The sequence below is a fragment of the Natronococcus jeotgali DSM 18795 genome, from assembly GCF_000337695.1.
Taxonomy (GTDB): Archaea; Halobacteriota; Halobacteria; order Halobacteriales; family Natrialbaceae; genus Natronococcus; species Natronococcus jeotgali.
Genome location: NZ_AOIA01000091.1, coordinates 1 through 56,710, shown reverse-complemented (window position 1 = coordinate 56,710; position 56,710 = coordinate 1). Strand labels below are relative to the sequence as shown.

Below are 56,710 nucleotides of genomic sequence, written 5' to 3'. Positions count from 1 at the left end.
TCTGGGTGTCCACTACCTCGTCGACGTCGTCGCCGGGGGTATCATCGGACTGCTGGCGCTGGGTGCCCTCTACAGGATCGCCGCCGGGGGCACCGAGCCTACTCGAGTCCTCGTCGTCGCCGCGGGTATCGGAACCCTCGGATTGGGGTACGGACTCACGTTCGAGAGCGTGGCTGCGGTCGGGAGCGGCGTTGGCGCGTGGCTCGTTTGGCGCGCCGTCGCTGTGACGACGCCGGCGTCTCCGTCGGGCCGCCGCGAGGTCGCCGCAGCCCTCGTCGTCTTCGGACTCGCGGGGAGCCTCTTCGCGCTGTTGTACGCGCTCGAACCGCCGCTGTCGGCGACGTTTTTCGGCGCTGTCGTCGCCGCCGGCGGCGTCGTCGGGGCTCCGCTGCTCGGCGAGCGACTCGTCGAGCGGACGGGAACTCCCCCGACAAACGCGTTGTGATCGCCTCCGTAGTCGAGAGTGCGACACGGCGTCGTCCGGCGTTTGGATGTCTCCTCGACTACGCTCAGCGGTTCTCGAGGAAAGTCCCCTCACGGCGACGGCAGGCACCGTGAGGGACGACCAGGTAGCGTTCCAAGGGACACTTGGGTTGCGGAGCGGTCGTCCGGAGACTACCTCGGCGCGCTCCGCAGTCGTACCACGGCCGTTCTCGTACAAAAAACAAGTGGTTCGTCACTACGATAGCAACCGAGACCAGTTACTACTAACCACGATATATTCTCTTATTCGCCAGAATGGAACCAGATTTGGTTTCCCCAGTCGAGCAGTATAATTAGGTTTATCAGGATCGATTCCAAGAATTCCCTCACAGCGGCCCCCATCGGACGAGGATCCGGCGGCCGCTGCTGAGTGATCATGGCAACTACCGAAAATCAGCGCTATCGGCTGTTCATCGACGGAGAGACCGTTGACGCGTCGTCCGCCGACCGCCTCACGACTACCGATCCTGCGACGGAAGAACCCATCGCACGGTTCGCAGCGGCGACGGCAGACGATGTCGATCGGGCGGTAGGGGCTGCTCGAGGGGCCCTCTCGGACTGGCGATCCGAGACGCCGGTCGAACGGGGTCGGATCGTTCACCGGGTTGCGGACGAGATTCGAGACCGCGCGGAGGAACTGGCTCGAATCGAGAGCCGGGATCAGGGGAAACCGCTTTCGCAGGCTCGAAGCGACGTCGACGATGCGATTCGATACTTCGAGTATTACGCCGGCGCTGCCGACAAGCTCGAGGGGAAAAGCGTTCCACGCGGGCGGGCGAATCTCGATCTAACCGTTCGGAAGCCGTACGGTGTTAGCGGACAGATCATCCCCTGGAACTTTCCGCTCAGTATTACGGCTCGAGGCGTCGCGCCCGCACTCGTGGCCGGAAACACGGCCGTGGTGAAACCGGCGCCGACGACGCCGCTCTCCGCGCTGCACTTCGCGGAGATCTGCCGGGATGCCGGCGTTCCCGACGGGGTCGTCAACGTCGTCACCGGCGGTGTGGAACCTGGGGCCGCCCTCTCGTCGCACGAGGACGTCGACCAGCTCACGTTTACCGGGAGCGTGTCGACCGGCGAAGCGGTGATGAAATCCGCCGCGGAAACGATCACCGACGTCACGCTCGAGCTCGGCGGTAAGAACCCGGCCGTCGTACTTCCCGATGCGAATCTCGACGAGGCCGTCTCGGAAATCGGAACCGGGATTTTCACCAACGGCGGCCAGATCTGTTCGGCGGCCGATCGGGCGCTTGTCCACGAATCGATCTACGACGAGTTCGTCGACCGGATCGTCGACGAGGCGAAGTCCTACGCGCTCGGTCCCGGGACGGCCGACCCCGATATGGGGCCGCTCAACCACGCCGAGCACTTCGAGACCGTGATGGAGTACATCGAGTTGGGAGTGGAGGAGGGTGCGACGCTCGAGACGGGCGGGAAAGCGCCGGATCGGGACGGTCATTTCGTCTCGCCGACGGTGTTCTCCGAGGTCGAGAACGCGATGCGGATCGCCCAGGAGGAAATCTTCGGCCCGGTGCTCGCCGTAATTCCGTTCGAGGATCGCGAGGAAGCGACCACCCTCGCGAACGACGTCGACTTCGGACTCACCGGTGGCGTCTTCTCCCGGGACGTCGCGCAGGCGCTGAGCGTGGCTCGAGAGATCGATGCCGGCAGCGTGTACGTAAACGAGTGGTTCGGCGGATCCATCGAAACGCCCTTCGGTGGGACGAAGCGAAGCGGTATCGGCCGTGAAAAGGGGCTAGAAGCGCTCGATTCCTACCTACAGACGCAAAACATCTCCGTCAGTCTCGACGAGGACCGCCCCTGATACGGGAGCACCGTGAGACCGCTGCCTCCATGAGGGAGGCGGGACGCCGACTCGATCCGCGGCCGAAACGCTCCGCGTCGCGGTGCTCCGGATATCGAAACGCTCATTTCCGTAACTGACCCACCAGTCACCAACGTAGTGTCTCGTCGATTGGTAGCGACAACGTCGCCGATCCGCGCACGATCGCCAGCGCTCACCCGGAGGGAGCCGTACGATGGTCGATGAGACGGCCGTTTCGAACGTCGTGCTCGTGACGGTCGATTCGCTCCGAGCCGACGCGATCGGTCCGTACGACGACGACCGGCACACGCCGGTGTTGGAGTCGCTCGCGGACCGCGGCACCGTCTTCGATCGGGCGTTCGCGACCGGAAACTGGACGCCGTTTTCGTTCCCGTCGATGCTCGCGTCGCGGCCGGTGTTCGCAGACGCGGAGGGGATCGGGATCGAGAACTCGCCGTCGCTGGCCGACGCGCTGTCCGACGCGGGCGTCTCGACGGCCGGCTTCAACGCCGCGAACGGCTTTCTCACCTCCCACTGGGGCTACGACGACGGGTTCGACGAGTTCGAGTCGTTCGTCGCGAACGTCGGATCGGGCGTCTACAGCCGCTACCTCGCGGCGCATCCGACGGTCGAGGCGTGGCTGCAACTGGCCGCGTCGCCGTTCCGTCGCGCCGAGTCCTGGCTGCGGCGAGAGGTCGACGACCGACCGTTCCTGGACACCTCGCGCATGTTCGACGTCGAACGCGCCGCGCAGTCGTTCGTCGAGGAAACGGACTCACCGTTCTTTCTGTGGGTGCACTACATGGACGCCCACACGCCGTACGCCCCCGCCCCGCGGTACATCCGCGACGTTTCGTCCGACCTGCTCGGAACCCACCGCATGCTGCTCGCTCACACGCGAACGGGGCTGGGACTGGACGTCGGCGAGCGGACGCTGTCGGACCTGCGAACGCTCTACCAGGCGGCCGTCCGACAGGTCGACGCGAGTATCGGCCGGCTCCTCGAGACCCTGTCGGCGAACGGCCTCGACGACGAGACGGCGGTCGTCGTGGCCGGGGACCACGGCGAGGAGTTTCAGGAACACGGCCACCTCGCGCACTACCCGAAGCTGTACGACGAGTTGATCCGAGTGCCGCTGCTCGTCGACGTTCCGGGGAGCGACCAGCGACGCGTCGACCGACAGGTCGGACTCGACGCGATTCCCCCGACGGTGACCGACCTGCTCGACGTTCGGTCGCCGGAGGCGTGGACGGGATCGTCGCTCGTTCCGACCGTTCGCGGGGACGACTGCCCCGACGACGACCCCGTCGTCTCGGTCACCGTCCGCGGCGAGGACGTGGCGTCCCAACCGATTCCGCGCTCGCTCGAGGACGGGGATCTGCTCGTCAGCGTTCGGGACCGGGACTGGACCTACATCGAGAACGTCGACGCGACCGCCGACGACGCCGCGAAAGGCGGTGTCGAGCTCTACCACCGCCCCACGGATCCGGTCCAGCAGACGAATCTCGCCGCGGACCCGACGCCGGAGCAGCGGGCGCTCGTAGACGAGTTCGCCGCGATCGCTGCGGACCACGTCGACGAGATCCGCGGGTCCGACGCCGCTGCGGACGGCGAGGGCGATCGCGGCGGCGACGAGGAGTCGATCGACGACGACCTCGAGACCCGCCTCTCGGCGTTGGGGTATCGGTGATGTTCCGCGGATTCGTCCGAGAGCTCTACAGCGGACCGATCGCACCCCAGCTGCGCCGGTTCGTCGCCGTCGGCACCTTCGCTGCGGGGGTACAGATGGTGCTGCTCTGGACGTTCGTCGACTGGATCGACCTCCACTACCTGTTCGGCGCCGTGATCGCGATCGAGATCACGATCGTTCTCTCCTACGTCCTCAACAACGCCTGGACCTTCCAGGCCGATCGCAAGACCGGACCGATCGAGTACCTCGTCGGCCTGGGAAAGACGAACCTCGTCCGCGGGACGGCGATCCCGATCCAGCTCGCCGTACTCGGGCTCTTCGTCGAGTGGTTGTACGTCCCGTACCTGGTGGCCAACGCGATCGCGATCGTTATCAGCGGTATCTATCGGTACGTCCTCGACGCTCGCTGGACGTGGGGATGACTCAGAACGTGTCGGTGGTCGCGATCTCGAGTGGGAACCGCCCCACGAGCGTCGGTTACTCGCCGTTCGATCGCCGACGTCGCGCGTCGACTACAGCAGGCGTCGCAGCGCGCGAAGCGGGAACGTGATGATCGCGATGACGAGACTGATGGCCTCCTTGAGTATCGACCGTATTGCGCCGATCATATTCTCGATAAGGGGAACGAGCGTGTTGGCGCTGTGGCCTGCCGACGCAAGCGGCGGGGTCGAAGCTTCGGGCCGGCAGCACTCCCGTCGCCCTCGAGAACGACGCCCGCGAAGCGCGGCGGACTCGACTCCTCGAGCCGTCGGCGCCGAGTCTCACGGCGGGGAGATCAACAGAGCAAGCCGGGATAGTCCGCGATGAGGCCGTCGACGCCGGCCTCGGCGAGTTGCGTCGCTTCGTACCACGTTTGGACGGTCCAGACGTTCACCTCGCGTCCCTCCTCGTGAGCCGCGTCGACGATGTCGACGTCGTCAGTTCCCTCGGAGAACGGCGTTCCGGAGACGAGTTCGAAGGAGGGGTGGATCGCCTCGGCGTCGTACTCGCGAGTCACCTCGAGGCCGGCCTCGAGGTCGTCCGAGAACAGGAACGCGATGGGGATCGACGGATCGACTTCGCGCGTGATCGAGAGCGCCGCCTCGTGGAACGACGACACGAGGATCTCGTTTCGGTACTCGTCCGCGATCGCGAGAACGTCCCGCACGAACGGCCGCCAGAGTTCCTCCTGCTCCGCTAACTCCTCTCCCTCGAGATTTCCGGCCACCAACTCCGTCGAGCCCGCGTTTTTCAGCTCGATGTTGACGCGGACGGACGGAGGAACCGCCTTCAGCACCTCGTGCAGCGTCGGGACGGTCTGACCCGATTCCAGCACTTCGGCAGCGAGTACGGTTTCGCAGTCCGTCTCCCAGACGAGCCCCTCGGCATCGGTGAGACCGCGGTCGCCGCCCTGGCGTTCGCTCAGGCCGTCGTCGTGAAAGACCACCACCTCGCCGTCCGCACACGGAACCACGTCGATCTCGATCATCTCGGCGCCGTCTCGTGCGGAGTTTCGCGCCGCAGCTACCGTGTTCTCGGGGTACGTTCCCGCGAACCCCCGGTGGGCGATGATACTCGGGCTTCGTCCCGGACTCCGCGAATTGTCGCTACGTTCCTTCGTCTCGGTCCCTTCCCGCGCGGCCGCAGTGGACCCGAAGGCCGCCGCGGTTACGGCCGCGCCGGAACCCTGAAGGAGTCGCCGTCGGGCCAGATCTCTGGTATGTTCTGACATTGCAAAAACTACATCGGCTGACTAACACTTAATGATTAGCAGTGCACAATTTTCCTTCGAATATATATTACTCATTATATAGATAAGAAATAATTAGAAACTTATATCGTCGCGTGAATCACCCGTGTGTTATGGGAACAAATACCAATTGCTGCGGGAGTCCGAGCGCGCCGGATCCGGCCGATCTGCTACCGATTTCGACCGACCGACGCTCGTTCATCAAGGGGGTGGGGGCGCTAACGGGGACGGCCGCGCTTAGCGAGCGAACGCGGGCAAAAGGGGAGGACGGATCGACCGGTGAGCGCGACCCGAGCAACGCGGTCATGTTCATCTTCGACGGAATGGGACCGACGCAGGTTACGGGATCGCGGTATCTGAAAGCGTATCGGGACGATCCGGATCAGTTCCCGCTAAACGCGGATCCCGCCGAAGCGGGGCTCAACCTGGATCGCCACTCCTCTCACGGAACGATGACGACGTTTCCCGCGGACCCGAACGAAGTGGTGGTCGACTCGGCGGCCGGCGCGACGAGCCCGGGAGCGATCGACTGTGCGGCGGGTGCGACCGGCATCGGGGCGGGCGTAAAGACGTACAACGGCGCCATCGGCGGGATCCGGGAAGACGACGAATTCGTCCCGGTGGAGACGATCCTCGAGGCGGCGCGGGACGCCGGACTCGCCACCGGACTGGTGACGACGACGCGTATCACTCACGCGACGCCCGCGGCGTTCGCCGCTCACGTCCCTCACCGCTCGATGGAGGACGAAATCGCGCGGCAGTATATCGAGGAGACCGAGGTGGACGTGTTACTCGGCGGCGGAAAGGACTACTTCGATCCCGACGAGCGCGACGACGGTGCGGACCTCCTCGGCGCTGCCGAAGAGCGCGGCTACGAGATCGTCGAGACCGCCGGCGACCTCTCGGGCGTCGAGGCGGCCCCGGTGCTGGGACTGTTTACCGACGATAGCCACCTCGACTACCACATCGACCGCCAGCGGGTCGGCGGAACGCAGCCGGGGCTGGTCGAGATGACCGAGAAGGCGCTGGAGTTACTCTCGGAGTGCGAGGCGGGGTTCTTCCTCATGGTCGAGGCCGGCCGCGTCGACCACTGCGGGCACAAGAACGAGCCCGCTATCCTCGACGAACAGCTCGAGGGCGACGAGGCGGTCGGGTCGGTGCTCGACTTCGCTCGAGACGATTCGACCCTGCCGACGACGGTGGTGACGACCGCGGACCACGAGTGCGGCGGCCTCTCGCTCGCGCGCGACGGCATCTACAACGTCGATTACGAGATGGTCGATCGGCTCACCGCGAGCGTGACCGAAGGGATCAATCCCGCGATCGAGGAGGAGGTCGAGGACGTCGAGGACCTCGATCGGGTCATGCGGGAGGTCGGCGGGTTCGAGCTCGCCGAGCTCGACCGAAACCACCCGGAGGGCGATCTCTACCGGTCGATCGATCTCGGCCCGTTTTATTCGGGTATGCCCGTGATCCGCGACCTCCTCAACCGGAAGGTGTTGCTCGGGTTCACGTCCCACGGACACACCGGCGTCGACGTTCCGCTGTACGCCGACGGGCCGAACGCCGAGTTCTTCAACACGGCGCGGGATAATACCGACATCGCGGACGTCGTCGCCGACGCGCTGGGACTCGTCTGAGGGGCCGCGTTTCCGTTCGTCGCCCGCTGTCGGAAGCGCCCCTTCCCCGACGGGCCGTCGGGCGCCGACCTGCTCCGTCTCCCCGCCCGTTCGTTCACGACGGTTGATAGATCCGAACGATGAATACCGAGAGCGTGGTCGGTCGGCACTGAATGGTATTCACACGCGAGGAGGTACTCGACCGACTGACCGAGACGGTCTCGAGCGGAGAGCCGATCGTCGGGGCCGGCGCCGGCACGGGGATGTCGGCCAAGTTCGCCGAACGGGGCGGCGTCGACCTGCTGATCGTCTACAACTCCGGGCGGTACCGGATGAACGGCCGCGGATCGCTGGCGGGGTTGCTTCCCTACGGCGACGCCAACGAGATCGTCCTCGACATGGGCCGACAGGTGCTCCCGGTCGTCGAGGACACGCCCGTGCTCGCGGGCGTCAACGGAACCGATCCGTTCCGACAGATGGACGTCTTCCTCGAGGATCTCGCGCGGCGTGGCTTCGCGGGCGTCCAGAACTTCCCGACCGTCGGGCTCATCGACGAGGACAGCGGGTTCCGCCGGAACCTCGAGGAGACGGGCATGGGCTACGACGAGGAGGTCGACATGATCCGGGAGGCGGCCGAGCAGGGCCTGCTCACCTGTCCGTACGTCTTCACCGAGGAGCAAGCGCGCGAGATGGCCGCGGCCGGCGCCGACGTGATCGTCTCCCATATGGGGCTGACGACCTCGGGCGACATCGGGGCGGAGACGGCGCTCGATCTGGAAACCGCAGCCGAACGCGTCCAGGCCCACCACGACGCGGCCAAAGACGTCGACGAGGACGTGCTGGTGATCTGTCACGGCGGGCCGATCGCCTGGCCCGACGACGCCCAGTACGTCCTCGACAATACGGAGGGCGTCGTCGGCTTCTTCGGCGCGTCCAGCCTCGAGCGCCTGCCGACCGAGGAGGCGATCGAGAACCAGGCCCGCGAGTTCAAGGCGATCGATACCTGAGCATGTCCGATTCCCCACACGTTACCGAACGCGACGGCGTCCGCACGGCCTACCACGTCGAACCCGATTCGAGCCAATGAGCGTCGTTATCATCGGAACGCTGGACACGAAAGGCGACGAGATCGGCTTCGCCAGGGACGTCCTCGAGGCCCAGGGCGTCGACGCCCACGTCGTCGACGCCGGCGTGATGGGCGAGCCGCCGTTCGACCCGGACACGTCGGCCGACGCCGTCGCCGAGGCGGCCGGAACGACCCTCGAGACGCTCCGCGAGGAGGGCGGCCGCGGCGAGGCGATGGCGGCGATGGGGGAGGGTGCGGCCGACGTCGCTCGCCGGCTCTACGAGGACGGCGACCTCGAGGGCGTGCTCGGACTCGGCGGGTCGGGGAACACGTCGATCGCGACGGCGGCGATGCGGGCGCTCCCGATCGGGGTGCCAAAGCTCATGGTGTCGACGATGGCCTCGGGCGATACGGAGCCCTACGTCGGCGCTCGAGACGTGATGATGCTGTACTCGGTCGCCGACATCGAGGGGCTGAACCAGCTCTCGCGGCGGGTGATCGCCAACGCGGCCCTGGCGATGGTCGGGATGGTGACGAACGACCCCGACGTCGCGGTCGACGATCGACCGACGATCGGGATCACGATGTTCGGCGTGACGACGCCGTGTGTACGGACGGCCCGCGAGCGCCTCGAGGCGAAGGGGTACGAGACGATCGTGTTCCACGCGACCGGGACGGGCGGGCGCGCGATGGAGTCGCTCGTCGAGGAGGGCGTCGTCGACGGCGTCCTCGACGTGACGACGACCGAGTGGGCGGACGAACTGGTCGGCGGCGTGCTCAGCGCCGGCCCGGATCGGCTCGAGGCGGCTGGGTCCGAGGGCGTCCCGCAAGTCGTCTCGACGGGCGCGCTCGATATGGTCAACTTCGGGCCCCGCGAGTCGGTTCCCGAGGAGTTCGAGGGGCGACAGTTCCACGTTCACAACCCGCAGGTGACGCTGATGCGGACGACCCCCGAGGAAAACGCCGAACTCGGAACGATCGTCGCCGAGAAGCTCAACGCCGCCGACGGGCCGACCGCGCTCGCCCTTCCCCTCGAGGGTGTCTCCGCGATCGATATCGAAGGCGAGGACTTCCACGATCCCGAGGCCGACGCGGCTCTGTTCGAGGCCCTGCGATCGACCCTCGACGACGATGTCGAACTGATCGAGCTGGAGGCGGATCTCAACGACGACGCCGTCGCGACGGCGCTTGCGGACACGCTCGACGAGTACATGCGCGCGACCGGGCGAGCCCCCTCGAGGGAGGGGTGATCGCGCCCACGCGACGGGAGTCCGTCGCTCCGGCACCTATTCTCTCCCAAACGACCATGTACCGCTCCCGAATAGGATGGCCCATGAAACGGCTCCCGGTGATCGCGCTCGTCGCGGCGATGTTGCTTCTCGCCGGCTGTGCGGACGGCGGCGGGACGGCCGACCCCGATCGGACCGACGGGACGGAAGCCGACGGAAATCTCACTGTGCCCGCCGAAAACGGGTCTTCGGACGAGACGTCCGACTCGTCGGGCGTCGACGGCGAACTCGAGATACACCACATCGACGTCGGCCAGGCCGACGCGACGCTGCTCGTCGAGCCGTCCGGGGAGACGATGCTCGTCGACTCCGGCGACTGGCGCCAGGACGGAGCGGGCGTCATCGAGTACCTCGAGGCCCGGGGCGTCGATCGCATCGACCACCTCGTGACGACCCATGCCGACGCCGATCACATCGGCGGTCACGCCGCCGTCATCGAACACTACGAGACCGAGCGAAACGGCGTCGGCGCGGTGTACGACTCCGGAGTGACCTCGAACAGCCAGACGTACCAGCGGTACCTCGACGCGGTCGAAACGCACGACGTCGAGCTATTCGTCGTCGACGAAAACGACGGCTTCGAGTTCGGCGACGCGACCGTCGACGTGCTCAACCCGCCGGCGGGCGAGTCGGGGGCGGACAAGCAGTACAACAGCGTCACCCTCCTGGTCGAGTTCGGCGAGTTCTCGTACCTGACGACCGGGGACGCGGAGGCCGACGCCGAAGAACGGATGGCCGAGGAGTACGGTTCGGCCCTCGAGTCGGACGTCTACCACTCCGGCCACCACGGCTCGTCGACGTCCTCGACCCGGCCGTTCATGGAGCGGGTCGATCCGGCGGCGGCGGTTATCTCGAGCGCGTACGACTCGCAGTACGGCCACCCCTCCGACGCGGTCCTCGAGGACTACGCGACGCGGGACATCGAGACCTACTGGACCGGCGTTCACGGCGATATCGTGCTGACGACTGACGGGGAGGACTACGGGTTCGAGACGGAACGCGAGTTCTCGACCGACGCCGGCGCGCTGCTCGAGGAAAAGCGATCCGACGAGTCGCGGGCCGCGCTCGGGCCACCGATTCATGTGACTCCGGCGCCAACGGCGATCCAATGAGCGAAACGTACACCGCGGCCCTGGACCGAATCGAGGACGGGCGAACGGCGGTACTGTTGCTCGAGGCGGACGGCGAGTCCGTCGAGCAACTGGACGTCGACCTCGATCGGCTTCCGGCGGACGGTCGACACGAGGGGGCGGTTCTCGAGGTCGACGTCGAGGACGGGGAGTTTCGCGAAGCGGAGTACCTGCCCGACGTCACCCGGTCGCGGCGGGAATCCGTCCGAGAGCGGTTCGATCGGCTCTCGTCCGACCTGTCCGACCGCGACTGACCGTACAAGCGAGCAGTTCGACGGAGATGCTCCGGGGAGGATCCACGGCTGACGTTGTCTACGTAGTCGGGATCGAACTGCGGCCGTTCTCCGTTTCAAGCTACCGCCACGATCAGTTCGGAGAGCGACCCGATCGCTCGTTCCCAGGCCGAGAACCCGGTGAGTATCGCCAGTACGGTGTCGAGTCCGAAGAAGGCGAGTAGCGCCGCCCCGACGTAGTGGGCCTTCCGGGCGTCGAACCGGTGAGAGAACCGGTGGAAAAAGTAGGCGTTGGCCACGCTCACGGGAACGATCGTGAGCATTTCTCCCAGCCAGATCGCCGGGCTCGCGCCGTACTCGACGGCGAGTCCGATGGTGACGAGCTGGGTCTTGTCCCCGAACTCGCCGACGGCCATCATCGTAAAAATCGCGAGAAACTGCCCTATCGGACCGTCGATCGTGCGTCCGAAGAGTTCGAACTCCGCGTCGTCTCCTGCGAGCCCCGCGCCGGCGATGCCGCCGTCCGTCTTCGCACCACCCGGTTCCGCAGCGTCGTCGGGTGCGGAACGGACGAGCAACACGGCAAACAGCAAGAACAACCCGGCCGTTATCGCGTCGAGAGCGATCCCCGGAAGCGCCCCCTGAATCGCCCGTCCGAACAGGATCTCGAGAGCCGTCCAACCGCCGAACGCGGCCCCGGCTGCGCCGACGACCAGCAGCGGCTCGTACCGCGTCGAGAGCCCCGCGATGATAAACTGCACTTTCTCGCCCGGGAGCACGGCGAGCTGTGCGACCGCCGCGATGGCGACGAGCGCGACGAAATCGGTCATCGACCGACCCCCGGAGCACCGACGCTGGGCGTTCCGGTCGGTTCGACCGGCGAACGGTCGATCGATGCCACGTCCGATTCGAGGTGACGCCGTCGGTGCCGTTCGATACTGCCGGACGAACGGACTCCCGGCGGTGCTCCCGTCTCGAGTCGCTCGGCGGTACGATCCGTGGCGGGGGACCTGCGTTCGGCGACTCCGGGCTCGTCGCTCGCCTGCAGACGAACCTTCGGCACACCGCTCGGTCTCATCTCGCGATCGTTTAGCTCCGTCTAATAGTTATATTTGTTGTATGCGGTACCGGTACCGTGTCGAATCGTCGAGCCGAGAGCGCCCCCGAGCACGCGGTCCCGTCCTACACGACGAACAGTTCGAAGGGGGCGTCTCCGCTGAACAGGAGAACCACGTTGTTGATCGCACAGACGGCGTACACGAGGACGGCGCCCGTAGCGAACAGCGTATCGTACGGTTTCGAGAGGTAGTGTCCGGTCAGGACGACGACGGCGGCGTACGCGCTCCCCGCGAGAACGACGCCGGGCACGCCGATCGCCTCGTAGAAGTACGTCGTGATCGGGTTCAGTTCGGTGGCGTAGGGAACCGGGAAGAGAAGGATGGTGGCGATCAGGTCCACGAGCCAGAACAGCGCGAACGAGATGCGTACCGGGGGGTTCGCCGGACGGTCCAGCGCTGCCCTGGCGGCTACTGTCGGTGCCATATCCGTCCCGAGGTCGCGCAGGTGGGAAATTAGCAGGCTTGCCACGACCGGGTGCGCTGGGCGCTATCCCACCACATTACGGCTCCGGGCGGGCCGTTTCCGCCGACGCGAACGAGACCGGGCGCGAACCGGATCGAGCGAAGTCGGCGGACGCTCGAGCGGCGGCTAGTGGATACCCATCGTTTCGATCTGCTCCTGGTACCGGTTCCGAATCGTCACCTCGGTCACCTGCGCGACGTCCGCGACCTCGCGCTGGGTTTTCTTCTCGTTGCACAGCAGGCTGGCGGCGTAGATCGCGGCGGCGGCGAACCCCGTGGGAGACTTTCCGGAGAGCAACCCCTCCTCCGCGGTGGTGTCGATGATCTCTCGAGCCTTCGCCTGGACCTCCTCGCTCGAGTCGAGCGCGGAGCAAAACCGGGGAACGTACTCCTTGGGATCGACGGGTTTCATCTCGAGGGAGAGCTCCTGGGCGATGTAGCGGTACGTTCGTCCGATCTCCTTCTTTTCGACCCGCGAGACGTCGGCCACCTCCTCCAGACTGCGCGGAATGCTCTCCTGTCGACAGGCGACGTACAGACAGCTCGTCGAGACCCCCTCGATCGACCGCCCGCGGATGAGATCCTCGTTCAGCGCCCGCCGGTAGACGACGCTCGCGACCTCGCGAACCGATCGCGGGACGCCGAGCGCCGAGGCCATCCGGTCGATCTCTGAGAGCGCGAACTGCAGGTTGCGCTCGCCGGCGTCCTTCGTTCGGATGCGCTCCTGCCACTTGCGCAGGCGGTGCATCTGGTTGCGCTTCTCCGAGGACAGCGAGCGACCGTAGGCGTCCTTGTCCTTCCAGTCGATCTGCGTCGTGAGGCCCTTGTCGTGCATCGTTTTGGTGGTGGGCGCCCCGACGCGGGATTTGCTGTTCCGTTCCGAGTGGTTGAAGGCGCGCCACTCCGGGCCCCGGTCGATGTTCCTCGTTTCGATCACCAGTCCGCACTCCTCGCAGACGAGCTCGCCCTGGTCCTCGCTCGTCGTGAGGGCGCTCGAGCCGCACTCGTCGCACGTTCGCTCGTCCGCGGATTCTTGCTCCGTGTGGGCCGATTTCGAGTCGCGCTGGCGCAGAGAGCGCTCCATACAAATAGGTTCGCGTCCATGGTGTCTTAAACCCTCGTTCGAGCGGCGCCCCGTCGGGAAACGGACGAGCCCACCGAACCGTCACCGACGGTCGATCCGCTCCGGCCACGCGTCGCAGTGCCGTCTGTCGAGTCGATCGTCGGTCATCGAGACCCATCGCACCTCGTTCCAGCTCACCCGGTAGTGGCAGGTCTCCGGCTCCAGTTGCTCCCAGTAGATCGTCTGCATCGACGGGACGTCCGCGTCGTCCGGCGTCACCGACGGCGGCTCCGCGTCCGGCTCGGCCTCCGCCTGGACTCGCTCGAGCGTCGCTCGGGGCGGCGGCGAACCGGCGTTCCAGGCGAGTCCCATCGGGACGAACAGGCCGGCGACGACGATGGCGGCGAGAGCGATCCGCCGACCGTCCGGTCGAGCCGTCTCACCGCGGTCCGCCGGGGTCGAGCGCCGTTCGATCGCGCTCTCGACGGCGGTGGCGACGCCGAGCGCGACGAAGGCGAGCAGTTGCAGTGCGTCCGTCGAGCCGTCCATATCGACGAACAGGACCTGAAAACCGAACAACAGGCCGCCAACCAGTATCCACCACCGTTCTCCCGGATCGCGGACCGCCCCGCTGACCCAGCCGTAGAGGGCCACCGGAAGGAGCAGCGATCCGTAGCCGAACACCAGCAGTACCGAGGAGACGCGCTCGGCGAGCGTGTACGGCGACCCGGCGAGAAGCGGAGCAAGGATCGTCTGAACCACCATCGGGGCCAGCGCACCCGCGGCCGCGAACGCGAGGACGACCGCGGCGGTCACGACGCCGCCGCCCGCGACGGACCGGAGCGCGCTCTTCGCTCCCGTTCGTCGGTACGCGATCCCGACGACCAGCAGGGCGAAGACGGCGCCGGACTGCCAGGAACCGGCGCTCAACGCGGCGGCGGCCCCGGCGACGAACGGTCGGTCCCGGAGCGCGAGCGCGAGCGCGCAGGCGCCGAAAAACAGCGCGTAGAACTGCGCTCTGACCCCCTGGAACGGGAGGGTGAAGAGCTCCGGAACCGCGAGCATCNNNTCGCGCCATCAGAGATGTGTATAAGAGACAGGGGCGACGCTGAGGGCGTGCAGGACGAGCATGTCGCCGCCGGAGAGTGCGGCGAGGACGGCCGTGATACCGAACGGAACGGGCGGGTTCACGTCCCAGACGTCGACGTACGGGACCCCTCCCTGGAGGACGTACCAGCCCGTGTGCTGGAAGAACGCCGGATCGGTCGCCAGCGCCGACCACTCGGTTCGAACGGACGTGAGGGCCCCGAAGACGAAGACGACCGCGACGACGGGCGCGAGGGCGACGATCCACGCGGGAGGTGAGCTGGCGAGCGCTCGAGCGAGCGGGGATCGACGAGGGTTCACGCTAGATCCGTTGGGAGACCCACTTCGCGGCGGCGAGGGCACCCTGGTCCCACGCCACGCGGTGGTCGAGGCCGGTATCGTCGTCCTCGTCGTTCGGCTCGTAGTTCTCCAGGTACCACTCGTAGGTCTCCACGAGCGCCTCCCTGTTCGAGTACTCGGGCTCCCAGCCGAGGCGCTTCAGCTTCTCGACGGAGACGTAGGAGTCCTCGTGGGCCGTCTCGTAGACCCACGGGTACAGCGGCGACAGGTTCAGCCGATCGAGCACTCGGAGGACGGCGATCGTGAGGAACGCGGGCGTCCCGACGGTTCGCTTCCCCGTCCCGGCGCGGTCGATGGGCGCCTGAAAGTCCGACCGCATCGTGCCGAACTCGTCGGTGCCGACGTTGAACGTGTCGTTCACCGCGGCCTCGTCCCCGGTGAGCATCAGTTCGACGGCGGCGACGAGGTCGCGAACGTGCAACAGCTGGTAGCGGTTGTCGCCCCGACCGACGAGCGGGACGTTCGCGCCGTCGGCGATCCAGTCGAACAGCACCTGAAACACGCCGAGCCGTTTCGGGCCCACGAACGTCTTCGGTCGGAGGATCGGGACGCACATCCCCATGCGTCGAAAGTCCCGACAGACGTTTTCGGCCTGGATCTTGGCCTCGCCGTAGGGGCCGACGCCCTCGAGCGGGGACTCCTCCGTGATCGGGTGCGCGTCGTGAGTGCCGTACACCGCGGTCGAGGAGATATAGCAGACCCGTTCGACGCCGCGATCCCTCGCCGCCCAGAGGACGTTCCGCGTTCCGTCGATCGTCGTCTCCCGGATCCGGTCGGCGTCCCACAGCGGGAGCGCGGCCGCCGCGTGGACGACGGCGGTCACGTCGCCGTCCTCGAGGGCGTCGGCCACGGCCCGCTCGTCTCGAACGTCGCCGTCGACGAACGAGATCCCGCGGCTGTCGTCGTCCGCCTCGAAGGGCTTGAGATCGAACGCGGTGACGTCCCACCCACGGTCCCGGAAGTGTTGACACGCGTGCAAGCCGAGAAATCCGGTCCCGCCCGTGACGAGCACCGAGCGGTTCGAACCGTCGTTTCGCGTGCGGTCGTTCATCGTGCGATCGAACTCGAGATCGGCGCGGCGGATCAAGAGTGTGTCGGCGCCAGACCGCCGTTAATGGGGCACGTACCGTCGTAGGGGATGCCTACGGCGAACCGACGCGACCGTCGCGGATCGGTGATCAACCCCCACCTCGTCCCGGTGGCGGAACGATTCTAAAGGGGTTGCCAGCGAACGGGTGCGTTTTTTGGTCCTTCTGGGGGTGGGGAGACAGACCATGTCCCCCCGCGGCTACGCCGTCCAGAACCGCCTCGTCGGGAGCGTCACCGGGCTGTTGAGGGAGATCCGCCCCTGGCAGTGGTACAAACAGAGCGTGCTCCTCCTGGGGATCGTCTTCTCCGGGAGCCTGTTCGATCCGGCCGCGGTCGCAAACGTCGCGATCGCGATCGTGGCGTTCTGTGCGATCGCGGGCACGACCTACATCGGCAACGACATCGCCGACCTCGAGGCGGATCGCAACCACCCGCGGAAGCGACACCGCCCCATCGCCAGCGGGCAGGTGTCGATCCCCGTCGCGGTGACGTTCGCGGCCCTGCTGTTCGCCGCGGGAATCGCGCTCTCCTGGTATCTCGGACCCCTGTTTCTCCTCGTCGTGGTCGCGTACCTCGTACAGAACGGGCTCTACTCGGCGTTCCTGAAAGACCTCGTTCTCGTCGACGTACTGATCGTCGCCGTCGGCTTCGTGCTGCGGGCCGTCGCGGGCGTCGTCGCCATCGACGTCTTCCTGAGCCCGTGGCTCGTCGTCTGTACGTTCCTCACGGCGCTGATGCTCGGAATCGGCAAGCGACGCCACGAGATGGACGCCGTCGAGGACGCGGCCGCGTCGCGGGCCACCCTCGCCGAGTACACGCCGGAGACGCTCGATCACCTGTTCGTCGTCGTCCTCTCGGCGCTGATCGTCTCCTACTCGCTGTACACGTTCTTCGGCGGCGGCGAGTGGACGATGGCGACGCTCCCGTTCGCGTTCTTCGCCGCATTCCGGTACCACCACCTCGTGTACACCAGGGACGTCGGCGGCGATCCGAAGTACCTCTTCGGCGACCGACCGTTCCGCACCAATCTCGCGCTCTGGGGCGTCGTCGTCGTCGGCGTCCGCTACCGGGTTCCGTCCCGCATCCTCGAGGTGATCGCGTGACCGCGTCCGACGGCGCCGCGACGCGCCGGTACGACCTTCAGGTCCACACCGACGCCTCGCCGTGCTCGAGGGCGCCACCGGAGCGCGTCGCCGCGGCGGCCGTCGACGCCGGACTCGACGGGATCGCCGTCACCGACCACGACACGCTCGCGAACGTCGAGGCCGTTCGAAACGCCGCGCCGGACGACCTCGAGGTGATCTCCGCGGTCGAGGTGACGACGACGCAGGGGCACCTGCTCGCGCTCGAGGTGGCCGAGACGCCGCCGCGGGCCGACCCGATGGCGGTCGTCGACCACGTCCACCGTCAGGGCGGCGTGGCCGTCCTCTCGCACCCGTTCGACGCGTTGCGACAGTCCTACGGGACCGACCTCGAGGCCCTCGCCGTCGCAGTCGACGGGGTCGAGGCGGTGAACTCGCGGTGTGTCTGTCGCCGGTTCAACGAGCGCGCGGCGGCGTTCGCGACCGCCAACGACCTGCCGGCGACCGGCGGGAGCGACGCGCACTTCCCGATGGAACTCGGTCGCGCACACACCGTCGTCAAGGGGGGCGGGACGCTCGCGGACGCCCTGCGAGACGGGCGCGTTCGACCGGGCGGCCGCGGACGGTACCTCTCGGGGCACGTCGCGACGAAACTCCATCAGGGCCTCGCGCTCTCCGATCGGGCGGTCGACGCGATCGCACCGGGGCGGGCCCCGCCGCGATGAGCGGGGAACCCGCCGTCGATCGCGGTCGGGCGATCGTTCGGAGCCACGGCGTCCGGCTGACGGCGCTGCTCTCGGTCGTCGTCTTCCTCGGGCTCGCCGTCTACGCGGACGTCGGGACGCTGCTGGCCGCGCTCGCGACGGTGGAGTGGAAGACGTTCGGCGCCGTCGTCGGCCTCACGACCGTCGGGTACGCCTTCCGGTTCGCGAAGTGGCACTACTACCTCCGCCGCCTCGAGATCGACGTGTCGATCCGCGCGAGCGGGATCACCTTCTTCAGCGGCCTGATGATGGTGGTCACGCCCGGGAAGGCCGGCGAGGTCTGGAAGGCGTGGTTCCTTCGAGACGAGCGCGGCGTCCCCGCGAGCAAGACCGCCTCGGTCGTCGTCGCCGAGCGCGTGACCGATCTCGTCGCGCTCGGCGCGATGGCCGCGCTCGGGCTGGTCGTCTACGGTCGCTCGTCGCTCCCGGTCGTCGTCGTCCTCGGGATCGTCGCGGTCGGGATCGGCCTGCTCCGGTGGCGGCGGGCCTCCCTGGCGATCCTCGGCGGGCTCGAGTCGCTCCCGGTCGTCGGTCGGCACGCGACCGACCTCGAGCGATTGTACGAGAGCGCGTACCGGCTGTTCCGGGTCCGGCCGCTGGTCCTCTCGACGCTTTGCAGTCTCGCCGCGTGGGGGCTCGAGGGGTTCGCCCTCTGGGTGGTCCTCGACGGGTTCGGCGTCGAAGCCAGCGTCGCGCTCGGGCTGTTCGTCTTCGGGCTCGGGTCGGTCGTCGGCGCGGCGTCGATGCTCCCCGGCGGGCTCGCGGCGACGGAGGCGTCGATGGTCGGCGCGCTCGTCGCGTTCGGCTACCCCGAGGCCGTCGCGGCCGCGGCCACGGTGGTCGTTCGCGTGGGGACGCTCTGGTACGCCGCGGCGCTCGGCACCGCGGTGTTTCTCGCGTACGAGGGAACTCGCTGACCGCGGGCGACCCGCGCGGACCGAGCCGCGCTCGAGGGAAAACAGGACCGCGTTCCGTCCACGCGACGGGTCACCCGGAGAGGTCTCGCCGTTCGAAGTACTCGCCGCTCGCGACGACGAGAACCGCAACGGCGACCAGGAGGATCGAGAGATCGCCCCCCGAGACCTCGCCGTCGACGAGGATCCCGCCCGGATCGAAGTACCGGGAGAACGCGACGTCGCCGACCCACTCGTAGTCGGTATCGAACGTGAACGTATCGAGCAGGAACATCCCGAAGACCGATCCGGCGCCGACGGTCTGTGCCCGACGGACGGAATCGAACGCGACGGAGGCGAGCAGTCCGACGCCGGCACAGCAGAGCAGGTAGGCGATCGAGTACGCGTGCACGGCGAACAGATCCGCGGCGTCGATCGATTCGTCGACGAGGACCACGCCGGCGTAGACCGCCAGGGCGGTGACGGCGTTGACCAGCACGACGCCCGGGACGAGCGACAGGAACTTGCCGACCACGACTCGAGACCGCGTCACCGGCAGCGACAGCGTCAGCCCGATCGTTCCGCGCTCGACCTCCCCGGCCACCGTCGAGGCCGCGGCGTAGGCGTAGTAGACCGCGAGTAACAACACCCACCCGAACTGGTAGAGTTGGGAGACGAGGTAGCCCTCGATCGTCGTCAGCGTCGTCACGTTCCCCACGAACGCCCGCGTCGCCTCGGGCGGGAGCGACTCGAGGTAGGCGTCGAGATCGGCCCCCGTCTCCCGGATCGACGGGTAGAGCGCGACGGTCAGAACGATCAGCGCGACCATCGCACCCGCGAGTAGCAGGGATCCGCGGAGTCGGCGACGGGCTTCGAACGCGGTGAGATCGAGCATCGGACGCGTCCCGTTTCCTAACGGACGCCGGTGGCTTATACGTGATCCCGCCTGCTCGAGGTAACGGGAGGTTGTCGCGACGGCAGTTCGGTAATCGGTCCTTCAGCGGGGTAACGGGCGGGACGATTTATCGGCGTCTCGACCGTCCCGGAGCGGATATGGGTCGCCGAGGGGAGACGCCGAGCCGACGACGTCGAGTAGTCGTCGCTGCGGGCGTCCTCTCGTTGGTCGTCGTCCTGGCGATCGGAACCGTCGCGGCGACGGTGCTGCTCGAGACGCAGACGACCGCGCCGCCACAGAACGAGTCCCGAAACGACTCGGTGGACGGACCGACCGCCGAACCGATCGGCGGCGCTCCGCCCGTCGGTGTGGCCGACAACGAGTCCGCGACGGGGCCGCCCGCCGAGAACGACACGCCGACGACCGAGCCGCCGATCGAGCCGACCGTCCCGGCGACGGATCCCCAGATCGTTCAGGGTCCGACGGGGAACGTCACCGTCGCAGTCGCGGAGAACCGTTCGGTCCGCGCGGGCGAGTCGAGGCCGATTCCGCTCGAGGTGACGAACGACGGCGATCGACGGGCGACCGACGTCGTCGTGACGCTGCGTGCAGCCGACGGGGCCGTGGCGCTCGGTACGTCCGCGTCGCCGCAGTCGGCGCGGTCGATCGTCGTCGACGAACTCTCGTCCGGCGAGACCGCCGACGTCGACGTCGACGTCACGGCCGCGCGGGTCGAACCCGGAACGTATCCGCTGTTCGCGAGCGTTCAGTACCGCCTCGAACCGCCCGACGACGGTGCGAACGAGAGCGACGACGGCGACGAACCGGTTCGAACCGGCGGTCCGTCGGTGCTCGGGGTCGGCGTCGTCGCCGCTCCCGATTTCGACGTCGCCCCCGTCACCGACGGCGTCCCCGTCGACGGGGAACGCGTCTACGAGGTCCGAATCGAAAACGTCGGTGACCGACGGGTGACCGGGGTGACCGCCGCGATCGAGGTCGGACCGCCCCTCTCGAGCGAGTCGCCGACGGCGTACGTCGGCGCGCTCGACCCCGGCGAGTCGGCGACGGCGCGGTTCGATCTCGAGGCGTCCTCCGACGCGGTCGAGACGACGACCAGCGTGCCGCTCTCGATCGCGTACGACGGCGGTTCCGGCGAGCGAACGAGCGCGGACCCCGTCCAGGTTCCCGTCGCGATCGTCGAGACCGACGGGGACGCCGACGCCGACTCCGCCGCCCCGTTCGTCGCCGTCGCGCTCGCGCTCGCACTCGCGACGGTCTGGTGGGTCCGCAGGCGCTGAAAGGCGGCCAGCGGTGGCGGTACCGCAGCCGACGGCGTCAGGACGGCGCGTCGGCGCCGTTGGCCGCCGAGTCGTCGTCGCCGCGGTCGGCGTCTCCGTAGAAGTGCATGAACACGTCCTCGATGGACGCCTCGCGGATCTCCAGTTCGAGGACCGTGTACTCGGCCAGGCGCTCGATCAGGGCGTCGAACTCCCGCGCGAGGACGAGTCGGTACTCGCCGCCCCGTCGATCGACGCGCGCGACGCCCGGGAACTCGAGCGCCGACGGCGGCGGGTCCTCTGCCAGCCGAACGGTGACGACGGTGCCGCCTTCCTCGAGGATGTTGTCGACGGTGTCGAGTTCGATCAACCGGCCGTTCCGAACGATCCCGACGCGGTCGCAGACGCGACGAACCTCGCTCAAAATGTGCGAGGAAAAGAAACTCGTCCGGCCGGCGTCTCGTCGCTCCTCGAGCAGGTCGTAGAACTCGTTCTGGACGAGGGGATCGAGTCCGGACGTCGGCTCGTCCATGATCGCCAGCTCGGGCTCGTGCATGAACGCCGCGACGATGGCGAGCTTCTGTCTGTTGCCGCTCGAGTAGGCCTTCACGCTTCGGTCGAGGGGGACGGGAAAGCGCTCGAGGAGCTCCTCGCGGCGCTCGTCGCCGCGCAACCGCCCGAAGTGATCGAGCACTTCCGTACCCGTCACGCGGTCGTAGAAGGTGACGTCGCTCGGGAGGTAGCCGAGTCGGCGCTTCGCCTCTCGCAGTTCGGTTCGGTTCGTCACGCTCCGTCCCATCAGGGACGCCGTTCCGTCGGTCGGTTTCAGCAGTCCGAGGAGGACGCGAATCGCCGTCGACTTCCCGGCGCCGTTCGGACCGAGAAAGCCGAATATCTCGCCCACATCGACGGCGAACGTGAGGTCCTCGACGCCCCGAACGTCGCCGTAGTACTTCGTCAGCGACTCGAGCTCGATCGGCGGCGACTCCACGGTACTCACACGTCGAACGACGTCGTCCGGAGTCTTATACGCTTCAGGCGGGACGTCGTCCGAACGCGGTGCGTTCTGACCGTCGAAACCCAGCGGACTTTCGAACGCCCCCGAGCGGTATCCGCGCGACGCCGGACCGACCGCGACGGCCCGTGACGACGCGGTCGGTCACCGACGACGGGAAATCGCGCTCCGCTCGAGCGTCCTCCCCGGTAACCCCCGCTAGCCGTTCGTTCGCGGGCGCGTTCGGCGCTTCCGAACCGTCGGTACCGCCGACCGCGTCGAAAACGGCGGTTACGAAGCGCCGTCGCCCGCCCGACCACCGGATCCGACGCGCTACGCGTGTCGTTCGATGAGCCCCTCCAGCGTCGCGCGATCCTGCGCACCGACCAGACGTTCGGTCGGTTCGCCGTCAGCGTAGAGGACGAGCGTCGGAACTCCCCGGGCGCCGAGCCGCTGGGCCAGTCGCTGGTGGCGGTCGACGTCGACCTTCGCGACGGCGGCGTCGGTCTCCGCGGCGAGGGACTCGATCGTCGGCTCGAGCATCTGGCAGGGGCCACACCAGTCGGCGTAGCAGTCCACGAGGACGACGCCGTACGTTCCGACGATCTCGTCGAGGTGGTCGCTCCCCTCGACGCTGATCGGCTCGTCCGGCGTGGCCGCTCTTTCGGCGCCGCCAGTTTCGTCCGCGACACCCCCGTTCTCGAGGCGTTCGCGAAGCTCCCGTTTCTTCCGTTCGCGGATCCGTCGTCGTTCGTCGTCGATGGACTCGCTCATCGGTCGACGGTACGGGCCCCACGATCATAACAGTTTTGCGTCCAACGGACAATATTGGGTCGGCGGAACGGGTACAGTTCCGCGCCGGGGACGCTCGACGATCCGTCGGCGACGGACCTGCTCCGCCCACGCCCCCGACTCGAGTACCGCGGCGGAGCGATTCCGATTCGTCGCTTCGGTCAGGCCGCTCGGTCCGGCGGAACGAGCATGACGTTCCCGCTCGCCCGGGTGACGACGTCCTCGGAGACGCTCCCGAGCATCAGTCGGCGGAGCCTGCTGTGGCCGCGTGACCCGACGAGGATCGTCGTCGGCTCGTGGTCGGCCTCCGCGGCGAGGATCTCGTCCGCCGGATCGCCGCTGCGGATCTCGGTTCGCGTCTCGATCCCCCAGTCCTCGAGCCGGGCCGCCAACTCGGCGAGTCGCGCCTCGGGATCGTCGCCGTTCGACAGCGGCGGATCCTTCGGCGTCTCCACGTGAACTAGCGTCGCCTCCCGGGTCGCGTGACGGAGATACGAGAACGCCTCGAAGGCTCGTTCGGCGTTCTCCGAGAAATCCGTCGCGTACAGTATCCGCCGGAACAGGTGCTCCCGGAGCACGTCCGGGTCGTCCGCCTCGCGCTCGATCCGGTTGACGAGCAGCGGTACGACAGTCGTCCGCGCGAGGTTGCGCGCGGTCGAGCCGATGACGCGGTTCTCGAGGGGACTCTTCCCGCGTGAACCGACGATCGTCAGGTTCGCTCCGACCGCTTCCGCGACCCCGTTGATCCGTCGGTGGGGCGTGCCGCGGACGACGTGTGCGTCGACGTCGAAGCCCGCCCCCTCGATGACGCGACGGTACCGCGCAAGCGCGCGCTCGCGCCGTTCCTCGAAGTCCATCCCGGGCATACCCGCGTGGACGTTCGACGGGATCACGGTCACGAGGTGGATCTCCTCGACGCCGATTCGTCCGAGACACTCGAGGCAGGTCTCGCTCTCGATCGTGGCCTCGCTGGCGGCGGAGAGGTCGGTCGCACAGATCGCTTTCATACCACCCGTAGGTGACGCTCGTATAATATTGTTTGGGTCAGTCAATACTAGTCCCGATATCTCCGCCGCGGATACCCCGTCCGATCGCGATGACGTCCGCACCGGGTACCGATCGGACGTGACAGTGTTCGATCCGAGCGCGCCTCAGCCCCATCGACCGCGCCCCAGCGGAGTTGCCCGACAGCTACTGCACCCTTCGTATCTTCATAACTTATACAAATATTCCCGTTGGATAGCGGTGAGATAGACAGCAGTAATATTGTACAAAAATCCCAAAAGCGTTATACCCTTCCTCCGGGTAGGTGATACTGAAGAGAAACCCATGGTCCGTACACAACCACACGTCGGAGGTCGATACCGATGATCGACCTCGCAGCGTATTCGTCGGCAGTACAGGCAGCCGCGCTCGTCGGCGCCGTCCTCCTCGAGGCGATCGCCCTCTACGTCGGGTACGGCGCACTCGAGCGAGTCGCAACGCCAGTCGTCGAGCGGATCAAACACGCATAGATGGAGCCCTTTGGAATCGCACTGACGACGCTCGCACTGTTCGTGAGCTTCGGCTTCATGGTCGGCGTGCTGTTCGGCTTCTTCGGGATGGGCGGGTCGTTCCTCGTCACGCCCGCGTTACTCGTGATGGGGTATCCCGCCCGGGTCGCCGTCGGGAGCGGGATGGCCTTCGTCTTCGGGACGGCCGTCATCGCGACGCTGAAACACCACGACCTCGGACAGGTCGACTACAAACTCGGCGCGCTGATGATCGCCGGGACCACCGCCGGGATCGAGATCGGGAGCCTCTTCGTCTACCGGCTCGAGGAACTCGGACTCGCCAGCGGCGTCATCGGTGTCACCTACGTCGGCCTGCTGGGCGCGATCGGACTGTTCGTCACCCGAAACGCGCTCAAAAACGACGGAAGCGACGGCTCCGGTGGCGGCCACCACGAGGCCGCAGACGAAGAGATCGACCCGGACGCGATCCCCGATATCGCGAAGAAGATCCAGTCGTACCGCGTCCCGCCGATGATGACGATCGCGGGGGGGATTCAGGTCTCGCTGTGGATGGTCCTCGGCGTCGCGTTCGTGACGGGGCTGCTGTCGGGCTTCCTGGGCGTCGGGGGCGGATTCATCCGGATGCCCGCGATGTTCTACCTCATCGGAGTACCGGTGCCCGTCGCGGTCGGGACCGACCTGTTCGAGATCGTCTTCTCGGGCGGGTTCGGCGCGTTCACGTACGGGCTCAACGGCGGCGTCGACCTCTCGATCGTCGCGCCGCTGCTCGCCGGCAGCGCGCTAGGCGCTCGGATCGGGTCCGCCGCGACCAATATCGTCAACGAAGACGACATCAAGATCTACTTCGGGCTGATGCTCCTCGGTGGATCGGTCGCCGTGGCGTTCCAGCAGGCCGGCGACTACTTCGCCGTCGAACTGTTCAACACGGTCGGCTTCGCCCTGATCCTGCTCTCGGCGTTCATGGTCAGCGGCGCCGTGATCTACAGCACGATCACGACGATGCGAAAGCGATCGAGCGCGGCTGCGACGTCCGTGGACTGAATTCACCGTCACCGGGCCGCCGGTTCGACGGGCTGGGATTCCTAACGGAGCAACGATAGTACCGGACACTATTGCTGCTATCTGTGAGAGTCGGATTTTTAGAAACGAACCGACGAGGAGGCGTGAACGACGCCGATTCGCCGGTATTCCGAACTGCGGGTGACTCGAGAGGGGAGCATTCTCGCCGAATAACACAGGGACATACGTCCGGGCCGACAATCGTCTGGAAACGGCGACGACGCGGCGTCGCCGTTCGCTTTCGATCGAGTATGAGTGCCCCCGAATCCAGAGTCGACGTCGAACAGTTCTTGGCCAACCTCCTCGAGTTTCGCTACCGCGAAGTGACGATGGTCGGTGCAACGGTGGCCGTCCTCGCCGCTTCGATCGCGTTCTTCCCCGGATTCGAGAACGTGGCGGATGGCGTTCAGTCCGATCTCTCGAGCGGGTTGCTCGCCGGGATCGTCCTGATCGCCGTCGTCGCCGGCGCCGTCAAGGGCATGACAGGCTTCGGCTACTCGCTCATCATGACGCCGATCGTAGCGTCGGTGATCGATCCGACCGTCGCCGTCGTCGTCTTGGCGATCCCGCCGTGGACGCTCAACATGTTCCAGATCGCCGAAACCGGGACCGGGCGGGCGTTCGTTCGCGAGGAGTGGGCGCTTCTGGCGCTCGCGATCGTGGGGACCGTCATCGGCGTCGCGGCGCTGGCGACGTTCAGCGCCGGCCCGATCGTCGCGTTCGTGATCGGTCTCGTTCTCCTCGGCTACGTGGCCTTTCAGGTCGTCCAGAACTTTGTCACGGTCGAGGAGGCACACCATCCGTTCGCTCTCGGAACCGCCGGGTTCTCCCAGGGGTTCCTGCTCGCGTTCGCGAATCTCGGGCCGCTACTCCCGGCGTACTTCCACACCTTCGAACGGGATACTGAGCGATACATCGGGGGACTGTCGATGGTGCTCGGAACGATCTTTACGGTTCGAATCGTCCAGATGGCGCTGTTCACGGACCTGCTGACGACGTATCGGCTCTGGCTCGGCTCGGTGATCGCGGTGGTCACTACCGTCGGATTGCTGCTGGGGACGTACCTCCGACGCCTCGAGTTCGACGAGCGGACGTTCAACTGGTTCGTCGTCGGACTCCTGTTCGTCATCTCGCTCAATATCTTCCGGAACACCGTGCCGGCGCTGTTCTTCTAGGTTCAGTATTTGTAGCCGTGGTTCACCTCGCGCAGGCCGGACACGAACGGCGATGACGAACGTAGATCAGTCCCGCCAGAATCAGTACGGAGAGCGCACCGAGGGCCGGTCGCAACGGATCGAAGTACGTCATGAGTGCGGACGACCCGAACAGTGCGAGCAGAGCGACGTTACAGACCGGACAGCCGACCGCCAGAAATCCGCCGACGAGACCGCCGACCGCTAGGCGATCCTCGTTGTTCGCGCCGTCGTCCTCGAGTTCGGGGTCGGCCACCTCGGTCGCCAGCCGCTGTGCGGCGTACACACCGGCGAGCAGCGCGGTCAGCGTCAAGAACAGGTAATCGACGGGCGTCCGCGGGACCATCCGCACGTACAGCGGATTCGGGATGAGGCCGGTGACGAGTCCGAACAGGAGGAATACGCCAGCCGCGGCGGCCGTTCCCCATCCCATCGCTCGCCGATCCGACTGGATCGATCGGAGGGTGCCCCGCTCCGTCATTTCGATCCCTCCGTTACAACGCCACACCGTTCGGGGTGGCCCGCCCGCTCGGAGAAGAATAGCGACGGTAAAAGACCGCCGACGCGACGCAAAGCCCCGTCGTACGGGAGTGACGCGAGGTCCCCGACGGACCCGGGAACGCCGAGGAAACCGGCGCCACGGCTCGCACGTCCCGAGGCGAGCAGTCCGGGAACGACCCCGGAGAGGTCGGCGAGACTCGAGAGACCGACGATCTGGAATCGTGCGACGACCTTGACGACCGCGATCCCCGACAGCAGCGCGTAGCGGACGATGGCCCCGAGTCCGGACGAGCCGTCGGTGCGGTACACCGTCTCCGTCAACGAGACTGCGGAGCGGTTCGTCAGGTGCCCGTCGATCGAATCGCGCGTGAACATCTAGCTGCACCGATGCGGGGATGACTGAAATTTCCGACTCCGATTTGCTGGGTCAGCAAATCAGCGGTTCCGTTCGCGCATCAGGACGCTCGAGGTCGCCGACCTGGAGCGACGCCGTTCGGGACCGTTTTGCTGACCCAGCAAATCGGCGGACCGATTTAGGTCCTGCGGTGCGAACGCGACCGGGAATTCGATCGACGGCGCCCGATCGGAGTTGTAGCAGGGCGTCTCGCGCCGAGTCGACGCTGCTTGCACCAGACAGCAGCATACGCTTGTCTCCCAGCCGCGGAGGTTCGATATGACCAGCGACGGCGACGCGCGGTTCGGGCTACGCGAGCGAACGAAACCGTTCGTTCGAGCGGGCGTCGTGCTCGGAATCGGGCTGGGGGGCTTCTTCGACGGGATCGTCCTCCACCAGCTCCTGCAGTGGCACCACATGCTGTCGGCCCGGACGGATCCGACGGTTCTCAGCGATCTGCGACTGAACGTCGTCGCCGACGGCCTCTTTGACGTCGGCACCTACCTCTTTACGGTCGCGGGGATCGTCCTCCTGATACGCGCGTGGCGACGGTCGGACGGTTCGCCATCGGGACGAGCGCTCCTCGGGTCGACGATCCTCGGATGGGGCGTCTTCAACCTCCTCGAGGGGCTCGTGAACCACCACCTCCTCGAGATCCACCACGTCTGGCCCGCGGGGCCGGGGAGCGTCCTCCTCTGGGACGTCGGCTTCCTCCTCTGGGGTGTGCTTTTCGTCGCCGGCGGCTACGCCGTGATCCGACTCGACGAGCGATCGATCGCCGGCTCTCGAGGAGAGCGCGCGACGGACGATCGACCGACGTGACCGAAGACCGCACTCCCGATCGCGGCGCCGATCGGACGTCTTCGAACACGCGAGCCGTCCCCCGCTCGAGGCGGTCGGCGCTGTGACAGCGAACCGGCCAGTCGCCGGAGTTGTCCGCGGAAGTCGAACGTCACCCCTCGCCGTGAGGTGCGACGAGGACGGCGTCATCGACCGCGCCGCCGGCCCGGAAGACGTGGCCGTGGAGGTGGATGGATCGCCGAACTGCGATTCACCGTCCGCACGCGAACGCGGCCCGTCCTCGATGGTTTCGAACGGGTCGGCATCGGGATCTCTCACCGTTGCTGGTCCACGCGTCGGCGTCGAACCCCGCTCCTTCGGCGGAAAGCGGAGGTCCCGGGCGCGATCACGGTACTTCCTCGATCGACTCCTCACACGTCCCGTACACGACTGTTCCGTTTCCAGGGAAACGGTACCGTGGAACTCGACCGTCTCGACGGGCTTTCAGTAGCCGCGTTACAGACGACCCAGGTGTGCGGCCGCTATTCGGCACGACCATCTCGTGTTGCGAATCAGGACAATCGCGATCACAACGGTTGCGATTTAACTCCCTCCTCGGTGCCAGTGGGACCGATGGCCAGACACGTATCACGACGGTCGGCCCTCGGAATCGCCGGAGTGACTGGATTCACAGTGCTAGCGGGCTGTGGAGGGGGTTCTGATAACGGGGACGGGAACGGCGACGGCGGCGGCGACGGCGGCGACGGTCCGTCGTCCGACGACGAAGCGTGGACTGACGTCTCGGAGTTTTACCTCGAGGGGCGAGTCGAAGCGTGGACGTTCGTCGAGCCGTCGGACGTCGTCGGCGGAATGGAAAACCCCACGATCACGCTGATCGAGGGGAACGAGTACGACTTCACGTGGGTCAACAGCGACGGGGTCACACACAACCTCGAGATCAGAGACGAGAACGACGAGGTCGTCGAGGACTACCAGAGCGACGACGTGGGTACCGAGGGCGAGGAAGCGTCGATCGAGGGTCTCGTCGCGACCCCGGAGATGACGACCTACATCTGCCAGTTCCACCCCTCGACGCAGGTCGGCGATATCGAGGTCCGAAGCGAGTAGCGTCCGCTCTTCGATCCGGACGGCCCGTCGCAAACCGTCTCCGGAACGCACCGGAAGAGAGGACCCCGATCGACGGCTCGATAGCGAACCGTCGCGCTCCTGTCGGACCCGATCTCGCAGCCCGGCGATCCGGATCGACGCGTACGTCTATGTGGATCGGTGATGACCCTCGAGTCGTGGCCGAACGATCACACGAACTGCCGGCCGATCGCGTCGTGGCGGCCCTCGAGTCACAACCGACCGGACTGACGAGCGAGCAAGCGCGCCGGCGACGCGCGGAACACGGCGAAAACGAAATCGCCGGCGGCGGCGGCCGGTCACCGGTCGAGATCGGTATCGCGCAGTTCGACAGCGTCCTGATCTGGGTCCTGCTGGCGGCAGCCGTCCTCTCGGTCTGGGCCGGCAACGCCGTCGACGCGATCCTGATCGCGATTATCGTCGTCGCGAACGGCGTCTTCGGGTTCGTTCAGGACTACCGGGCCGAACGGAGTCTCGAATCGCTGCGCGAACTGGCCGCACCGACGGCCGCGGTTCGACGGGACGGCGAGATCCGCGAGATAGACGCGATAGCGGTCGTTCCCGGCGACGTCGTCGTTCTCCGCGGCGGCGACGTCGTTCCAGCCGACGGGCGACTCCTCGAGGCGACCGACCTCGAGGTCGACGAGGCGGCGCTGACGGGTGAGAGCGCTCCGGTCTCGAAGTCACCGGACCCGGTCGAATCGGGGACCCCGATCGCGGAACGGACGAGCATGGTCTACAAGGGGACCAACGTCACCCGCGGCAAGGGCGTCGCGGTCGTCGCGGAGACGGGAATGGAGACCGAGGTCGGCGAGATCGCGCGAGAACTGGCCGCGACCGAGGAGACGCGGACGCCGCTGCAGGACGAACTCGACGAACTGGGGCGAAACCTCGGGTTCGGCGTTCTCCTCCTCTCGGCACTGGTCGCGCCGCTGTTGCTCCTCCGCGGGACGGACGCAGTCCAGGCCGCCCTGACCGCAGTGTCGCTCGCCGTCGCCGCGGTCCCCGAGGGACTGCCCGCCGTGGTCACGCTCGCGCTCGCGCTCGGCGTCCGGCAGCTATCCGAGGAGAACGCGCTCGTTCGGCGGCTTCCGGCCGTCGAGGCGCTCGGCGCGGTCGACGTCGTCTGTACGGACAAGACGGGGACGCTCACGAGAGGCGAGATGACGGTCAGCAGGCTCTGGGTGAACGCCGCCGCCGTCGATCTCGACCCGAGAGAAGCCGACGCGAGCGTACACTCCGACCGCGAGAGACTGCTCTTGCACATTGGCGCCCTCTGTAACGACGCGGCGCTCGAGGACGGCGGCGACGATCCGACCGAACGGGCGCTGCTCGAGGTCGCCGATCGACGCGGAGTCGACGTCGCCGAACTCCGCGCCGAGAACCCGCGAACCGACGAGGTTCCGTTCTCCTCGGAGCGGAAGTGGATGGGGACCGTCCACGGTGACGTCGGCTACGTCAAGGGCGCGCCCGAGGTCGTCCTTTCCAACTGCGAGCGGATCCTGACCGCCCGTGGGCCCAAGCCCCTGACCGACGAGCGTCGCGAGCGCGTCGAGACGACGATTCGGGAGTTCGGAGACGACGCGCTTCGCGTCCTCGCTGGAGCCTATCGCGAGGGGCCGGCCGACGCGAGCGATCTCGCCGACGAGTTGACGTTCGTGGGGCTGGCCGGAATGATCGATCCGCCTCGCGATGAGGTCGCCGACGCGATCGCCGAGACCGGACGTGCCGGAATCGACGTGAAGATGGTGACCGGCGACAACGTCCGGACCGCGCGGGCGATCGCCGAGTCGCTCGGTATCGGTACGAGAGTACTCGAGGGTCGAGAGATCGAACGGATGGACGACGAGACGCTTCGCGAGCAAGTGACATCCGTCGACGTCTTCGCGCGGACCTCGCCGGAACACAAGGTCCGGATTCTGCAGGCGCTGCAAGATCGGGACAACGACGTCGCGATGACCGGCGACGGCGTCAACGACGCGCCGGCGCTGAAAAACGCCGACGTCGGCGTCGCGATGGGGATCCGTGGAACCGATGTCGCCAGGCAGGCGTCGGACATCGTCCTATTGGACGACAACTACGCGACCATGGAACGGGCCGTCGAACGGGGTCGGGCGATCTTCGACAACATCTGGAAGTTCGTCGCGTATCTCCTCAGCGCGAACGTCGCGGAGGTGGCGATCGTCTTTCTCGCCTCGCTGTACGGCTACCTCATCCTGCCGGCCGTGCAGTTGCTGTGGATCAACCTGCTGACCGACGGGTTGCCGGCGCTGGCGTTAGGTGCCGACTCCCAGAGCGGTGACCTGATGGAACGGCCACCGCGCGATCCCGATCGGGGGATCATCGGACGCCAGATGCTCGGGCTGATCGCCGGGATGGGTGCCGTGACCACGGTCGTCCTGCTCGCGCTCATGTACTATACGCTGGAAGGCGCCGCCGCCGTCACGCCGTACGCGATGACGATGGTCTTTACGGGGTTCGTCTTCCTCGAGTTCGCGGGGCTCTACGTCATCCGGTGGCTTCGCGGGACGCCGACGGTCTCGAATCCGTGGCTCACCGCTGCCGTCGCGGCGTCGGCCGCGTTGCAACTCGCCGTGTTGTACACCCCGCTCAACCGATACTTCGGGACGGTTCCACTCGGCCTCGCTGACTGGGGGCTCGTCGGCGTCGCCCTCGCGGCTGGTCTCCCCGCGTACGTCGCGGTCGCCGCACTCGTCGGGCGGTTCGATCGGTGATATCGGCCCCGGTCACTAAGGCCGTCGATCCCGATCGTACGACACGTGACTCCCTCGATACGCCGACTCGTCATCGACGTCATGAAGCCACAGGAGCCGGACATTCTCGAGTTCACCGACACCGCCGCCGACTGTTCCGGCGTCGACGGCGTCAACGCCGTGTTGATCGAGACCGATCGCGAGGTCCAGAACCTCAAACTCACGATCGAGGGCGAAGACATCGACGCGGACGCGCTCGAGGCGGCCGTCGCCGACCTCGGCGGGACGGTTCACTCCATCGACCAGGTCGTCTGCGGCGAGCGCCTCGTCGAACAGGTCGAAACGCCCCAGGACCGGTGAGCGACGTGTCTTCGCTTCGCGACCGTTTCGATAGCGTTCGCAGACTCCTCGAGGACGAGGAGGTCAGATCGATCTCGCGGCGGTACTTCATCTCCAACGGGTTCGACGGCACGCTGACGTGTATCGGCGTCGTCGTCGGTGCGTACCTGTCCGGCGTCACCGACGGCCTCACCGTAATCACGATCGGCCTCGGCGCGGCCGTCGGACTGGGAACGTCGGGCGTCTGGAGCGTCTGGGAGATCGAACGCGCCGAGAAACAGGCCGAGCTGATGGAACTCGAGCGGGCGATGTTGGCCGATCTCGAGGACACGGCGGTGCAACAACGGCGAGCGGGCGCTCGGAAGATCAACGCGATCGCGAGCGGAATCGGTCCGCTGATCGGCATCCTCCTGCCGCTGGGTCCGTTTCTCGGTCAGGGTATCGTCGTTTCAATGCTCGAGGCGACGCTGCTCGCCATCGCCGTCGGCGTCGCCGTCCTGTTCGTGTTCGGGGCGTATCTCGGCTCGATTTCCAAACAGAACTGGATCGTCGCCGGGGTTCGGATGGGGCTCGCGGGAATCGTCGTCGCCGTCCTCAATCTGTTTCTGCCGGGGTGAGCGTCCGACCTCGGTCGCTTCGTCCGCGCGATCGGCTGATGCGGCCGCCGTCCGACCTCCGTGTCAGTTCCGACCGCAAACCGCGCGGCTACCTGACGACGATGACGGGCGTCGGCGATCGCCGGACGACGCCCTCCGCGACGCTTCCGAGCAGGATCCTGGACACGCCTTCCCGACCGTGGCTTCCGATGACGACCGCGTCGTACGCCTCCTCTTCCGCCCGGACGACGATCGTCTGTTTCGGCTTGCCGATTTCGACGTCCGTCTCGAGGGTGCGGTCGCGTTCCCGTGCGATCTCGGTCGCCTCCTCGAGGATCTCTGCGCCGCGTTCGCGGCCCCGTTTCATATCGATTTCCTCCGCTGCGCTGAAGGCATCCCAGTAGCCTTCGGGGACCGGAACGACGTACAGCGCCGTGACGGCCGCGTCGGGAAAGGTATCGAACGCGTACTCGAGCGCCGCTTCAGCCGGACCGGAGCCGTCGTACGGCACCAGAATTCGTTCGCTCATAGTCGAGCAGAGGACGGGAACGGATATAATGGTAGGCGGTCGTTCTCGCGGGGGGAAACCGACGCCGGCGCTCGAGCGGCTTGGCTCCGAATCGATCGGGCTACGTATCCGTTGCCGGGGAACGCAACCGCCACCACGAGAGACGACGTCTCTCGACCCACCCGACCTCGATGCGGTTCAGGACGCATTCTGCAGAACGGTCGCCGACCGTCGTGCCGTCTCGGTTCGCTGGATCGATAGCAACCCGCCGAACGACAATTCTTTTCTACCTGTATAACAAATGTACGTATGTAATTTTGTGTCGGATCGGAGAACCGGCGAGGAGGTCGTTCCGAACCGTCCGTATCGACCGTGTCCGTGGGTTTCTCCGACGACGCGATCGACGCCGCACTCCGGGAGGTCGTCCTCGGTTCGGTCGAATCCGTCGGTCAAGTGCGCCGCGGTCCGGACGGTATCGTCGCGCGAGGGGCGACGGGAGCGACCGGGCGTAACGATCGATATCCGTCGATTTATGTCGGCCTCGACGCACGTATTCGTATGCAGATCGGCCTCACCGTCGGCGACTCGCTCGAGCGAACGGAACGGACGACCGCGGGATTCGATCTGGCGGAGCTGTCGATCGGCGAGGGGCGCGATCCCGACGCGATCGATACGGCTCGTCTCGAGGCAATCCTCGCCGATGCAAACGTCGACCTCTGCGTACACCTCCCGTTCGAGCAGGTCGTCGTGACGCCGGTGCCCGAGATCAACAACGCGATCGTCGACTACCTGTCGCGGCTGCTCGAGTGGGCCGGCGGCGTCGGCGCGGAAAAGGCCGTCCTTCACGGCACTGCCCGGAATCCGCACGACACGGACCTGCGACCCCGCTTCGCCGACCAACTCACGTCGATCGCGTCGGCTGGCGATGACGCTGACGTGGAACTCGTCGTCGAGAACGTCGGCCACCAGAAGCGCGGCTACCCGCTGTCGGTGCTGGGAGACCTCGCGCGCGAGACGGGGACGCCCGTCTGCTTCGACGTCGGCCACGCCTACATGGAAGACGGCACCGACGGGATCGACCGATTCCTCTCGAGTTACGGCGACCTCGTCTCGCATCTCCACGTCCACGACGCGCGGAGCCGTGGCGACACGCACCTGCCGATCGGCGCCGGCGAGATCGATTACGGACTCGTCGCGGAACACCTCGCGGGATTCGACGGTACCGTCGCGATCGAGGTCTTCACCGACGACGTGGCGCTGTTACGAGACACCGCTCGACGCGTAGAGACGGCGCTCGAGGCCGACGAGTGACCAGTACCCGCCGCCCGGATTTCTACCGCGCAGGCATCGACAACGGTTCCCCGGCAGCCGATTCCGCACTTCCGGACGAGCGGCGATCGATACGCGCGTCTACTGCGACGGACTCACGTCGAAGTCGCGGTCGTCGGTTCGAAGAACCGCTCGATCGAGTGGCGACGGCTACTCGTCGGCGTCGCCGAACGCGCCGCTCGACCGGCGGAGGCTTGCGACGATCGCAAAAACGCCAGTCGGTGAGGAGCGAAGGATCGAACGCCCGCCGTACCCTGTCCCCCGCCCGGTTCGTTACCCCGGCGCCCGAAACGCTTTGAGACGGAACCGCAGGACGATCGGCTCGAGAACGTCTTCCTCGCCCGTCCACGTGATCGTCACCTCGGTGAGACGGTACGACGGACCGACTGGAACTTTCTCGGCCGCCAGTTCGGCTCGCCACCCCTCGCCTTCGATCGCGTTCGACCCGATTCGCTCGCCGCCGAGAGATTCCAGATAGCCCATCGCCTGCTCGAGCGACAGCCCGCGAAAGCGCCGCGTCACCCGGAGCACGCCGTCTTCGACCGACCGTTCGACCGGCGGGATCGCCTCGAGCGCGGCTCGCCTTTTCAGCAGTCGTGGCGAAAGTTTACGCTGCGTCAGTGTGGGTTCGGATCGTGGCACGGGAGGTTCCTCACGCTCTCCTTCGCCGGCTGGGGGGATAACTATTCGTTCAGTGAAAAGAGAGCGTCGACGTTCGACGGGTCGTGACGGCCGAAAGCGGACCCCTCCCCCATCGCCCCCACAACTGATAGCGTCCGTCGTCGTAGCGACGGGCACGAACGATGCACGCGCCCTCACTTCCGGACCGAACGCTCGAGGCGTACGCCGACGTCGCGGGCCCCGACCGACTCGAACGGCTCCGCTCGCTCGCCGAGGCGCTTTCGGATCGCCGGATCCTCCACGTCAATTCGACCGCCACCGGCGGCGGCGTCGCCGAGTTGCTTCGGTCGATCGTACCGGTGTGTAACGACCTCGGTATCGACACCGACTGGCTCGTGATGGACGCCACCGACGACTTCTTCGCGGTGACCAAGGCGATCCACAACGGGCTCCAGGGGGACGGGCCGCCGTTGACCGAGGGGATGAAAGCGACCTACCGGTCGGTGACCGAACGAAACGCGGCCGAACTCGAGGGCGAGTACGATCTCGTCGTGATTCACGATCCACAGCCTCTGGGGATGCTCGATCGCCTCGCGGAGGCGATGCCGGACGCGGCGATCGTCTGGCGCTGTCACGTCGACCTCACCGATCCCCTCGAGGAGTACCGCGCGTTCGTCGCCGAGTACGCGTCTCGGGTCGACCACGCGATCTTTAGTCGGACGGCCTACGCTGGGGACGTCGGGGCGCTGACGACGAGCGTCGTGTACCCCTCGATCGATCCGGTCGCGGAGAAGAACCGATCGCTCGACGAGACGGCGGAGGCGGCCGAACGCGACCGACTGGATCCCCTGTCGTTCGACCGGCCCCTGGTCGCGCAGATCTCCCGGTTCGATCCCTGGAAGGACCAGTTCGGTACGCTGGAGGCGTACCGTCGGGCCAGCGATACCGTTCCGGACCTGCAACTGGCGCTGGTCGGCGCGATGGCTGGCGACGATCCGGAGGGGATGGCGGTGTACGAACGCGTCGCCGAAGAAGCGGTCGACGATCAGAACGTCCACGTGCTGACCGACCTGCCGGACGCGACGGTGAACGTCCTGCAGCGTCGGTCGGACGTCGTCGTCCAGAAGTCGCTGCGCGAGGGATTCGGACTGGTCGTCTCGGAAGCCCTCTGGAAGCGTACGCCCGTCGTCGGCTCGAACGTCGGCGGCATTCCGCTGCAGATCGTCGACGGAGAAAACGGGTATCTCGTCGACCCGAACGACGCGTCGAGCGCGGGCGATCGCATCGTCTCCCTCCTCGAGAACGAGCGTCGCCGGACGAGATTTGGAGCGAACGGGCGGGAGTCCGTTCGCGAACGCTTCCTGCTTCCGCGACAGCTCGCGGATCTGCTCGAAGTCCTCGTCGGGACGCTGGGCGTCGATTCGGACGGATGACGACCGATTGCGACGGCGCAGGCGACGAACACCGGCCCCGCACAATTATCCCCGCAGGTAGTGAAGGCCATACCGATGAACCGGCTCATCGAATCAATACTGATACCGACGGACGGCAGCGAGGGGGCCCTCGCGGGAGCGAGGTGCGGGATCGCGCTCGCATCTCGGACCGGGGCGGACGTCCACGTGCTCTCCGTAGTCGACGTCCGGATCGGGGCGACGGACGGAGCGTTCGAAGCGCTCGAGAAGGACGCGGAGGACGCGGTGAACCGGATCGAGACGCTGGCGCGAGGGTACGACGCGGCCCTCGAGGTCACGACGGCGGTCAGGCAGGGGACGCCGTTTCAGTCGATCCGCGAGTACGCCACCCGGCGCGAAATCGACGTCGTCGCGATGGGAACGAAGGGACGAACGGGGCTCGACGGGGTTCTCCTCGGGAGCGTCACCGAGAACGTCCTCCGGACGGCGCGAGCGCCCGTGCTGGCCGTTCCGCCGGCCGCCGCCGAGTCCGCGATCGACGACGTCGCGTTCGACCAGCTGCTCCTCCCGACGGACGGCAGCGACGGGGCCGCGATCGCAACCGGGTGGGGGATCGCGCTGGCGAACCGGCTGGGATCGATGGTTCACGCGATCTACTCCGTCGACACGAGCCGGTTTTTCGGGTCACAGGAGCCGGGCGACCTCCTCGAGGCGCTCGAGCGCCGCGGCGAGGAGGCGGTCGAAACGGTCCGGGAGCGGGCCGTGGCTGCCGGCGTCAGCGTCTCCGGAACGATCGCGACCGGACCGCCGACGGACGCGGTCCTCACGTACGCGGCCGACCGCGACGTCGATCTGATCGTGATGGGGACCCACGGCCGAACCGGAATCGGACAGTGGTTTCTCGGGAGCGTCACGGAAAACGTCGTCCGGGAGGCCGACGTGCCGGTGTTTTGCGTCCCGGTCAGCGCCGAGTCGCCGTGACGTCGCGCCTCGAGATCGGGACCGAAGCCGGGGCTGAGGATCACTCCGATGCCCCGTCCGGAGTCGGAATCCGGGTGTACGCGCCGATCATCGCGTCGCGAAGCGCGATTTCGCCGAGCGTCGCGCCTTCGTCGACGATCGATCCGCGAACGGTCGTCGCTTCGAGGGTGACGCCCGGGAAGATTACCGCCCGATCGACGGTCGCGTCGACGAGGGTCGCGTCTGCCATGACGTGAACGCCCGCGCCAACCGTCGCGTTCTCGAGCGACGCCGCGTCGGCGACTCGCGACTCGCCGTCCAGGTGCCAGGCGACGGCGTCGAGGTAACTCTCCCGGGTACCGATATCGAACCAGGCACCCTCGAACGTGTACGCGTACGTCGGTTCGCGGCTTCGGAGCCACCGGACGAACCAGCCGGGTTCGTCCGGATCGTTCCCCGCCTCGAGATACTGCGAGAGCAGGGACAGCGTCTCGCGAGGGAACGCGTAGCACCCGACCGACACGCACGTCCCCCGCGGGTCGTCGGGCTTCTCCCGAAAGTCGACCACGCGATCGTCCTCGAGGTCGACGACGCCGTACCCGGCAGCCCGCTCCGGCGAGCCGACGTCGACGGCGGCGATCGTCGGCGCCTCCGTCCGATCGTAGTACGCGAGGAAGTCCCCGATCGCGAACTCGAAGAGGTTGTCTCCGGCGATCACCAGCAGGTCGTCGTCGATTCCCTCGCGCTCGAGAAGTTCCGCGAGTCCGCTGACGACGCCGAATTTCTCCGCTTCCCCGCGCGTTTCCTCGACCGATAGTTGCGGTTTGTCGTACGAACGCTTCGCCAGGTGTGCCCCGAAGTCGTCGGCGAAGCGTTCGTTCGTGCTGACGTACACCGTCTCGATGCGGTCCTCGGCCTCGAGTTCGTCGTAGATGCGGTCGACGACGGCCGTCTCCCCGAGCGGGAGAAGCATCTTCGGTCGATGTCTCGTGATCGGCCACAGCCGGGTCGCGTATCCGCCGGCCAGGACGACGGCGTCCACGGTTCAGATCACCGCGAACGGAACGTCCGTCGTAGTCGTCGCGACGGCTGTGCGACCCGGCGGTACGCTCGAGACCCCCGAGAACTGCGTGCGTCTCGCGGTCGAATTGCTGGCCATTCTCGCAGTACTCCGGGCGGTTCCCGCCGACGGCTTCCACGGCTCCGGTAGTAAACCTTTCACCGGTATCGATGGCCGCGGTTTTCGTCGCCCGGTCGACGTTCGAACGCCGGACTACCGGTGCGGCCACGACTGAATCTCCTCGTAGTCGCCCGGAACGACGGGGCCGTCGAGAAGCGGGTCGTCGGTCGCGACCATCCACTCGTGGAGCCGCTCCGAGAGGTCGAGGCGCACGTCCCGATAGCGGGGTTCGTAGACGACGTTGTCGTCTTCCTGTGGTGCATCCCGAAGGTCGTACAGCTCCTCGTACTGGCGCGCCGGAGTCGCGACCGCTTCGCGGACTTCGCGGCCGGATTCGCTCGCGAACACGTCCGCCGGGAGGTAGACGGTCGGGAGCGGCCAGAAGCGCCGGACGTACTTGTAGCGCCCCGTCCGAATCGCACGGATCGGATTGTACGTGTCGTGCCAGGTCATCTCGGCGAAGATCCGGTCCCGTTCGTCGTAGGTTCCGTACTCGTCGGCGACGAGCGCGGCGAAGCTCCGCCCGGCGAGCCCGTCGGGAACGTCGACCCCCGCCAGTTCGAGGATCGTCGGCAGGACGTCGACGTTGCTCACGAGTTCGTCGTAGCGCTCGCCCCCGTCGACGACGCCGGGATAGCGCATCACGAGCGCCGCCTCGATTCCGGCGTCGTAGCAGGTGCCTTTCGCCCGGGGAAAGGCGATGCCGTGTTCGGTCGTGACGATCACGAGCGTCTCGTCCTCGATGCCCGCCGAAACGAGCGCCTCGAGAATCGTCCCGATAGCCTCGTCGATCGCGACGATCATGCCGCGCATCTCCCCGAGGTCGTGGCGGATTCCCCGTCTGTCCGGAAGGTACGGCAGCGGCCGCACGTCGTCCGGATCGTCGGCGTCGTAGTAGCCCGCGTCGAATCCGAATCGGCCGTTCTCCTCCTCGACGCGGTGGCACTCGAAGAACCCGATCGACGCGAAGAAGGGGTCGGTGTAGGCGTCCGCGTCCAGGTACGACGCGACGACCGACGCGACGTTTCGCGCCCTGTTGGCCTGGTGGACCGCCGGCGAGACGCCCGGGTAGAGGTTCCCCTCGGAGTGGACGTGATCGTACTCGAGGCGGTCCGTGTCCTGCGTAATGTGCTGGAGCCCGAACAGGTGGGTTTCGTAGCCGGCGTCGCCGAGGTAGTGGGGGAGGATGCGCTCGTCGTCGTGGAGCTCCCAGTTGCCGTGTGCGAGCCCCATGAGCCCGTTGACGTGTGGCATGCGACCGGTCATGAGACTGCCACGACTCGGCGAGCACTGGGGCGCGGACGCGAAGTGCCGGTCGAACACCGCGCCGTCAGCGGCGAGCGCGTCGATATTCGGGGTTCCGACGTCGACGCCGTAACAGCCGAGATAGCGGCCGGTGTCGTGGCCGTGGATCAGGAGGACGTTCGGTCGTGCGTCGGCCATGCCCCCCTTCTACGACGGCGTGTCAGATAATAATTGACTGCCTGAGTGGCGATCGATTCGGGTGTGAATTTGTCATTCAATCGGGGTATTCGGTCGCGACGGCGCTGTGTAGCGGTCGTTCGTCTCGACGGGCGTCAGGATACCGGACTTTCGGCACTGTCGCCCCCGTCGGCCCCCAGCGGACGCGAGAGTCGGGGCTAGATCGACTCGAGTCTACGAACTCCGATCGACTCGCTCGAAAGCGCCCCTCGGCGGATCGTCGGCTCGGCACCGTTCCCTGCGCTGATGGGACGATACGCCGATCAGACGCCGCGATACCGCTCGGGGACGTACGGATGTAGCCCAGCAGGGACCGCCCGGGCGAGTCGCTCGGCGACGGTCGCCAGCGGTTTCCGCAACAGGACGTAGACGGCCGACACCGCGAGGAGCGCGAGCGCAGCCCCGGCAACCGGCCCGTCGGCCACGACGACGAGCGGCGCCGCCGCGCCCGCGGCGAGCGCGAGGTCTTCCGGCGCCCCATCGTATCGCACCCAGCGGCGCGGACGGATCCAGCGGTCGTGGTAGTGGCTGTAGACCGCCCGCTCGGAGTCCGCGAGCCACGGGCGCAACTCGAGGCCGCCACCGGCGGCGTCGGTCGCGGCGTGTGCCGCCGCTGCAGTCAGACCGACGGCGAGCGCGACGGTAGCCGTCGACGGAACGAGGACCGCCAGTCCAGCAGCCAGCCCCGCTGTAAGCGCCGCGTAGACGGGATAGTGGAGCGTCTTTCGGTGTCCGGCGTAGAGATCGAGGTCGGGGGCGAGTCCGCCGGCGAGCCCGGCGACGAACGCGGCCGGGGCGAGCTCCGGGGCGATCGCGAGGACGGGGAGTGCGAGTGCCATCCCCAAGAGCGCGTGAGTCGTCGCCATCATCGTGACCCGTCTTAGCGGTTAGAGCTGTAAATGGGTTTCTTGCGGACGGTGTGTCGTTCCGTCGCGCGCGACTGTCGACCGTCGCCGACGAAACGGCGCGCTCGAGTGGGCGACGGAGCGTGACTCGAGTTCCCGAGTGACCGTTCCCGTCGGGACCCCCGATGCTCACGCCTCGGCGGCGAGATCGCCGAGAACGCGGTCGCCGAGTGCGAGAACGAGTATCGCACCCACGAGATCGAACCCGAGGTCGAGAACGGTGTCCCGTTTCCCGTACGAGACGAGTACCGGTTCGATACCGAAACGTTTCCCCGCAGCGTGTACGCCGTACTCGACGATCTCCCAGGCGAGTCCGAGACAGACGACTGCGGCGACGACGCGGGGCCGAGGGTCGCGGCCCCGATGCCGGCTGATCGCGAAGACGGCACCGCCCAGGATCGACGACGAGTGCATATGTGTGAGGTGATCCCACCACCAGACGTCGTCGTACGGACCGAGCATTCCGATCGCGTGGGTGATCATCGCGGTCTGTACGTACACGCGCTGCCAGGGTCGAAACTCGATACCGTACGCCCGCTCGGCGAGGGCGGGAAGGTGCGTTCCCACCGCCGCGACGGCGGCGTTTACGACCGCACCCGGGTCGCGCCGACGGACTCCGACCACGAATACCGCGACCAGTGCGCATCTGATCCTGCGTTCCGCCCCGCGTACGATCGACGTTTTCATGGTGCCAGTTCGTAGTGGCCAGGCGGAAACCATAGGGATACCGGCCTCGGCTCGAGCGGCGGTCTAGTAACGCGTCGCCGAGCAAGTACGCGATCGATCATCGAACCACGGTCCGGGTACGCCGGACCCGAACTGCGCGTCACCGGCGTTTCGGCCGACGCACAGCGTTAACTCGCTGGCGGTGGGAGCACCCGCACCATGACGGACGATCAGGCCCAGTTACAGTCCGATATCCGAGCGCTCGAGGGGCTGCCGGTGTTCGTCGCGTACAACGCGAACGTCGACGCGATCGTCCGGGTCGGCGAGGGCCTCGAGTCGTCCCTCGAGCGGCCGTCCGACCCCGGCGACCGTCACCCGCCGAGTCCGCTGGCGTCGAAACGCGACCTCGCGACGGCGATCACGCACGCGATGGCGGCGGGCCGTGGCGACGAGGTCGCGATGACCGACGAGTTCGCGGCCGCGCTCGAGGCGGAGCTGGAGCCCGACACCCAGCAGATGGGCGGCCAGACGGGAATCATGACGAACCTCGCCGCTTCGCTGGGTGCGTCGCCGGTCGTGTACACGTATCTGCTCTCGGACCGACAGCTCTCGATGTTCGACCACCCGGACGCGGTAGAGTTTCCCCTGGTCGAGGACGGTGAGGTGAAGTTCGCTCCGCTGTACGAATCCGTCGACGCGGACCGGACGAAGATCAACTGGGTGTTCGAGTTCAGGGTCGGCGACGAACTCTTCGACGTCCGGGCGTTCGAAGACGCCCGGTTCATCGCGGCTTCGCGACCGCCGGAGTTCGATCTCGTGGCCGGCGACCTCGACGCGCACGTCGATCAGATCGGCGAGGTCGTCGACGGCGCGCTGCTGGCCGGCTATCACAATCTCACGCCCGACCACGTCGAGGAGGGCTACGAGGAGGCTCACCGTCACGCTCGAGCGGTCATCCGTCGACTCCGATCCGGGAGGCTGCCGATCCACATCGAGTACGCCGTGACCCACGACGACGACCTCCGGGAGAGCATCTACAGGTGGATCCTGCCCGAGGCGACCGTCGTCGGCACGGATCCGTACGAACTCGCCCTCCTCTACGAGGACGCCGAACTCGGCGCGGTCGACGCGGCACCGACGGAAGAGACGCCGTTCGAACCCGACGAGATCCTCACCCACTATCGTATGCTCGACGCGCTCCGAGACGAACTCGGCGTCGAGTGTCTCCGGCTTCACGCGATGGAGTACCACCTCTCCGTAACGGACTCGTACCTCCCCTCGAAGGCGGTCGAACGCGGCCTCGAGTTCGCCGCCGTCAACGCCGCGACGAAGGCCGCACTGGGCGGGATCACGTCTCCCGACGACCTCGAGACGGGACTGGAGTACGAGCCGTCGGCGAACGGTACCGACGCGGTCGCGCTTCTCGCAGACCACCTCGAGGAGACGGCCGAGAACGGCGTCCTTTGCACCCCGACGGTTGTCGCCTGTCCCAACCGCGTCGTCGACGATCCCGCGGGGACGGTTGGGATCGGCGACATCGTTTCCGCGTCGAGTTTCCTCCTCGAGCTCGCCGTCGCCGACGGTTGCGACGGACGGGATCGGTAACCGTCCGTTCGGGAGCGTCTATCGCCGCCGCGACCGGTCCGGGTCACCTACGAGTCGGGAAGCGGTCGACTCCCGGTGCAAGACGTCGGTACGGGCGGCTGTTTCGATCAGCCGCTCGCGTCGGATCGAGCGATACCGGGACGGGTCCACCGCCGCGTCGGGAGAGCGTTCACAACGGTTATGATTCGAGCGGGCGTATACCGCACCGATTCACGACGGAGCGCTCGAGACGTTTTTTTCTCTCTCGGCTCCGAATCGGAGAATCACGAGGAACGCAGATGGCCACAGAGGGTACCGTTCGACGCGGCGGGGTACAGCCAGTAGAACTCTATCGGTTCGAGGGAACGGACGTCTGGCAGGAGGGCGACGAAAACGCGCGGATCCGCGGATACTTCCCGCTGTCGCCGGGCACGCCGAACGCCGGCGAGGTCGCGGGCGAGGAGGTGACGATCGTCTGTCTCGAGATCGAACCCGGAAACTACCTGCCGACCCACCGCGACAGCAACGAGGAACTGCTCGTCGTCGTCGACGGAACGGTCGAGGCGTCGGTCGGCGAGGAGAGGGTCGAGCTCTCGAGCGGGCAGTGCGCGATCGTTCCCGAGATGGAACCACACGGAATTCGAAACGTCGGCGACGCGACCGCTCGAGTTATCGGGTTCTTTCCGAACGACGAACTCACCGCGACGTTCGACGAGACCCTGATGCCGTTCGACAGCACCGTCGTCACTATCGGCGGACGGGACGAGTAGACGCCGAGTCGCAGCGAGCACCGACCGCCACTTTTTTCACCGCTACACCCGCCTCGATCCGTGATCCGACAGCGCGCCGCTCACGGACCGGTTCGCTCTCGGATCGGCTCGGAGTGATCCCGGTACGTCGCGAAGACGCGCTCGGCCCAGCCGCGAGCGATGGCCGAGTCGGAGTCGACGAACACGCGCATCATCCCGGTTCGTTCGTCGTAGCCGGCGACGCCGACCCGATCGTCGAAGACGGCGAGGCCGTACGGAAGCGCCTCGCGCGTCCGAAGCGTCAGGTGTCCCGCGTCGATGGCCTCGTGAAGCTGATCGGGATAGCGCTCGAAGAGTACGTCGACGACCTCGGGGAGGTAGATGAGTTCTACGTCGCGACCGTCGAACAGCCGCTCCGACGGCTCCGCGAGTCCCGGTGGGAGCATGGGGGCCGTGTTGAATCCGCGAAACGTCTCACTCCCGCGCAGTAGCTGCACGAATCGGAACGTCGGTGCGTAGGGGTCGTCGGGCGTCGCCGTCGTCACCGTCCCGTCCGCAAACGGTGCGACGACGAACTCCCGGTGTCTCTCACAGATCGACTCGAGCAACGGAGCGAGCACCGTCGCAGCCCGCAGGTCCCGCTCGAGACGGACGACCGCGTCGGCGTAGGCCTGCCCCTTTCCAGTCAGTGTGAACCGGTTGTCGACCCGTTCGGCCAGATCGTGGTCCTCGAGCCAGCGAGTGAACCGGTGGCTCGTCGCTCGGGAGACGTCGAGTTGTGCCTCGAGGTCGTTCCGGTCGAGCGGTTCGGCTACCAGCACCTCGAGGAGGTCGCGGTGACGGACGACGTCGAGGAGCTCGTCGGTCGCCATTCGATCGCCGAGTTCGTGCGCCGATACCGTACTCGACTCCAGCTCGCGGCTGGTTTCTAGAATTTCGTCTAAGACTGTGTTTCCCATCTCGATCACGTCGATCCCGCTGATCAGGAAAGCTACGCGTCTCACGCGCATAGATCTATCTCAGGTGCTGAGACGGCTTCTGTCGGGCGATACTGAACTTCGGGGGTGCGGGAGCGATCGATAACTGACTACACGAGGGCCGAGCGCGTCCATACGGCCATGGAACGGAGAACCGAGTCCGACAGGCGAACGGGATCGACGAGCGAACGGAACGAAGCCGTCCCGTGGCGATCCCGGACGGTACAGATCGTGTTGACGAGTACGGCGCTGGCGCCGCTCGGCGTGCCGCTGATCAGTCCCGCTCTGCCGGTGTTCAGGGACGCGTTCGGGATCACCGACGCGCAGGCGAGTCTCCTGGTAAGCACCTACTTCCTCGTGGGAATCGTTCTCTCACCGTTCATCGGCATCCTCGCCGATCGCGTCGGTCGGAAGCGAGTGCTCGTCGGCGGGCTGATCGCGTTCGGCGTCCTCGGCGGAGCGATGGCGGTCGCGCCGACGTTCGAGGCCCTGCTCGCGCTCCGGGTCGCGCAGGGAACCGCCGCCGCTGCGATCTTCATCACCACGGTCACGCTCGTCGGCGACGCGTTCGACGGCGTGCAGCGAAACGCGGTGCTGGGTGCGAACGTCGCGGTCCTCTCCGCGACCGCCGCTCTGTTTCCCGTCGTGGGCGGGGCGCTCGCCGGTATCGCGTGGAACGCGCCGTTTCTCGCGTACCTGGCAGCGCTCCCGATCGCCGCGTTCGCACAGGTTGCGCTCGAGGAACCGGAACGCACCGACGACAAGGGCGGAATCGCGTACCTCGCCGACGCCGCCCGAACGGTCCTCACGCCGGCGCTCGCGGCGCTGTTCGGCGTCGCGTTCCTCACCGAATTCCTGCTGTTCGGGGTGGTGTTCACGGCGATGCCGTTCGTCCTCGCGACGACGCTTGCCCCCGTACTGATCGGTGCCGTCATCCTGGTCTCGGAGACGGCCTCGATGGTGGTCGCACTCTCGAGCGGCCGGCTGGCACGATACCTCTCGAACGAGTGGCTGATCGCGGCCGGGTTCGCCTGCTACGCCGTCGGGTTCGCGGCCGCGTGGGCCGCGGCCGGCCTGGTCGGGACGATCGTCGCAGTCCTGGTCGTCGGCGCCGGCGTCGGACTGCTGATGCCGGTCGTCGACGCGGCCGTGAGCGACAGGGTTACCACGGAGTACCTCGCCGGCGCGATGAGCCTGCGCAACAGCACCACGTTCCTCGGTCGCACCGCCGGACCGGTCGCGTTCGCCGGGCTGGCGATCACCGCGGGTGTCGGGTACGACCCCCTCCTGCTCGCATCGAGTATCGTCGCCGTCGCCGCGACGGGCGTCGCCGTCGTCGCGGGGCCCGTTCGCCTGGCTCGAGTCGGTGCTCGCAGCACGTCGGCGTAACGCGACGGTGCCGGGTCGAAGCCCGCTCACGGAGCGTCTGTGCGCTCGTTCGCGGGGAAGCGCAATCGGTACCGGACGACTGGTGAACCGAACGCCGAGCCCGCCGGGAGAGGCGATGAGGCGATTTGCGACGGTGCGTTCGAAGAACTGCTCGCGCCGTTCGTCGCCCCCGTCGAACGGACGGCCGCGGCGGGGTCTCCCGCCGACGTTCGGACACACACGGAACGACCGCCGGACGATCGAGGTACCGGCGTGTTCCGACCGAACGTATCGCTCCGCCAGCCGATCGGCCGCCGAGCGCGGGAGAGCGGAATCGGCTCCCTCACGCCGCCGGTTCGACGTTCTGGTTCATCCGGAACAGGTTCGTCGGATCGTATCTCGTTTTCACCTCGACCAGCCGATCGTGGTTCTCACCGTAGGCGAGGGATTCCTCCCCCTCGAGTTCGCTGATGAAGTTTACGTAGACGCCGCCCGTCGCGTGCGTCCGCATGTCCTCGTAGAACTCCCTGGTCCAGGCGATACATCGATCGTCCATGGCGGGATCCTCCCAGCGCGTGTGGACGTTCATCGCGTACGCTGCGTCGCGGTGCGGGTACGCCGTCGCGTCCGTCGGCACGCGAGCCATCGCACCGCCGACCTGTCCGAAGAAGATTTCGGACAGGGGCGACGGAAGTTTCTCGGCGTATTCGATCGCGGTGTCGATAGCGTCGTCGGAGAGTTCGTCGAAGTTGTGTGACTTCCAGTAGTTTCGGGCACCTTCGGCTAACAGTGGATCGAACGCCTGCTGGAACTCCGCGTACCGGTGCGGTCCGACCGCGTCGGCGATGGGATCGCCGAACTCTCGAATCGGCGCCAGCACCTCCTCGCCTTTCTCGAGGGAGCCGGCGTAGAACGCGACGACGATGACGACGCCGACGCCGTGAACGCTCTCGGGAAGGAACGGTAGCGGCGGCGCGGCACGAAGAATCGTCCAGACGGCGGACTCGTCGGGAGCGTCTTCGTTGAAGTCCCGAACGTGTCTGAGGACCGCGGGGGCGTCCTCGCCGGAGTAGACGATCGGTCCGGACAGTACTTCGGGGCCGACCTCGTGGAGGTCGAACTCGAAGGAAGTGACGACGCCGAAGTTGCCGCTGCCGCCGCGGACGCCCCAGAAGAGATCCGCGTTCTCCCCTTCGCTTGCGTGTCGCAACTCGCCGTCTGCGGTGACGACGTCGACCGACCGGAGGTTGTCCACGGTCATGCCGTATTTTCGGGTGAGCCAACCGAAGCCGCCGCCGAGCGTGAGGCCCGCGACGCCGGTCGTCGAGTTGATTCCGAGCGGCGTCGCGAGCCCGAACTCCTGCGTTTCGTGGTCGACGTCGGCGAGCGTTGCTCCCGGTTCGACCTGCGCCGTTTTGCCGGCCGGATCGACCCGTACCGATCGCATCCGCGAGAGATCGAGCTCGAGGCCGTCGTCACAGACCGCGTTCCCCGCGATGTTGTGTCCGGCGCCGCGAACCGAGAGCAGTAGCTCGTATTCACGAGCGAAAGACACTGCGGCGATCGCGTCCGAAACGCCTCTCGCCTGCACGATCATCGCCGGATGGCGATCGATCATCCCGTTCCAGACGGAGCGCGCTTCGTCGTACCCCGAGTCGCCGGGGCGGAGTAACTCGCCCCGGAGCTGTTCTTCCAGTACGTCTGCCTCGTCGTCTGTGGGCGTGGTTGTTACTGCCATGCAGTCTCTACCGAAGGGACGACGCCAACAGAGATATAGGTTTATTATTAATAATTATAAATACCAGTGCGCGAGACGCGCTCGAGAACTGGCGTTTCGATTTCCGTACCGAACGTCCCGGTTGGGATAATTGTCCGCCCCGTAAACCCAGCAGTCCCTTTGCCGGATCGCAATACGACCCGTTTTACAGGTGGTATTTTGAGGAGCGCATCTTTTGCAGTGCGTCGATGGCGGGATGGTTGTGGCGGTATCGGGATCAAACGGGACAACAGACCATGAGTTGGTCAAAACACACTGTACGGAAGGAGGTAGAGGACGACCGTCAGAAACGGGAACAGGGCGAGCANATCGGGATCAAACGGGACAACAGACCATGAGTTGGTCAAAACACACTGTACGGAAGGAGGTAGAGGACGACCGTCAGAAACGGGAACAGGGCGAGCAACATCACGGCTGCGTACCCAAACATCTCGCGGGCCCTGATACGCGTAATTGCCAAAAGCGGAATAGCCCAGAACGGGTTCAGCAAGTTCGTGTGTGCTTCGCCAACGGCGAAGGCCATCGTCGCATGGCCGAACTCGATGCCGAGCTGGTCGGCGGCTTCGAGAATCGACGGACCCATGACGATCCACTGCCCGCCACCGGATGGAACGAACAGGTTGAGGATCGCTGCCGCCAGCCACGTAAAGATCGGAAACGTCTGGACGGACGAGAGCCCGATAATGAGTTCGGCGATTGCGCTCGCGAGGCCCGAATCGGCCATCATCCCCTGAATACCGGCGAAAAAGGGAAACAGTAGGATAATTCCAGCAGCTGCCGATGCCGCCTCACCGAACTTCTCTCGGTACGTGGATGGATTCGTCCAGACCAGTATCCCGGCCATCAGGAACGCGAAGTTGATCGTATTGAGATCCCATACTTCGATTCCTTCGGTAAGGAGTATCCAGAAGATATACGTGACGCCGGTACCCGCAAGGAGTCCGCCGAGAACGCGACTATTGTTGATACGCTCTGCCGGAACCATCTTGCCGGCCTCGGGCTCGTTCGCTTCTAGGGTCTCCTCACCGCCGTCAGTACCTGTTTCGTATAGTTCGTTTGCAGGGATATACTCGGTGATACCCCGCGCCCTCTCGCCTGACGGAGTAATGAGGTACAACACGGTAATTGCGAAGAGGATAGAAAGGAACGTTAGCGAGATCGTGTACGGGTGGAGGATGGTTTCAGTTACTGGGACCGGCTCGGGAACTACTGCGAAGGCCGTCCCTTCACCGACTTCCGTCTCATCGGTAAGCAACAGCGGCGCGGATCCGGACCATCCCCAGTGCCAGGTCAGACCCAGCCCCATGTACCCTGCGACACATAGCAGTGGATAATGTACGTCGATCCCCCGTTCGTGTGCGACTCTTCCCATCTCTCGAGCGAAGATTGCACCCAGAATGAGACTGAATCCCCAGTGAATCCAGGCGACGACCATCGAGAACCCGGCGACGAGAACGACCGCTTGAGGAGGGGTTTTGGGAAGCCTGGCGAGTCGGACGAGAAGTTTGTTGGCTGCGGGATGATACGCAAGCACGAACCCCGTCATCAGTATCACGACCATCTGCATCGAGAACCCGAGGAACCCCCAGAATCCGTTGAACCAGAACTCGATCATCTCTACCGGTCCGACGGTCCCATTACCGACAGACGGTTCGATCGTTCCTGTTTGGTTTAGTATAAGACCGGTCCCGAAAACGAGGTACGTGAGAAGAATTGCAAACAGAAACGGACTGGGCATCCATCGTTCGACGATACCCGAGAGTCTGTATCCGAACCGTTCGATAATCGAATCCTCCGCGCCACTTTGGGACATACAAGCTATGTGTTCGCGACTATCAAAATAAATTATACGGTTTAAATAATACATAGAATGACCGGCACCGTCTAGTCGGGTCAGTTCGAAAAGTGAGCGGGTCGTTGAGTTGGTTTAGGCTACTCTCTCAGACCGGTTCACCGAGAGCTACGAGGCGGATTTAAAGGTATCTTGGGAGAACGAGCGGACGGCGACGTCCGCCGGACGTTCGCCGTCCGCTTCATCAGATCGGGCATTCGCTTCGAGAGCCAACGACGATTCTGGTCGTTGAATCAGGTGTTGAACGCTCTCGCGGGGCGTCCGAAACCGGGCACATCGGCTGGCTGACAGCGGATACGACCCGCCGACGTCCACGAGAGCAACGCTCTCGTGCGGTCCATCAGAACGCTTCGCGTTCCGAGGACGGCGTCGCCGTCGCAGGTCGCTGTCGCAGGTCGCTGTCGACGAACCCGCTGTCGAGATCACCGGCCAGCGGTCTCGATTGTATACTGCGATCCGACGTTCGATTCCCAGCGTCAAGTGTGTTGCCGTGATCTCGAAACGACCCCGGAGGTAGTCGCTAGATCGTTACGAGGGACCGAAACCGGTTGCCGTCCGCGTCGCCCTCCAGACTCAATAGCTTGGCTGTCGAACCGCACCCGATGGGAGCGAACGACAACTCGATCGTCACGGTCACCGTCGACGGCACCGAACTCGAAGGAGAGTTGCTCGTCCCGGACGACGCAACCGGTCTCGTCCTGTTCGCGCACGGGAGCGGCAGCAGCCGACACAGCCCGCGAAACAACTTCGTCGCCGAGCGCGTTCGTGCGCGCGGCGTCGGAACGCTGCTGTTCGACCTGCTCACCGAAGCCGAGGATCGAACGTACGAAACGCGGTTCGACATTCCACTGCTGACCGACCGGCTTGTCGGTGCGACACAGTGGGTTCGAAGCCGAGACGACACCGCCGACCTGAACGTCGGCTACTTCGGCTCGAGCACCGGATCCGCGGCCGCGCTTCGAGCTGCGGCACGACCCGAAACCGACGTCGCGGCCGTCGTCTCGCGTGGCGGCCGCGTCGATATGGCGGAGGACGTCCTCGATCGGGTGGCGGCTGCGACGCTGTTCATCGTCGGCGGGAACGACCATCCCGTCCTCGAGTGGAATGAGGAAGCATACGAACTGCTGGCGGGAGAGAAGTCGCTCGAGGTCATCGAGGGCGCGTCGCACCTCTTCGAGGAACCGGGCGCACTCGAGTCAGTGGCTGATCACGCCGGCGAGTGGTTTGCAGAGAAACTGCTGTAACAATCCGGGTTCATCAGCGGTCGAGGCGGATACCCCGACCCTTGCTCTCTGTCTCTTCCCCCTAAGTCGGAGCCTCCTCCAAAGCGGCGTTTCGGAGGCTTTCGAGACGGCCGAGAACGAGCTGAAACACACCAGGAAGGGATACGAAAGCGAACACTGGTTACGGGGAGGAGGACTCGAACTGACTGCCCTTGGAGTCGAATATCGGATTGTAACCGGGGTGGTGCTGCGGACTACCGGTGTTTCAATCTTCGGTCTCCGATGCATAACTCCCAGCTCCCAATGACTGGTGGCGCAACTTGTGGGTAAGAGACAGGCCTGAAGACGCGGGTGTGAGCTCTCAATCTGTAACATCGTTCAAATACTCCATCGCCTCCGTATCCGATACCTGTCCGAACGTACGGTAGAACTGGCCGACGGCGCCGAACCAGGCCGGGGTTTCGACGCAGACGACGGCGTCGGCCTCGTCGCGCAGGCGTTCGATCGCCTCCGGCGGCCCGACGGGGACGGCAAGCGTCACGTGCGCGGCACCGGCGTTGTGGACACGTCGGAGACACCCTCGAGTCGTCGCGCCGGTCGCAACACCGTCGTCGACGACGAGTACGCGCTTTCCCTCGAGATCGATCGCGTCTCGATCCGCCCGGTACTGGTCCGCTTTCGCTCTCGCAGCCATCGCTACTTCCTCTCGTTGTGTTTCGACGTACTCTCCGTCGACTGAAAGCTGACTAATCAGATCGTCGTTGAGCCAGACGGAACCGTCGCTCGCCACTGAACCGATCGCCAGCTCGGGATTCCCCGGTGCGCCGATCTTCTTCGCCACGACGACGTCGAGCGGAATGTCGAGTTCGTCCGCAACAATTCTTCCGAGCGGGAGTCCGCCTCGAGGAATGGCAAGAGCAACATCTGCGTCGGTATTTTGCTCGGACACCGCTGCCGCAAGTTGTTCTCCAGCGTCGGTTCGATCATCGAACATCAACGTTACCCCTGCGGTATGTCTTGACCCGATTGAGACCGATTCGGTCGGCCGTAGCCCTGCCTGCAGTTTGCGGTCGTCTCGAGCGCATAAAGTGTTGTGAAACCCTGTCTTGGCGCTTCATCGAACCACCACTCAACGCACTATCCGCATATACAAAATACGATTCCCAGCCCAGCCAAACACGCACTCAAGCAAATCGATCACTATCTCACGTCGTATACAACCCATTATACTGAAGACTGCTAACTTCGATAACGCCAAGCTATTCATTATCGGAGGGAGTGAAGAGTACGTTGTTGTGTTTAGAGTATCTCGCCTTCTTGCGTCTCAACGAGGAGTACGTCTTCGGACGCGATACTGAGGAGTACTTCGGCTCTGGGTGGAACAGACTGCTCGTGGTTCAGGATCTTCAGCGGGAGACTGCGTCGCTCGAGGAACAAGCTGAGAGCGAAATCAAGATTCTACAGGCCGCTGAACTTGAGGAGCAGCTAGCACAGGTCCTCAAGCGAAGATTGAGACTCAATAGCTGCTCCGAGTGAAGAAGTGTTATGCACTACGTGTGAAATTAACCCTGTGGACTGAGCGCCATATTAAATATAGTATTCCATAAACCAAGTACAACCAACCGTCGAGTCGACTCTCGAAACTCCCCAGCCAGGTTTCACTATGAACTAGTCGACACGCCGTACACCTGCTCTCTCGCCTCATCGTAGAGTTCGTCAAGAGTCGAGATTAGCCCCTCGTTCTCGACCATCAGGTCAACGAACGCGCTCTGTAGCGCTGCAACGTACGCGCCAACGGAGTCCTCGTGAGCGTCGACATCAATATCGTACGTTGCCTCGATCATATTCCGCTCAGAGCGTCATAGAACACTCATTATGGTCGTGTGAGGTGAGTGATTGGTTGGTCAAATATGAAAAGAGTGTCAAAGTCTGGTACTACTCTCAACAGAGATCGCTATACGGCAGATGTATGAGCTCTTCTATGGTACCCCCGTCGCGAACCGCACCGGCTGCGACTACGTCCTCACGTCCGGTGTCAAGCGCTCGCCGATCGGGAAGGCGATCTTTGGGGACGACCTCCACCGGCTCATGCTCCGGCTCGACAGCTACGCCACGACCGACGTGCGGTAGGTCGCGGCGCTCGCGGCCGGCGCGCGAGTCGTGACGGCGCGGGCGGGGTCGCTTATCGACCTCGGCCGTTGCCGTTCCTGTTCGGACTCCCGCCCGACGGGATGAAATGGCCATCGTTGAGTTCGGCGATGACCCGCGTCTCGGTGCCATCGAGCTGGACTTTCAGGCTCGGGGCGAGGGTGCCGCCGAACAGCTCCTTTTGCTCTTCGTCAGGGAGGGCTCCGACCTCGTCAAGGCTGATCTCGCCCCGGGAGGTGTCGTCGAGGCCGCGGAAGTTCTCGAAGCTCTCGACGAGGACATCGTTACCCTGAGGCATCGCTAGCCAGGAGTAGCCCTGGAACGGCGCCGCCTCGGGGTTTGCGATGACCAGTCCGCTCCCGTTGAGCGGCTCGTAGTCACCGTACAGCGAGTCGGCAACGAACCCGTACAGTGCGTCGGGTCCCCAGAGACCGGGTGCGAACGTAAACTCGTGGCTCAGCACGAACAGATACCACTTCCCGTCCTGGAAGACGTAGTGAGGACGCTCGAGTTGCTGGTTGACCTCGATCGCCTCCAGGTTCGGCGGGAGCAGCTCCCAGTCGGTGAGCTCGTCGTTCGTCGCCTGCGCCACGCCGACGTTTCCATTGTAACTTTGTGGGTCATCCGGGTTCTCGCCGCCCGTGGGCGTGTTGCCCTCGAAGACGACCAGATCCTCACCCGTCTCGGGGTGCTCGAAGTACCACGGGTCGCGGAATGCGTAGACGATACCCTCGTCTCTGGACTGCTCTAAGGTCTGGTAGAGCTCGCCGTCGGCCTCGGCCATGATGACGTGCTCTTGATCGCCGACCAGATTGACGCTGCGGGGCCCGGTCTCGAGCGACGCGCCCTTGCCGAGCGCGAGTCGCTGGCGGAACTCTGGCTCCGGACTGGTCGCCGTATAGAAGTGGTAGATCTGGTCCTCCTCTTGGTCGTACATCGCGGACCCGGCCCACTGGTGGTGGCCGAGCGGGTTCTCGAAGGCCGTTCCGCCCTCGGTCCAGTCGTGGCCGTTTCGGGAGTAGAAGTACCGGATCGTCGCCTCGTTGTGTCGGGCGCCCGGCACGAGCTCTTTCGACGCCGTGAGCGAAAAGACGACCTGCCAGCCGTTGATCTTTGCGATTGAGCCATCACGGTATCGAAGCGGCCACGTGTCCCAGATCCAGTAGTCGTCTGAGATCACGTCGGAATTTTCGTCGATCACTGGCGCCGTCAGACCGTCGGTAAGTTCGATGCTGTTCGCGTGCTCGCGCGTCCACGCGCTCGCCTCGCCCGTCTCAACGGCAGCCCCGGTGCCGGTCCCGATCGATAGTCCAAGACTGGCTGCGCCGATCGCGCCGGTCGTTCTAAGGACGGTACGTCTGCCTAGCTCTCTCTGATCCTGATCTTCCATTTCACTTGGAATATTAACTCGGCATGTAATAAATATTTTCTAGATCAGATATACATGAGGAAGAAATATTATATAGCAAATATAAATCAATCATATTCAGTTGCCGGATTAATCGGACTACCAGCCGCTCCGGTTCCTGCTATAGTAACAACTGAAACGGTTTGCACACTGATCATCCAGCCCTGATCCGATCGGATGCGCACTGACTTTCAGTGGCTACTATAGAGTAACTGACGACTGACTGCCGACCGGGCTACAGATCGTCGATCCGGCTCACGATACAGAAACAGTGATGACATCGAGTGCTGCATACAAGCAATCTAATCCTTGGCTCGAGGATCTACTAGGTCTTGAAGAACAGTGAATTACCTCGGGGGGCCGTGGTGAATCGCCATACGGTGTTGGATTTGCCTAGCTCGCAGCACGCTTGATGTTGTAGACAGCACACATCAGAACGATTTCACGNGGCCGTGGTGAATCGCCATACGGTGTTGGATTTGCCTAGCTCGCAGCACGCTTGATGTTGTAGACAGCACACATCAGAACGATTTCACGGAATTCTCGATACCAGCTTCGCGCACGCACGGCGTCGCCGAGCGTGCGCTTGATCACCGAGAAGACGGTCTCAGATAACGCTCTCTGCCCGTAGAGAGTTCCATCGATCCGCGCGTTATGCGCGTGATCGATGGGGCGGAACTCTCGATGCTTGATTAGCGGTCTCACGTCTTCTTCCCTCAACTTATCGCGTAATTGCTGCCAATCGTAGCCTTTGTCAGCGGTGAGGCTGTGCAACTCGCCCGCGTTGCGGCGGGCGAGTTGCCAGCCGAGCTGGGTGTCATGCCGTTTCTCGGTCGTACAGTGAACGTCGAGGACAGCTTGTGACGCTGTGTCGACGAGAGCGGTTGTTTTGAGCGTCTGCACGCGGTAATTCGTCCGTCGGCAGTAGTGTTTGCTGGCGTTTTCGCGGTCGAAAAACGTCGCATCCATCGCAGCGTGACCAGATGGCTCGTGGAGCTGCGCCGACAGGCGCAGCACCACTCGCCAGACCGTCATCTTGATCCTGTCAAACGCCTTCACTAGCGTCGAGTGATCAGGGAGATCGGCCTTCTCAAGGCCGATCTCCGCCAGTATTTGTGGCATCTCGCTCAGGAGATCAAGCGCTTCGCGGTAAGATTTCTCCAAGTAAATCCGCAGACAATGCAGCGAAACGACGGCGTAGTCGGCGAACCCGCCGCCGCCCTGCGGGGCGGCGGATTCGCCTCGGCCACCAACAGCACTTTTAGCCAACGTCACGACCTTCCCAGTGAAGCGGGAAATTTTGGACATGAACCATCCGCAGTTTCCCGCTTCAACTCCCTAGTTCTGACGGATCAAGTCGACGCAGTCTGGCGATTCACCAGAGCC

General features: G+C 65.7%; 55 protein-coding genes and 1 pseudogene (1 of these 56 cut by a window edge). 30 read left to right on the top strand and 26 right to left on the bottom strand.

Going from position 1 to position 56,710, the window contains the following annotated elements; genetic code table 11:
• The 4 genes from C492_RS09500 to C492_RS09485 form a co-directional block, all read left to right on the top strand.
• Window positions 1-445 carry the final stretch of a phosphatase PAP2 family protein gene (locus C492_RS09500; protein WP_008422842.1) on the top strand. It extends 497 nt beyond the left edge of the window, so only the last 445 of its 942 coding nucleotides appear in the window; the start codon falls outside the window, past its left edge; its stop codon occupies window positions 443-445.
• Window positions 446-859: 414 nt separating this feature from the next.
• The gene (locus tag C492_RS09495) at window positions 860-2,308 is read left to right on the top strand and encodes an aldehyde dehydrogenase family protein (RefSeq protein WP_008422841.1); all 1,449 of its coding nucleotides are present in this window, start codon (window positions 860-862) and stop codon (window positions 2,306-2,308) included.
• A gap of 214 nt (window positions 2,309-2,522) precedes the next feature.
• The gene (locus C492_RS09490) at window positions 2,523-3,998 is read left to right on the top strand and encodes a sulfatase (RefSeq protein ID WP_008422840.1); all 1,476 of its coding nucleotides are present in this window, start codon (window positions 2,523-2,525) and stop codon (window positions 3,996-3,998) included.
• Window positions 3,998-4,420, top strand: coding sequence for a GtrA family protein (locus C492_RS09485; protein ID WP_008422839.1), 423 nt, complete (start codon window positions 3,998-4,000; stop codon window positions 4,418-4,420). Before C492_RS09490 ends, C492_RS09485 begins: the two co-directional genes overlap by 1 nt.
• 353 nt (window positions 4,421-4,773) lie before the next feature.
• Here C492_RS09485 and C492_RS09480 read toward each other — a convergent pair whose 3' ends face one another.
• Window positions 4,774-5,709, bottom strand: a complete 936-nt coding sequence (locus C492_RS09480; protein ID WP_049892932.1) for a glycerophosphodiester phosphodiesterase — start codon at window positions 5,707-5,709, stop codon at window positions 4,774-4,776.
• Between the two features lie 131 nt (window positions 5,710-5,840).
• On the opposite strand from C492_RS09480, the gene C492_RS09475 reads away from it, so the two are divergent.
• The 5 genes from C492_RS09475 (at window position 5,841) to C492_RS09455 (ending at window position 11,085) form a co-directional block, all read left to right on the top strand.
• The gene (locus tag C492_RS09475; protein WP_049892931.1) at window positions 5,841-7,367 is read left to right on the top strand and encodes an alkaline phosphatase; all 1,527 of its coding nucleotides are present in this window, start codon (window positions 5,841-5,843) and stop codon (window positions 7,365-7,367) included.
• A gap of 152 nt (window positions 7,368-7,519) precedes the next feature.
• Window positions 7,520-8,353, top strand: coding sequence for a phosphoenolpyruvate hydrolase family protein (locus tag C492_RS09470; protein WP_008422836.1), 834 nt, complete (start codon window positions 7,520-7,522; stop codon window positions 8,351-8,353).
• Window positions 8,354-8,429: 76 nt separating this feature from the next.
• A complete protein-coding gene (locus C492_RS09465; RefSeq protein ID WP_008422835.1) occupies window positions 8,430-9,662 on the top strand; it encodes a Tm-1-like ATP-binding domain-containing protein in 1,233 nt (410 codons plus the stop codon).
• An 83-nt stretch (window positions 9,663-9,745) separates the two neighbouring features.
• Window positions 9,746-10,813: a ComEC/Rec2 family competence protein gene (locus tag C492_RS09460; protein WP_008422834.1), complete on the top strand. Its 1,068-nt coding sequence runs from the start codon at window positions 9,746-9,748 to the stop codon at window positions 10,811-10,813.
• Window positions 10,810-11,085, top strand: a complete 276-nt coding sequence (locus tag C492_RS09455) for a DUF3006 family protein (RefSeq protein ID WP_008422833.1) — start codon at window positions 10,810-10,812, stop codon at window positions 11,083-11,085. Before C492_RS09460 ends, C492_RS09455 begins: the two co-directional genes overlap by 4 nt.
• Before the next feature lie 95 nt (window positions 11,086-11,180).
• Here C492_RS09455 and C492_RS09450 read toward each other — a convergent pair whose 3' ends face one another.
• The 6 genes from C492_RS09450 to C492_RS09420 all read right to left on the bottom strand — a co-directional run bounded on the left by C492_RS09450 (window position 11,181) and on the right by C492_RS09420 (window position 16,204).
• Complete coding sequence (locus C492_RS09450; protein WP_008422831.1) at window positions 11,181-11,894, bottom strand: TMEM165/GDT1 family protein; 714 nt, start codon at window positions 11,892-11,894, stop codon at window positions 11,181-11,183.
• Window positions 11,895-12,246: 352 nt separating this feature from the next.
• Complete coding sequence (locus tag C492_RS09440) at window positions 12,247-12,606, bottom strand: hypothetical protein (RefSeq protein WP_049892930.1); 360 nt, start codon at window positions 12,604-12,606, stop codon at window positions 12,247-12,249.
• 165 nt (window positions 12,607-12,771) lie between these two features.
• Window positions 12,772-13,728, bottom strand: coding sequence for a transcription initiation factor IIB (locus tag C492_RS09435; RefSeq protein ID WP_008422825.1), 957 nt, complete (start codon window positions 13,726-13,728; stop codon window positions 12,772-12,774).
• Between the two features lie 81 nt (window positions 13,729-13,809).
• Window positions 13,810-14,772: a DolP-mannose mannosyltransferase gene (locus tag C492_RS09430; protein WP_049892929.1), complete on the bottom strand. Its 963-nt coding sequence runs from the start codon at window positions 14,770-14,772 to the stop codon at window positions 13,810-13,812.
• A gap of 12 nt (window positions 14,773-14,784) precedes the next feature.
• A complete protein-coding gene (locus C492_RS25890; RefSeq protein ID WP_049892928.1) occupies window positions 14,785-15,114 on the bottom strand; it encodes a DolP-mannose mannosyltransferase in 330 nt (109 codons plus the stop codon).
• A gap of 1 nt (window position 15,115) precedes the next feature.
• Complete coding sequence (locus C492_RS09420) at window positions 15,116-16,204, bottom strand: NAD-dependent epimerase/dehydratase family protein (protein WP_049892939.1); 1,089 nt, start codon at window positions 16,202-16,204, stop codon at window positions 15,116-15,118.
• Between the two features lie 223 nt (window positions 16,205-16,427).
• Here C492_RS09420 and C492_RS09415 point away from each other — a divergent pair, with 223 nt between their 5' ends.
• From C492_RS09415 to C492_RS09405, 3 genes are read left to right on the top strand one after another with little or no spacing between them, the layout of a single operon-like run.
• Complete coding sequence (locus tag C492_RS09415) at window positions 16,428-17,345, top strand: decaprenyl-phosphate phosphoribosyltransferase (protein WP_008422820.1); 918 nt, start codon at window positions 16,428-16,430, stop codon at window positions 17,343-17,345.
• Window positions 17,342-18,049, top strand: a complete 708-nt coding sequence (locus C492_RS09410) for a PHP domain-containing protein (protein ID WP_008422818.1) — start codon at window positions 17,342-17,344, stop codon at window positions 18,047-18,049. Before C492_RS09415 ends, C492_RS09410 begins: the two co-directional genes overlap by 4 nt.
• Complete coding sequence (locus tag C492_RS09405) at window positions 18,046-19,005, top strand: lysylphosphatidylglycerol synthase transmembrane domain-containing protein (protein ID WP_008422817.1); 960 nt, start codon at window positions 18,046-18,048, stop codon at window positions 19,003-19,005. Before C492_RS09410 ends, C492_RS09405 begins: the two co-directional genes overlap by 4 nt.
• Before the next feature lie 70 nt (window positions 19,006-19,075).
• Here C492_RS09405 and C492_RS09400 read toward each other — a convergent pair whose 3' ends face one another.
• Complete coding sequence (locus C492_RS09400; RefSeq protein WP_008422815.1) at window positions 19,076-19,876, bottom strand: ABC transporter permease; 801 nt, start codon at window positions 19,874-19,876, stop codon at window positions 19,076-19,078.
• A 158-nt stretch (window positions 19,877-20,034) separates the two neighbouring features.
• On the opposite strand from C492_RS09400, the gene C492_RS09395 reads away from it, so the two are divergent.
• Complete coding sequence (locus C492_RS09395; RefSeq protein ID WP_008422813.1) at window positions 20,035-21,174, top strand: COG1361 family protein; 1,140 nt, start codon at window positions 20,035-20,037, stop codon at window positions 21,172-21,174.
• 37 nt (window positions 21,175-21,211) lie between these two features.
• On the opposite strand, the gene C492_RS09390 is transcribed toward C492_RS09395, so the two are convergent.
• From C492_RS09390 to C492_RS09380, 3 genes are all read right to left on the bottom strand, one after another.
• Complete coding sequence (locus C492_RS09390) at window positions 21,212-22,153, bottom strand: ABC transporter ATP-binding protein (RefSeq protein WP_049892927.1); 942 nt, start codon at window positions 22,151-22,153, stop codon at window positions 21,212-21,214.
• A 327-nt stretch (window positions 22,154-22,480) separates the two neighbouring features.
• Window positions 22,481-22,921, bottom strand: a complete 441-nt coding sequence (locus C492_RS09385) for a thioredoxin family protein (RefSeq protein WP_008422810.1) — start codon at window positions 22,919-22,921, stop codon at window positions 22,481-22,483.
• A gap of 179 nt (window positions 22,922-23,100) precedes the next feature.
• Window positions 23,101-23,946 carry a universal stress protein gene (locus C492_RS09380; RefSeq protein ID WP_008422809.1) on the bottom strand — a complete coding sequence of 282 codons (846 nt, stop codon included), beginning with the start codon at window positions 23,944-23,946 and terminating at the stop codon, window positions 23,101-23,103.
• A 360-nt stretch (window positions 23,947-24,306) separates the two neighbouring features.
• Between C492_RS09380 and C492_RS24565 the strand changes: the two genes are divergently transcribed.
• From C492_RS24565 to C492_RS09370, 3 genes are all read left to right on the top strand, one after another.
• Complete coding sequence (locus tag C492_RS24565) at window positions 24,307-24,453, top strand: DUF7512 family protein (protein ID WP_008422808.1); 147 nt, start codon at window positions 24,307-24,309, stop codon at window positions 24,451-24,453.
• Complete coding sequence (locus tag C492_RS09375) at window positions 24,454-25,494, top strand: sulfite exporter TauE/SafE family protein (protein ID WP_008422806.1); 1,041 nt, start codon at window positions 24,454-24,456, stop codon at window positions 25,492-25,494.
• 269 nt (window positions 25,495-25,763) lie between these two features.
• Window positions 25,764-26,687: a sulfite exporter TauE/SafE family protein gene (locus C492_RS09370; RefSeq protein ID WP_008422803.1), complete on the top strand. Its 924-nt coding sequence runs from the start codon at window positions 25,764-25,766 to the stop codon at window positions 26,685-26,687.
• Between the two features lie 22 nt (window positions 26,688-26,709).
• Here the strand turns inward: C492_RS09370 and C492_RS09365 are convergent, their stop codons facing one another.
• Together C492_RS09365 and C492_RS09360 are read right to left on the bottom strand one after the other, a co-directional pair.
• On the bottom strand, window positions 26,710-27,186 hold the full coding sequence (locus C492_RS09365) for a hypothetical protein (RefSeq protein ID WP_008422801.1): 477 nt from the start codon (window positions 27,184-27,186) through the stop codon (window positions 26,710-26,712).
• A pseudogene (locus C492_RS09360) lies at window positions 27,183-27,533 on the bottom strand (hypothetical protein); the annotation flags it as partial. The pseudogene C492_RS09360 and the gene C492_RS09365, both read right to left, overlap by 4 nt.
• Window positions 27,534-27,879: 346 nt before the next feature.
• Between C492_RS09360 and C492_RS09355 the strand changes: the two are divergent.
• The 5 genes from C492_RS09355 to C492_RS09335 all read left to right on the top strand — a co-directional run bounded on the left by C492_RS09355 (window position 27,880) and on the right by C492_RS09335 (window position 33,196).
• Window positions 27,880-28,422, top strand: coding sequence for a DUF2243 domain-containing protein (locus tag C492_RS09355; RefSeq protein WP_008422797.1), 543 nt, complete (start codon window positions 27,880-27,882; stop codon window positions 28,420-28,422).
• A 591-nt stretch (window positions 28,423-29,013) separates the two neighbouring features.
• Window positions 29,014-29,508: a cupredoxin domain-containing protein gene (locus tag C492_RS09350; RefSeq protein ID WP_049892926.1), complete on the top strand. Its 495-nt coding sequence runs from the start codon at window positions 29,014-29,016 to the stop codon at window positions 29,506-29,508.
• 176 nt (window positions 29,509-29,684) lie between these two features.
• The gene (locus C492_RS09345; RefSeq protein WP_008422794.1) at window positions 29,685-32,261 is read left to right on the top strand and encodes a cation-translocating P-type ATPase; all 2,577 of its coding nucleotides are present in this window, start codon (window positions 29,685-29,687) and stop codon (window positions 32,259-32,261) included.
• Between the two features lie 45 nt (window positions 32,262-32,306).
• Window positions 32,307-32,600 (top strand): DUF211 domain-containing protein, encoded by a 294-nt coding sequence (locus C492_RS09340; RefSeq protein ID WP_008422791.1) that lies wholly within the window; start codon window positions 32,307-32,309, stop codon window positions 32,598-32,600.
• Entirely contained in the window at window positions 32,597-33,196 is a 600-nt protein-coding gene (locus C492_RS09335) for a VIT1/CCC1 transporter family protein (RefSeq protein ID WP_008422790.1), read from the top strand. The genes C492_RS09340 and C492_RS09335 overlap by 4 nt, the downstream gene beginning before the upstream one ends.
• A gap of 88 nt (window positions 33,197-33,284) precedes the next feature.
• Here the strand turns inward: C492_RS09335 and C492_RS09330 are convergent, their stop codons facing one another.
• Window positions 33,285-33,704, bottom strand: a complete 420-nt coding sequence (locus C492_RS09330; RefSeq protein WP_008422788.1) for a universal stress protein — start codon at window positions 33,702-33,704, stop codon at window positions 33,285-33,287.
• Between the two features lie 537 nt (window positions 33,705-34,241).
• Between C492_RS09330 and C492_RS09325 the strand changes: the two genes are divergently transcribed.
• The gene (locus C492_RS09325) at window positions 34,242-34,994 is read left to right on the top strand and encodes a sugar phosphate isomerase/epimerase family protein (RefSeq protein ID WP_049892938.1); all 753 of its coding nucleotides are present in this window, start codon (window positions 34,242-34,244) and stop codon (window positions 34,992-34,994) included.
• A 291-nt stretch (window positions 34,995-35,285) separates the two neighbouring features.
• On the opposite strand, the gene C492_RS09320 is transcribed toward C492_RS09325, so the two are convergent.
• Complete coding sequence (locus tag C492_RS09320) at window positions 35,286-35,654, bottom strand: hypothetical protein (protein ID WP_239643420.1); 369 nt, start codon at window positions 35,652-35,654, stop codon at window positions 35,286-35,288.
• A gap of 161 nt (window positions 35,655-35,815) precedes the next feature.
• On the opposite strand from C492_RS09320, the gene C492_RS09315 reads away from it, so the two are divergent.
• Window positions 35,816-37,066, top strand: a complete 1,251-nt coding sequence (locus tag C492_RS09315; protein ID WP_008422783.1) for a glycosyltransferase — start codon at window positions 35,816-35,818, stop codon at window positions 37,064-37,066.
• A 75-nt stretch (window positions 37,067-37,141) separates the two neighbouring features.
• Entirely contained in the window at window positions 37,142-38,026 is an 885-nt protein-coding gene (locus tag C492_RS09310) for a universal stress protein (RefSeq protein ID WP_008422781.1), read from the top strand.
• A 40-nt stretch (window positions 38,027-38,066) separates the two neighbouring features.
• On the opposite strand, the gene C492_RS09305 is transcribed toward C492_RS09310, so the two are convergent.
• From C492_RS09305 to C492_RS09285, 4 genes are all read right to left on the bottom strand, one after another.
• A complete protein-coding gene (locus C492_RS09305; protein WP_049892925.1) occupies window positions 38,067-39,047 on the bottom strand; it encodes a nucleotidyltransferase family protein in 981 nt (326 codons plus the stop codon).
• A gap of 231 nt (window positions 39,048-39,278) precedes the next feature.
• Window positions 39,279-40,628 (bottom strand): sulfatase family protein, encoded by a 1,350-nt coding sequence (locus tag C492_RS09295; protein WP_008422775.1) that lies wholly within the window; start codon window positions 40,626-40,628, stop codon window positions 39,279-39,281.
• Between the two features lie 302 nt (window positions 40,629-40,930).
• Entirely contained in the window at window positions 40,931-41,536 is a 606-nt protein-coding gene (locus C492_RS09290) for a metal-dependent hydrolase (protein ID WP_049892923.1), read from the bottom strand.
• 165 nt (window positions 41,537-41,701) lie between these two features.
• Complete coding sequence (locus tag C492_RS09285; protein WP_049892922.1) at window positions 41,702-42,259, bottom strand: hypothetical protein; 558 nt, start codon at window positions 42,257-42,259, stop codon at window positions 41,702-41,704.
• Window positions 42,260-42,457: 198 nt separating this feature from the next.
• Between C492_RS09285 and C492_RS09280 the strand changes: the two genes are divergently transcribed.
• Window positions 42,458-43,843, top strand: a complete 1,386-nt coding sequence (locus tag C492_RS09280) for an ADP-dependent glucokinase/phosphofructokinase (protein WP_008422771.1) — start codon at window positions 42,458-42,460, stop codon at window positions 43,841-43,843.
• Between the two features lie 278 nt (window positions 43,844-44,121).
• Window positions 44,122-44,592: a cupin domain-containing protein gene (locus C492_RS09275; RefSeq protein WP_008422769.1), complete on the top strand. Its 471-nt coding sequence runs from the start codon at window positions 44,122-44,124 to the stop codon at window positions 44,590-44,592.
• Between the two features lie 80 nt (window positions 44,593-44,672).
• Here the strand turns inward: C492_RS09275 and C492_RS09270 are convergent, their stop codons facing one another.
• The gene (locus C492_RS09270; protein WP_083898818.1) at window positions 44,673-45,530 is read right to left on the bottom strand and encodes a helix-turn-helix transcriptional regulator; all 858 of its coding nucleotides are present in this window, start codon (window positions 45,528-45,530) and stop codon (window positions 44,673-44,675) included.
• A gap of 159 nt (window positions 45,531-45,689) precedes the next feature.
• Between C492_RS09270 and C492_RS09265 the strand changes: the two genes are divergently transcribed.
• Window positions 45,690-46,937 (top strand): MFS transporter, encoded by a 1,248-nt coding sequence (locus C492_RS09265; RefSeq protein WP_008422766.1) that lies wholly within the window; start codon window positions 45,690-45,692, stop codon window positions 46,935-46,937.
• A gap of 322 nt (window positions 46,938-47,259) precedes the next feature.
• Here the strand turns inward: C492_RS09265 and C492_RS09260 are convergent, their stop codons facing one another.
• Window positions 47,260-48,654, bottom strand: a complete 1,395-nt coding sequence (locus C492_RS09260) for an FAD-binding oxidoreductase (protein ID WP_008422764.1) — start codon at window positions 48,652-48,654, stop codon at window positions 47,260-47,262.
• 382 nt (window positions 48,655-49,036) lie between these two features.
• Window positions 49,037-50,506 (bottom strand): short-chain fatty acid transporter, encoded by a 1,470-nt coding sequence (locus C492_RS09255; RefSeq protein WP_008422762.1) that lies wholly within the window; start codon window positions 50,504-50,506, stop codon window positions 49,037-49,039.
• Between the two features lie 641 nt (window positions 50,507-51,147).
• Here C492_RS09255 and C492_RS09250 point away from each other — a divergent pair.
• Window positions 51,148-51,789 carry a dienelactone hydrolase family protein gene (locus C492_RS09250; RefSeq protein WP_008422760.1) on the top strand — a complete coding sequence of 214 codons (642 nt, stop codon included), beginning with the start codon at window positions 51,148-51,150 and terminating at the stop codon, window positions 51,787-51,789.
• A 340-nt stretch (window positions 51,790-52,129) separates the two neighbouring features.
• On the opposite strand, the gene C492_RS09245 is transcribed toward C492_RS09250, so the two are convergent.
• Entirely contained in the window at window positions 52,130-52,762 is a 633-nt protein-coding gene (locus C492_RS09245) for a phosphoribosyltransferase (RefSeq protein ID WP_049892920.1), read from the bottom strand.
• Window positions 52,763-53,085: 323 nt separating this feature from the next.
• Between C492_RS09245 and C492_RS09240 the strand changes: the two genes are divergently transcribed.
• Window positions 53,086-53,304, top strand: a complete 219-nt coding sequence (locus C492_RS09240; RefSeq protein WP_152424871.1) for a hypothetical protein — start codon at window positions 53,086-53,088, stop codon at window positions 53,302-53,304.
• A 125-nt stretch (window positions 53,305-53,429) separates the two neighbouring features.
• Here C492_RS09240 and C492_RS09235 read toward each other — a convergent pair whose 3' ends face one another.
• Window positions 53,430-53,612, bottom strand: a complete 183-nt coding sequence (locus C492_RS09235) for a hypothetical protein (RefSeq protein WP_008422753.1) — start codon at window positions 53,610-53,612, stop codon at window positions 53,430-53,432.
• 121 nt (window positions 53,613-53,733) lie between these two features.
• Between C492_RS09235 and C492_RS24185 the strand changes: the two genes are divergently transcribed.
• Complete coding sequence (locus C492_RS24185) at window positions 53,734-53,898, top strand: hypothetical protein (RefSeq protein WP_160166979.1); 165 nt, start codon at window positions 53,734-53,736, stop codon at window positions 53,896-53,898.
• Window positions 53,899-53,950: 52 nt separating this feature from the next.
• On the opposite strand, the gene C492_RS09230 is transcribed toward C492_RS24185, so the two are convergent.
• Both C492_RS09230 and C492_RS09225 read right to left on the bottom strand, forming a co-directional pair.
• Window positions 53,951-55,306, bottom strand: coding sequence for a glycoside hydrolase family 68 protein (locus C492_RS09230; protein WP_008422751.1), 1,356 nt, complete (start codon window positions 55,304-55,306; stop codon window positions 53,951-53,953).
• A 501-nt stretch (window positions 55,307-55,807) separates the two neighbouring features.
• On the bottom strand, window positions 55,808-56,632 hold the full coding sequence (locus C492_RS09225; RefSeq protein ID WP_008422749.1) for an IS5 family transposase: 825 nt from the start codon (window positions 56,630-56,632) through the stop codon (window positions 55,808-55,810).
• Window positions 56,633-56,710 lie beyond the last annotated feature (78 nt).

Excerpts from the sequence above, each read along its gene's own strand:
- C492_RS09495 (WP_008422841.1), top strand. The coding sequence starts at position 860 with ATGGCAACTACCGAAAATCAGCGCTATCGGCTGTTCATCGACGGAGAG.
- C492_RS09490 (WP_008422840.1), top strand. The coding sequence starts at position 2,523 with ATGGTCGATGAGACGGCCGTTTCGAACGTCGTGCTCGTGACGGTCGAT.
- C492_RS09485 (WP_008422839.1), top strand. The coding sequence starts at position 3,998 with ATGTTCCGCGGATTCGTCCGAGAGCTCTACAGCGGACCGATCGCACCC.
- C492_RS09480 (WP_049892932.1), bottom strand. The coding sequence starts at position 5,709 with ATGTCAGAACATACCAGAGATCTGGCCCGACGGCGACTCCTTCAGGGT.
- C492_RS09475 (WP_049892931.1), top strand. The coding sequence starts at position 5,841 with ATGGGAACAAATACCAATTGCTGCGGGAGTCCGAGCGCGCCGGATCCG.
- C492_RS09470 (WP_008422836.1), top strand. The coding sequence starts at position 7,520 with ATGGTATTCACACGCGAGGAGGTACTCGACCGACTGACCGAGACGGTC.
- C492_RS09465 (WP_008422835.1), top strand. The coding sequence starts at position 8,430 with ATGAGCGTCGTTATCATCGGAACGCTGGACACGAAAGGCGACGAGATC.
- C492_RS09460 (WP_008422834.1), top strand. The coding sequence starts at position 9,746 with ATGAAACGGCTCCCGGTGATCGCGCTCGTCGCGGCGATGTTGCTTCTC.
- C492_RS09455 (WP_008422833.1), top strand. The coding sequence starts at position 10,810 with ATGAGCGAAACGTACACCGCGGCCCTGGACCGAATCGAGGACGGGCGA.
- C492_RS09450 (WP_008422831.1), bottom strand. The coding sequence starts at position 11,894 with ATGACCGATTTCGTCGCGCTCGTCGCCATCGCGGCGGTCGCACAGCTC.
- C492_RS09440 (WP_049892930.1), bottom strand. The coding sequence starts at position 12,606 with ATGGCACCGACAGTAGCCGCCAGGGCAGCGCTGGACCGTCCGGCGAAC.
- C492_RS09435 (WP_008422825.1), bottom strand. The coding sequence starts at position 13,728 with ATGGAGCGCTCTCTGCGCCAGCGCGACTCGAAATCGGCCCACACGGAG.
- C492_RS09430 (WP_049892929.1), bottom strand. The coding sequence starts at position 14,772 with ATGCTCGCGGTTCCGGAGCTCTTCACCCTCCCGTTCCAGGGGGTCAGA.
- C492_RS09420 (WP_049892939.1), bottom strand. The coding sequence starts at position 16,204 with ATGAACGACCGCACGCGAAACGACGGTTCGAACCGCTCGGTGCTCGTC.
- C492_RS09415 (WP_008422820.1), top strand. The coding sequence starts at position 16,428 with ATGTCCCCCCGCGGCTACGCCGTCCAGAACCGCCTCGTCGGGAGCGTC.
- C492_RS09405 (WP_008422817.1), top strand. The coding sequence starts at position 18,046 with ATGAGCGGGGAACCCGCCGTCGATCGCGGTCGGGCGATCGTTCGGAGC.
- C492_RS09400 (WP_008422815.1), bottom strand. The coding sequence starts at position 19,876 with ATGCTCGATCTCACCGCGTTCGAAGCCCGTCGCCGACTCCGCGGATCC.
- C492_RS09395 (WP_008422813.1), top strand. The coding sequence starts at position 20,035 with ATGGGTCGCCGAGGGGAGACGCCGAGCCGACGACGTCGAGTAGTCGTC.
- C492_RS09385 (WP_008422810.1), bottom strand. The coding sequence starts at position 22,921 with ATGAGCGAGTCCATCGACGACGAACGACGACGGATCCGCGAACGGAAG.
- C492_RS09380 (WP_008422809.1), bottom strand. The coding sequence starts at position 23,946 with ATGAAAGCGATCTGTGCGACCGACCTCTCCGCCGCCAGCGAGGCCACG.
- C492_RS24565 (WP_008422808.1), top strand. The coding sequence starts at position 24,307 with ATGATCGACCTCGCAGCGTATTCGTCGGCAGTACAGGCAGCCGCGCTC.
- C492_RS09375 (WP_008422806.1), top strand. The coding sequence starts at position 24,454 with ATGGAGCCCTTTGGAATCGCACTGACGACGCTCGCACTGTTCGTGAGC.
- C492_RS09370 (WP_008422803.1), top strand. The coding sequence starts at position 25,764 with ATGAGTGCCCCCGAATCCAGAGTCGACGTCGAACAGTTCTTGGCCAAC.
- C492_RS09365 (WP_008422801.1), bottom strand. The coding sequence starts at position 27,186 with ATGACGGAGCGGGGCACCCTCCGATCGATCCAGTCGGATCGGCGAGCG.
- C492_RS09355 (WP_008422797.1), top strand. The coding sequence starts at position 27,880 with ATGACCAGCGACGGCGACGCGCGGTTCGGGCTACGCGAGCGAACGAAA.
- C492_RS09350 (WP_049892926.1), top strand. The coding sequence starts at position 29,014 with ATGGCCAGACACGTATCACGACGGTCGGCCCTCGGAATCGCCGGAGTG.
- C492_RS09330 (WP_008422788.1), bottom strand. The coding sequence starts at position 33,704 with ATGAGCGAACGAATTCTGGTGCCGTACGACGGCTCCGGTCCGGCTGAA.
- C492_RS09325 (WP_049892938.1), top strand. The coding sequence starts at position 34,242 with ATGCAGATCGGCCTCACCGTCGGCGACTCGCTCGAGCGAACGGAACGG.
- C492_RS09315 (WP_008422783.1), top strand. The coding sequence starts at position 35,816 with ATGCACGCGCCCTCACTTCCGGACCGAACGCTCGAGGCGTACGCCGAC.
- C492_RS09310 (WP_008422781.1), top strand. The coding sequence starts at position 37,142 with ATGAACCGGCTCATCGAATCAATACTGATACCGACGGACGGCAGCGAG.
- C492_RS09295 (WP_008422775.1), bottom strand. The coding sequence starts at position 40,628 with ATGGCCGACGCACGACCGAACGTCCTCCTGATCCACGGCCACGACACC.
- C492_RS09290 (WP_049892923.1), bottom strand. The coding sequence starts at position 41,536 with ATGATGGCGACGACTCACGCGCTCTTGGGGATGGCACTCGCACTCCCC.
- C492_RS09285 (WP_049892922.1), bottom strand. The coding sequence starts at position 42,259 with ATGAAAACGTCGATCGTACGCGGGGCGGAACGCAGGATCAGATGCGCA.
- C492_RS09280 (WP_008422771.1), top strand. The coding sequence starts at position 42,458 with ATGACGGACGATCAGGCCCAGTTACAGTCCGATATCCGAGCGCTCGAG.
- C492_RS09275 (WP_008422769.1), top strand. The coding sequence starts at position 44,122 with ATGGCCACAGAGGGTACCGTTCGACGCGGCGGGGTACAGCCAGTAGAA.
- C492_RS09270 (WP_083898818.1), bottom strand. The coding sequence starts at position 45,530 with ATGGGAAACACAGTCTTAGACGAAATTCTAGAAACCAGCCGCGAGCTG.
- C492_RS09265 (WP_008422766.1), top strand. The coding sequence starts at position 45,690 with ATGGAACGGAGAACCGAGTCCGACAGGCGAACGGGATCGACGAGCGAA.
- C492_RS09260 (WP_008422764.1), bottom strand. The coding sequence starts at position 48,654 with ATGGCAGTAACAACCACGCCCACAGACGACGAGGCAGACGTACTGGAA.
- C492_RS09255 (WP_008422762.1), bottom strand. The coding sequence starts at position 50,506 with ATGTCCCAAAGTGGCGCGGAGGATTCGATTATCGAACGGTTCGGATAC.
- C492_RS09250 (WP_008422760.1), top strand. The coding sequence starts at position 51,148 with ATGGGAGCGAACGACAACTCGATCGTCACGGTCACCGTCGACGGCACC.
- C492_RS09245 (WP_049892920.1), bottom strand. The coding sequence starts at position 52,762 with ATGTTCGATGATCGAACCGACGCTGGAGAACAACTTGCGGCAGCGGTG.
- C492_RS09235 (WP_008422753.1), bottom strand. The coding sequence starts at position 53,612 with ATGATCGAGGCAACGTACGATATTGATGTCGACGCTCACGAGGACTCC.
- C492_RS24185 (WP_160166979.1), top strand. The coding sequence starts at position 53,734 with ATGTATGAGCTCTTCTATGGTACCCCCGTCGCGAACCGCACCGGCTGC.
- C492_RS09230 (WP_008422751.1), bottom strand. The coding sequence starts at position 55,306 with ATGGAAGATCAGGATCAGAGAGAGCTAGGCAGACGTACCGTCCTTAGA.
- C492_RS09225 (WP_008422749.1), bottom strand. The coding sequence starts at position 56,632 with ATGTCCAAAATTTCCCGCTTCACTGGGAAGGTCGTGACGTTGGCTAAA.